The 57,671-nt window shown below is 31.2% G+C and carries 17 protein-coding genes and 1 pseudogene (2 of these 18 running past the window's edge); 9 read left to right on the top strand and 9 right to left on the bottom strand.

Features of this window, described 5'->3' with window-relative positions; translation table 11 throughout:
* From ACFEL2_RS05080 to ACFEL2_RS05070, 3 genes are all read left to right on the top strand, one after another.
* Nucleotides 1–19,741, top strand: partial view of a non-ribosomal peptide synthase/polyketide synthase gene (locus ACFEL2_RS05080; protein ID WP_375331670.1) — the final stretch only. Its footprint begins 20,255 nt before the window's first position; 19,741 of the gene's 39,996 nt are visible here — the last part of the coding sequence; the start codon falls outside the window, past its left edge; the stop codon is at nucleotides 19,739–19,741.
* On the top strand, nucleotides 19,731–41,867 hold the full coding sequence (locus tag ACFEL2_RS05075) for a non-ribosomal peptide synthase/polyketide synthase (protein ID WP_375331669.1): 22,137 nt from the start codon (nucleotides 19,731–19,733) through the stop codon (nucleotides 41,865–41,867). The genes ACFEL2_RS05080 and ACFEL2_RS05075 overlap by 11 nt, the downstream gene beginning before the upstream one ends.
* 554 nt (nucleotides 41,868–42,421) lie before the next feature.
* Nucleotides 42,422–42,649 carry an MbtH family protein gene (locus tag ACFEL2_RS05070; protein WP_341758083.1) on the top strand — a complete coding sequence of 76 codons (228 nt, stop codon included), beginning with the start codon at nucleotides 42,422–42,424 and terminating at the stop codon, nucleotides 42,647–42,649.
* 363 nt (nucleotides 42,650–43,012) lie between these two features.
* Here ACFEL2_RS05070 and ACFEL2_RS05065 read toward each other — a convergent pair whose 3' ends face one another.
* The 5 genes and pseudogenes from ACFEL2_RS05065 to ACFEL2_RS05045 form a co-directional block, all read right to left on the bottom strand.
* Nucleotides 43,013–44,305 carry an IS256 family transposase gene (locus ACFEL2_RS05065; protein WP_375331621.1) on the bottom strand — a complete coding sequence of 431 codons (1,293 nt, stop codon included), beginning with the start codon at nucleotides 44,303–44,305 and terminating at the stop codon, nucleotides 43,013–43,015.
* A 326-nt stretch (nucleotides 44,306–44,631) separates the two neighbouring features.
* Nucleotides 44,632–47,445: a hypothetical protein gene (locus tag ACFEL2_RS05060; RefSeq protein ID WP_375331668.1), complete on the bottom strand. Its 2,814-nt coding sequence runs from the start codon at nucleotides 47,443–47,445 to the stop codon at nucleotides 44,632–44,634.
* A gap of 299 nt (nucleotides 47,446–47,744) precedes the next feature.
* Nucleotides 47,745–47,990 (bottom strand): annotated as a pseudogene (locus tag ACFEL2_RS05055) (helix-turn-helix domain-containing protein); the annotation flags it as partial.
* Between the two features lie 60 nt (nucleotides 47,991–48,050).
* Entirely contained in the window at nucleotides 48,051–48,410 is a 360-nt protein-coding gene (locus ACFEL2_RS05050) for a transposase (RefSeq protein WP_375331667.1), read from the bottom strand.
* A gap of 111 nt (nucleotides 48,411–48,521) precedes the next feature.
* Nucleotides 48,522–48,995, bottom strand: coding sequence for a group II intron maturase-specific domain-containing protein (locus ACFEL2_RS05045; RefSeq protein ID WP_375332391.1), 474 nt, complete (start codon nucleotides 48,993–48,995; stop codon nucleotides 48,522–48,524).
* A 104-nt stretch (nucleotides 48,996–49,099) separates the two neighbouring features.
* Here ACFEL2_RS05045 and ACFEL2_RS05040 point away from each other — a divergent pair, with 104 nt between their 5' ends.
* The gene (locus tag ACFEL2_RS05040) at nucleotides 49,100–50,917 is read left to right on the top strand and encodes an AAA family ATPase (protein WP_375331666.1); all 1,818 of its coding nucleotides are present in this window, start codon (nucleotides 49,100–49,102) and stop codon (nucleotides 50,915–50,917) included.
* On the opposite strand, the gene ACFEL2_RS05035 is transcribed toward ACFEL2_RS05040, so the two are convergent.
* The 4 genes from ACFEL2_RS05035 to ACFEL2_RS05020 all read right to left on the bottom strand — a co-directional run bounded on the left by ACFEL2_RS05035 (nucleotide 50,914) and on the right by ACFEL2_RS05020 (nucleotide 53,589).
* Entirely contained in the window at nucleotides 50,914–52,500 is a 1,587-nt protein-coding gene (locus ACFEL2_RS05035) for a recombinase family protein (protein WP_375331665.1), read from the bottom strand. The genes ACFEL2_RS05040 and ACFEL2_RS05035 overlap by 4 nt on opposite strands.
* A 121-nt stretch (nucleotides 52,501–52,621) precedes the next feature.
* Nucleotides 52,622–52,873 carry a hypothetical protein gene (locus ACFEL2_RS05030; RefSeq protein ID WP_375331664.1) on the bottom strand — a complete coding sequence of 84 codons (252 nt, stop codon included), beginning with the start codon at nucleotides 52,871–52,873 and terminating at the stop codon, nucleotides 52,622–52,624.
* Between the two features lie 7 nt (nucleotides 52,874–52,880).
* A complete protein-coding gene (locus ACFEL2_RS05025; protein ID WP_375331663.1) occupies nucleotides 52,881–53,354 on the bottom strand; it encodes a crossover junction endodeoxyribonuclease RuvC in 474 nt (157 codons plus the stop codon).
* Nucleotides 53,347–53,589 (bottom strand): hypothetical protein, encoded by a 243-nt coding sequence (locus tag ACFEL2_RS05020; RefSeq protein WP_375331662.1) that lies wholly within the window; start codon nucleotides 53,587–53,589, stop codon nucleotides 53,347–53,349. Before ACFEL2_RS05020 ends, ACFEL2_RS05025 begins: the two co-directional genes overlap by 8 nt.
* 291 nt (nucleotides 53,590–53,880) lie before the next feature.
* Here ACFEL2_RS05020 and ACFEL2_RS05015 point away from each other — a divergent pair, with 291 nt between their 5' ends.
* The 5 genes in view from ACFEL2_RS05015 to ACFEL2_RS04995 are tightly spaced (at most 8 nt apart) and all read left to right on the top strand, a layout consistent with a single transcriptional unit that may run on beyond the window.
* Nucleotides 53,881–54,354 (top strand): hypothetical protein, encoded by a 474-nt coding sequence (locus ACFEL2_RS05015; protein ID WP_375331661.1) that lies wholly within the window; start codon nucleotides 53,881–53,883, stop codon nucleotides 54,352–54,354.
* Nucleotides 54,351–55,172 carry an ATP-binding protein gene (locus ACFEL2_RS05010; protein WP_375331660.1) on the top strand — a complete coding sequence of 274 codons (822 nt, stop codon included), beginning with the start codon at nucleotides 54,351–54,353 and terminating at the stop codon, nucleotides 55,170–55,172. Before ACFEL2_RS05015 ends, ACFEL2_RS05010 begins: the two co-directional genes overlap by 4 nt.
* 2 nt (nucleotides 55,173–55,174) lie before the next feature.
* Nucleotides 55,175–55,711 carry a hypothetical protein gene (locus ACFEL2_RS05005; RefSeq protein ID WP_375331659.1) on the top strand — a complete coding sequence of 179 codons (537 nt, stop codon included), beginning with the start codon at nucleotides 55,175–55,177 and terminating at the stop codon, nucleotides 55,709–55,711.
* 2 nt (nucleotides 55,712–55,713) lie between these two features.
* A complete protein-coding gene (locus ACFEL2_RS05000; RefSeq protein WP_375331658.1) occupies nucleotides 55,714–56,484 on the top strand; it encodes a hypothetical protein in 771 nt (256 codons plus the stop codon).
* 8 nt (nucleotides 56,485–56,492) lie between these two features.
* On the top strand, nucleotides 56,493–57,671 hold the 5' portion of the coding sequence (locus tag ACFEL2_RS04995) for an AAA family ATPase (RefSeq protein ID WP_375331657.1). It continues 1,062 nt past the right edge of the window; only the first 1,179 of its 2,241 coding nucleotides appear in the window; its start codon is at nucleotides 56,493–56,495; its stop codon lies off the right edge, out of view.

Genomic DNA, 57,671 nt, shown 5'->3' with positions numbered 1-57,671 from the left:
TCCTTACCAGGAAGTACAGAATTTAAGCTATTTAGATCAAAAACAATACCAACAAATCATTAATAATTGGAATGATACAGATAAAACTTATCCAAGCGATAAGACAATACAAGCTTTATTCGAAGAACAAGCAGCAAGGACACCAAATAACATAGCAATAGTCTATGAGGAAACTAAGCTAACATACAGGCAACTTAATGAGAGAGCCAATCAGTTAGCCAATTACTTAAGAGAGACATATCAGATTAGCCCCGATACGTTGATAGCCTTATGTTTAGACAGGAGTGAACATATGCTAATAGCGATACTTGCTGTATTAAAGGCAGGAGGAGCATATGTACCAATGGATTCAAATTATCCTGATGAAAGAATAAGTTATATATTAGAAGATACAAATAGTAAGTTAGTACTGACTAATGAAGGACATAAACAAAGATTAGATAGTTTAGCTATTAGCACAATTAGTCAAGTAACGATCTTAGCAATTGATGATCAGCAACTACAAACTTTACTAGCATCCTACCCGACATCTAATCCTGCAACTTCTACCACCAGCAATAACCTTGCTTATGTTATATATACTTCAGGTACTACAGGTAATCCTAAGGGGGTAATAATTGAACATAAAGGAGTAGTATCTCTTGTAAAGAATGTTGATTATGTGTCTATTAATTCTAGTGATTCATTTATTCAATTTGCCGATATAACATTTGATGCTGCAACTTTTGAGATTTGGACCTCGTTGTTAAATGGAGCTAAATTATTTATTCCAGCTAATAAAATAGATTTATTAGCTGATATTAATTTACTGCAAAAGACATTAATAACAAATAAAATTTCAGTATTATGGTTAACAAGGACTTTATTTGATCAATTGTTTTTAATTGATCAAAGTATTTTTAAAAATATTAAATATTTACTTGTTGGTGGAGAAGCATTAAATCCTAAACTAATATCCAAATTAATAAACTTACATGATGCACCTCAGAATATTATTAATGGTTATGGTCCTACGGAGAATACTACATTTAGTTGTACATTAAATATTAGTAAAAATAACATAACAAGCGTAAAGACTATACCAATTGGTATAGCTTTTACAAATAGAAAGGCTTATGTACTAGATATAAACTTAACCCCGCTACCAATAGGAGCGATAGGAGAATTATATATAGGGGGAGCAGGATTAGCTAGAGGTTATTTAAATCGCCCTGACTTAACAGCAGAGAAGTTTATAGTTAATCCATTTCAAAGTATAAAGGAAAAGAAATTAGCAAAGAATGCAAGGTTATATAAGACTGGAGACTTGGTAAGATGGTTAGCAAATGGTAACTTAGAATATATAGGACGTAATGACTTTCAAGTTAAGATCAGAGGCTACAGGATAGAACTAGAAGAGATAGAGAGTGTTTTATCAAGTTATGAAGGAATAACACAAAGTGTAGTACTAGCTAAAGAACAACAAGAAGCAGGAGAATTAGGCAGTAAATATTTAGCAGGTTATTATGTATCAGAATCTAAGTTAGATGAAGAGGCTATATTAAATTATCTACGGGCAAGATTACCGGAATATATGATACCTGCATTAGTGCATTTGGAGAGATTGCCATTAACCATTAATGGTAAGTTGGATAGAAAATCATTACCTGATCCTGAGTTTACTAATATTGAAACCTATGTCGCTCCTAGAAATGAATTGGAAAGTCAAGTTTGTAAGATTTGGGCAGAAGTGTTAGGATTACCTGAAGAAAAAGTAAGTATCCATGATGATTTTTTTAGATTGGGAGGTAATAGCATTTTAGCAATAAGGTTGGTAAGTAAATTAAGTAAAGAATTAAATAATGCAATTAGTATACCAGCTATCTTTAAGCACAATACAGTAAAAAGGTTGGTTCAATATATAGAACATAATAACGAAAATAACATAGTAATAGATAAAGCTGCCTTTACTAAAGTAGAAGAACAATCGTTATCTTTTGCTCAAGAGAGGTTATGGTTTATTGAGAAATATGAAGAAGGAACTAATGCTTATAATATACCGATGGTATTTAGTATATCTAGTAATGCTAGTATAGATATATTAGAAAGTAGTATAAAAAGTATAGTAGCTAGACACGAGATACTACGGACCTTAATCAAAGAAGATAATAGAGGTAACGGTTATCAATTAATACTAGATGATAAAGAGTTTCCCTTAGAGATTATAAAGATAAACATCATTGATCAATTACAATTAGAGGAGGAACTAGAAAAGTCAGTAAATCATATTTATGATTTAGGTAATGAATATCCGATAAGAATTTGCTTGTATGAATTAATTAGTAGCAATGCAAAAGATACTCCAAAATATTACCTAAGCATAGTAATTCATCACATAGCCTTTGATGGTTGGTCTACTGATATATTTTTGAAAGAACTACAAGCATATTATAGTTACTATCTAAAACAATCACAAGGTTTAGTAAGTAAACTAAACTTACCAAAATTAACTATTCAATATAAAGATTTTGCATTATGGCAAAGAAACTATTTAAGTGGGGAAAGATTAGATAAACAATTAAATTACTGGAAAAATAAACTAAGTGGTTATGAGACATTAAACTTAATAACCGATAAACCAAGAGCAAGTCAGATAGATTATGAAGGTAGCAATATCTATTTTGAGTTAGATAAAGATACCTCAAGATCTTTAAGGGAATTAGCTAAGAAATTAAAGGTAAGCTTATACAGCGTATTACTTAGTGGTTATTATTTAATGTTGAGAAGTTATAGTAATCAAGATGATATAGTGGTAGGAACTCCAATAGCTAATAGGCAATATGATCAGATAGAAAATTTAATTGGTTTCTTTGTCAATTCGTTAGCCCTGAGAATGCAAATAGATGCAAAAGTTTCAATTAAAGAATTTATTAAGCAAGTAGGAGATGAAATAGTACAAGCACAACTACATCAGGATTTACCATTTGAAAAATTAGTAGAGGAACTAAATGTACTCAAAGATACTAGTAGGCATGCAATATTCCAAGTAATGTTTGCAGTACAAAATTTTGGGAGTGAATTGTATAATCAAGTAGGGGAACAACAAGAAACTTATTTAGCTAATATATTACAAACACATACAATAGGAGCTAGTTTATATAATGTAGCTAAGTTTGATATTAGTACTGTTATAGATGATAGTGAAGTTTGTTTAAAAGGAAGTTTTAATTATGCAACAAGTTTATATAGCAAAGAAACAGTTAATGGCTTTATAAAAACATATACTGAGATATTAAAACAATTGGCGACATTGCTTAATAATAGCCAAAGACAAGAACATACTAAAATAGCTGATTTAAGCTATTTAGATCAAGAACAATACCAACAAATAATAGATATATGGAATCGAACTGATAGAGAGTATCAAGATACTAAAACAATCCATGAATTGTTTGAAGAACAAGCAAAAAAAACTCCAAATAATATAGCAGTAATAGATATAGAAAAAGAGTATAAATACAAACAATTATTACAAGAGAGTAATTTATTATCAAGATATATATTACATTTAAATAATATTAATCCTATTGTACAGCCGTATAACAAACTAATAGGGATTTTAAGCGAAAAAAGTTATAACCAAGTAGTATCAACACTGTCTATAATGGCATCTAGTCATGGTTATTTACCTCTGAATATAGACTGGCCGGTGGAAAGACTGGAAAAAGTATTAGCACATGGTAATGTATCTATATTGCTAATTTCTAGAGTACAATACAATAAAAAAGAAATTAGAGAAATTTTATCAACAAAATATCAATTATTAGTAATAGAAGATGTTTTATCAAAAATCAAGAATAATAAGAAATTAGAATTACAGCTGACTAATATTAATTTACCAATAGTAATGCTAGAAGATATAGCATATGTGATATTTACTTCTGGTTCAACAGGAGAACCTAAAGGAGTTACCATAACTCATAGAGGAGTATTAAATACAATTGCTGCAATAAATTCGAGGTTTAATATCTCTTCAAAAGACAAAGTATTATCATTATCAGAATTAAGTTTTGATTTATCTGTATATGATATATTTGGTATCTTAACTGTAGGTGGTGAGATAGTGCTTCCAAAACAAGAGAAAACACAAGATCCTAATCACTGGATGGAATTAATTAATAAATATCAAATTACAATATGGAATACAGTACCACAGTTAGCTAGCTTACTAATAGATGCAGTTGAGAATAGTTATTTATCTATTGCTTCTTTAAAATTATTTTTATTAAGTGGTGATTGGATACCTATTAGTTTACCAAACAGAATCAAAAAACATTGTAATCAATCAATTATCATGAGTTTAGGAGGGGCAACAGAAGGTAGTATTTGGTCTATATGGTATGAGATAACAGAAATTAAGCAAGAGTGGCACAGTATCCCCTATGGTACAGCTATGCCAAATCAAAAGATATATGTATTGAATTATAATTATGAGCATTGTCCAGTAGGTGTGATTGGTGAAATTCATATTGGTGGTATAGGGGTTGCATTAAATTACTGGAGAGATCCAGAAAAAACTAATGCTAGCTTTATAGAACATAGTAAGTTTGGTCGATTATATAAAACAGGAGATTTAGGGAAATGGCATCGGAATGGATATGTAGAATATATAGGACGTAATGATTTGCAGGTTAAGATCAGAGGCTACAGGATAGAACTAGAAGAGATAGAGAGTGTTTTATCAAGTTATGAAGGAATAACACAAAGTGTAGTACTAGCTAAAGAACAACAAGAAGCAGGAGAATTAGGCAGTAAATATTTAGCAGGTTATTATGTATCAGAATCTAAGTTAAATGAAGAGGCTATATTAAATTATCTACGGGCAAGATTACCGGAATATATGATACCTGCATTAGTGCATTTGGAGAGATTGCCATTAACCATTAATGGTAAGTTGGATAGAAAATCATTGCCTGATCCTGAGTTTACTAATATTGAAACATATGTAGCCCCTAGAAATGAATTGGAGAGTCAAGTTTGTAAAATTTGGGCAGAAGTGTTAGGATTACCTGAAGAAAAAGTAAGTATCCATGATGATTTTTTTAGATTGGGAGGTAATAGCATTTTAGCAATAAGGTTGGTAAGTAAATTAAGTAAAGAATTAAATAATGCAATTAGTATACCAGCTATCTTTAAGCACAATACAGTAAAAAGGTTGGTTCAATATATAGAACATAATAACGAAAATAACATAGTAATAGATAAAGCTGCCTTTACTAAAGTAGAAGAACAATCGTTATCTTTTGCCCAAGAGAGGTTATGGTTTATTGAGAAATATGAAGAAGGAACTAATGCTTATAATATACCGATGGTATTTAGTATATCTAGTAATGCTAGTATAGATATATTAGAAAGTAGTATAAAAAATATAGTAGCTAGACACGAGATACTACGGACCTTAATCAAAGAAGATAATAGAGGTAACGGTTATCAATTAATACTAGATGATAAAGAGTTTCCCTTAGAGATTATAAAGATAAACATCATTGATCAATTACAATTAGAGAAGGAACTAGAAAAGTCAGTAAATCATATTTATGATTTAGGTAATGAATATCCGATAAGAATTTGCTTGTATGAATTAATTAGTAGCAATGCAAAAGATACTCCAAAATATTACCTAAGCATAGTAATTCATCACATAGCCTTTGATGGTTGGTCTACTGATATATTTTTGAAAGAACTACAAGTATATTATAGTTACTATCTAAAACAATCACAAGGTTTAGTAAGTAAACTAAACTTACCAAAATTAACTATTCAATATAAAGATTTTGCATTATGGCAAAGAAACTATTTAAGTGGGGAAAGGTTAGATAAACAATTAAATTACTGGAAAAATAAACTAAGTGGTTATGAGACATTAAACTTAATAACCGATAAACCAAGAGCAAGTCAGATAGATTATGAAGGTAGCAATATCTATTTTGAGTTAGATAAAGATACCTCAAGATCTTTAAGGGAATTAGCTAAGAAATTAAAGGTAAGCTTATACAGCGTATTACTTAGTGGTTATTATTTAATGTTGAGAAGTTATAGTAATCAAGATGATATAGTGGTAGGAACTCCAATAGCTAATAGGCAATATGATCAGATAGAAAATTTAATTGGTTTCTTTGTCAATTCGTTAGCCCTGAGAATGCAAATAGATGCAAAAGTTTCAATTAAAGAATTTATCAAGCAAGTAGGAGATGAAATAGTACAAGCACAACTACATCAGGATTTACCATTTGAAAAATTAGTAGAGGAACTAAATGTAATCAAAGATACTAGTAGGCATGCAATATTCCAAGTAATGTTTGCAGTACAAAATTTTGGGAGTGAATTATATAATCAAGTAGGGGAACAACAAGAAACTTATTTAGCTAATATATTACAAACACATACAATAGGAGCTAGTTTATATAATGTAGCTAAGTTTGATATTAGTACTTTTATAGATGATAGTGAAGTTTGTTTAAAAGGAAGTTTTAATTATGCAACAAGTTTATATAGCGAAGAAACAATTAATGGTTTTATAAAAACATATACTGAGATATTAAAACAATTAGCGACATTGCTTAATAATAGCCAAAGACAAGCACATAGTAAAATAGCTGATTTAAACTATTTAGATCAACAACAATACCAACAAATTATTAATAACTGGAATGATACAGATAAAACTTATCCAAGCGATAAGACGATACAAGCTTTATTCGAAGAACAAGTAGCAAGAACGCCAAATAACATAGCAATAGTATATGAGGAAACTAAGCTAACATACAGGCAACTTAATGAAAGGGCGAATCAGTTAGCCAATTACTTAAGAGAGACATATCAGATTAGCCCCGATACGTTGATAGCCTTATGTTTAGACAGGAGTGAACATATGCTAATAGCGATCCTTGCTGTATTAAAAGCAGGAGGAGCATATGTACCAATCGATTCAAATTATCCTAATGAAAGAATAAGCTATATATTAGAAGATACAAATAGTAAGTTAGTACTGACTAATGAAGGACATAAACAAAGATTAGATAGTTTAGCTATTAGCACAATTAGTCAAGTAACGATCTTAGCAATTGATGATCAGCAACTACAAACTTTACTAGCATCCTACCCGACATCTAATCCTGTAACTTCTACCACCAGCAATAACCTTGCTTATGTTATATATACTTCAGGTACTACAGGTAATCCTAAGGGGGTAATAATTGAACATAAAGGAGTGGTATCTCTTGTAAAGAATGTTGATTATGTGTCTATTAATTCTAGTGATTCATTTATTCAATTTGCCGATATAACATTTGATGCTGCAACTTTTGAGATTTGGACCTCGTTGTTAAATGGAGCTAAATTATTTATTCCAGCTAATAAAATAGATTTATTAGCTGATATTAATTTACTGCAAAAGACATTAATAACAAATAAAATTTCAGTATTATGGTTAACAAGGACTTTATTTGATCAATTGTTTTTAATTGATCAAAGTATTTTTAAAAATATTAAATATTTACTTGTTGGTGGAGAAGCATTAAATCCTAAACTAATATCCAAATTAATAAACTCACATGATGCACCTCAGAATATTATTAATGGTTATGGTCCTACGGAGAATACTACATTTAGTTGTACATTAAATATTAGTAAAAATAACATAACAAGCGTAAAGACTATACCAATTGGTATAGCTTTTACAAATAGAAAGGCTTATGTACTAGATATAAACTTAACCCCGCTACCAATAGGAGCGATAGGAGAATTATATATAGGGGGAGCAGGATTAGCTAGAGGTTATTTAAATCGCCCTGACTTAACAGCAGAGAAGTTTATAGTTAATCCATTTCAAAGTATAAAGGAAAAGAAATTAGCAAAGAATGCAAGGTTATATAAGACTGGAGACTTGGTAAGATGGTTAGCAAATGGTAACTTAGAATATATAGGACGTAATGACTTTCAAGTTAAGATCAGAGGCTACAGAATAGAACTAGAAGAGATAGAGAGTGTTTTATCAAGTTATGAAGGAATAACACAAAGTGTAGTACTAGCTAAAGAACAACAAGAAGCAGGAGAATTAGGCAGTAAGTATTTAGCAGGTTATTATGTATCAGAATCTAAGTTAGATGAAGAAGGCATATTAAATTACCTACAGGCAAGATTACCGGAATATATGATACCTGCTGTGTTAATGCATTTGGAGAGTTTGCCATTAACCATTAATGGTAAGTTGGATAGAAAATCATTACCTGATCCTGAGTTTACTAATATTGAAACCTATGTCGCTCCTAGAAATGAATTGGAAAGTCAAGTTTGTAGGATTTGGGCAGAAGTGTTAGGATTGCCTGAAGATAAAGTAAGTATCCATGATGATTTCTTTAGACTAGGAGGGGATAGTATAATAAGTATCCAGTTGGTAAGTAGGTTAAGACAAAGGCTAGGGTTAAATGTTACTGTTAAGGATATCTTTGGTTATAAAACTATTGAAAGACTCTATGATAATGTTTTAAGCAAAGGACAAGGCAGTACTCAAGGAGATTTAAGAAGTGAACAAGGTATATTAAGTGGAGAAGTACCATTATTACCAGTGCAACAGTGGTTCTTTAAGCATAATTTTATAATTCCTAATCATTGGAATCAGTCATTTCTGTTAAGAACCGAGACCTTAGATATAAATAGGCTACAGCTAAGCATAACTAAATTAGTTCAACATCATGATAGTTTTAGACTAAGATACAGGAAAGCTACAGATTTGGTACAGAGTTATTGCCAATATTATAATAATGATGCCAAGGTAGAAGAATTAAAGATATTAGACATAAACAAATTGGATGTTAAAAAAGGTAGTAAAGAATTTGAGTTTAAACTACAGGAGATATTAACTAGTTGGCAGAGTAATTTTGATTTAGAGCATGGACCAACCTATAGTATTGGCTATATTTTTGGTTATGAAGATGGGAGTAGTAGGATCTATTTTGCTCTGCATCATTTAATAGTAGATGCGGTAAGTTGGAGGATAATTGCTGAAGATTTAAGAAATCTTTACCATGCTAAAGATTTAGGTAGTAAAGGAGGTAGTTACAGACAATGGGTAAATGCAGTAAGAGAATATGCAACTACTCATGAGAGTGAAAAAACTTACTGGTCAAATATCTTATCTGACTATGATAGTAATAATAATCATCTAAATAAGTTAATAGCAAGTGAAGATACTTATAGTTATGCTAGCTTACAATTAAACAAAGAACAGACTGGTAAGTTATTACAAGACAGTAATAGAGCTTATAATACGCAAGTGAATGATATCTTGCTTACTGCTCTTGGTTATAGTTTAGCTGAGATAACAGACAATAAAATTAACTATATAGTATTAGAAGGTCACGGTAGAGAGGAGATAGATAGTAATATTGATATAACAAGAACAGTTGGTTGGTTTACTACTATCTATCCAATACGATTAGAGATAAGTGAGGAGTTAGGTAATAGTCTTAAGACTGTCAAAGAGAATTTAAGACAAGTACCAAATAAAGGAATAGGTTACGGGACAGTAATAGGATATCAGAGTGATTTATCAAGAATAAGCTTTAACTATCTAGGACAGTTTGACAAGCAAGGTGCGACAACAGATAAAGATTTATGGAATATTATTAGTGAGAATAGCGGTATATCAATGCATCCCGCTAACCAAGACAACAATATAGTTAATATCAATGGTTTAGTTGTAGATGGTAAACTTAAATTTAGTATAGCAAGTAAGTTAGGTGCAAATATAACCAATAAACTAGCTGATTTATTTCAACAGAAGTTAGAAGATATAATCAGCTACACAGTCAAGCAGACTAGAAGCTACTTAACAGTGAGCGATATAGATAATGTAATAAGTCAGGAATACTTAGATAGGTTACAAGAACATCGAGAGATAGAAGGAGTATATTTAGCAAATAGCTTACAACAAGGTTTTATTTATCATACCTTAAATCAAGGTGATGTTGATGATGCGTACAGAGTACAGATTATTTGGCAATATAATAATCAGTTAGCACTTAATAAATTAAAAGAAGCTTGGGGTTATGCTCAAGCAAGATTCAGTAGCCTAAGGCTGAGGTTAAACTGGGAGGAAGAATTAATCCAAGTAATAGATAAAGAAGGTAATTTAGATTGGAGATATATTGACTTAAGTGAAGAACAAGATTTTACAATTCAAGAATTTACCATTAAACAAATTCAAGAAGAAGATCGGCTTGAAGTATATGACTTACAACAAGGTAATTTATTTAGGGTGTATTTAATTAAGCAGAGGGAAGATTTATATACATGTATTTTTAGTAATCACCATGCAATATTAGATGGTTGGAGTAATTCAATATTATTAGGATATATTCATGATACTTACTTAAAATTGCAAGATAAAGAAATAATATTGTTAGAGATAGAGCAAAGTTATCAAGAAGCACAGAAATATATACAAAAGCATCAAGAAGATAATAAGGATTACTGGAATAAATATATATCTCAAATAGAAGAGCGAAGTGACTTCAGTGGCTTGTTATTAAGTAACAATAAACAGAAACAGTTAAGAATAAGTGAACATAAACATATAACAAATCCAGCAGAACAAGTATTAACAATTACAGGCAACTTATATGACAATTTAAAAAAGTTCAGTCAAGAAGAAGGTGTAACATTAAATGCAATATTACAATATGTATGGCACAAAGTATTAAGTATTTATGGTAATAGTAATCAAACGGTAGTAGGAACTACCGTATCAGGTAGGAATCTTCCAATAGATGACATAGAGAGTTCAGTAGGGTTGTATATAAATACTTTACCATTGATAGTAGAGCATCAAAATAAAACAATAACAAGTGTAATAGAGTCAATAAAGGCTATTCAAAGTGATATTAATGAGATCAATAGTAGAAGTGATATCAGCTTAGTTAAATTACAAAAAGGAGGTGAGCGGTTATTTGATAGTTTATTTGTTTATGAGAACTATCCTAATCCAGCCAATGAAGAACAGCAAAGTAGAATTAAGATAAGGTTTACAGGATCAGTAGAGAAACTAGATTATCCATTAGCAGTAATAGCATATGAAGTAAATAATCAATTAACATTTATGATCAAATATGCTGGGGAGTTATTCAGTAATGATAGTATAGAGCAATTATTATTGATAGCTAAAAGCTTACTTGAACAAATAGTAAGCAATCCTTACCAGGAAGTACAGAATTTAAGCTATTTAGATCAAAAACAATACCAACAAATCATTAATAATTGGAATGATACAGATAAAACTTATCCAAGCGATAAGACAATACAAGCTTTATTCGAAGAACAAGCAGCAAGGACACCAAATAACATAGCAATAGTCTATGAGGAAACTAAGCTAACATACAGGCAACTTAATGAGAGAGCCAATCAGTTAGCCAATTACTTAAGAGAGACATATCAGATTAGCCCCGATACGTTGATAGCCTTATGTTTAGACAGGAGTGAACATATGCTAATAGCGATACTTGCTGTATTAAAGGCAGGAGGAGCATATGTACCAATGGATTCAAATTATCCTGATGAAAGAATAAGTTATATATTAGAAGATACAAATAGTAAGTTAGTACTGACTAATGAAGGACATAAACAAAGATTAGATAGTTTAGCTATTAGCACAATTAGTCAAGTAACGATCTTAGCAATTGATGATCAGCAACTACAAACTTTACTAGCATCCTACCCGACATCTAATCCTGCAACTTCTACTACCAGCAATAACCTTGCTTATGTTATATATACTTCAGGTACTACAGGTAATCCTAAGGGGGTAATGATTGAGCATAAAGCATATGTTTTTACTATAAACTGTATAAAGAAGCTTTATTTTAAAGATAAACTTAAGATTAATACATATAGTGCAACTAATTATGTATTCGATATCTTTGGTCTAGAGTATGGATTACCTTTACTAACTGGAGGTGTCATTACTATGGGCATTAGTGATTTTTACTCTTTAGATTGTTTATCTTATGATTTTATACAACTAACACCAAAATTGTGTGATTTAAAATTAGATTGTTTAGAAAATACCTCAAAACTTAAATTATTGATTGGTGGTGAAAGTTTAAGTTATAGTTTACTTAGTAAAATACTAGCTAAATCTATTAAGATAATAAATGTATATGGACCTACGGAAACCACTATATGGTCTAGCTCAAAATCATATAATTATCAAGAGAATGTAAATCTTTTACATGTGAGTTTAGGTAGTCCACTTGATAATGAAAAAGCTTACGTATTAGACACTAATTTAAGACCGTTACCAGTAGGAGCGATAGGAGAATTATATATAGGAGGAACAGGATTAGCTAGAGGTTATTTAAATCGCCCTGACTTAACAGCAGAGAAGTTTATAGTTAATCCATTTCAAAGTACAGCAGAAAAGAAGTTAGAGAAGAATGCAAGGTTATATAAGACTGGAGACTTGGTAAGATGGTTAGCAAATGGTAACTTAGAATATATAGGACGTAATGACTTTCAAGTTAAGATCAGAGGCTACAGAATAGAGTTAGAAGAGATAGAGAGTGTTTTATCAAGTTATGAAGGAATAACACAAAGTGTAGTACTAGCTAAAGAACAACAAGGACTAGGAGAATCAGGTAGTAAATATTTAGCAGGTTATTATGTATCAGAATGTAAGTTAGATGAAGAGGCTATATTAAATTACCTACGGGCAAGATTAGCGGAATATATGATACCTGCTATATTAGTGCATTTGGAGAGATTGCCATTAACCATTAATGGTAAGTTGGATAGAAAATCATTACCTGATCCTGAGTTTACTAATATTGAAACATATGTAGCCCCTAGGAATGAATTAGAGAGTCAAGTTTGTAAGATTTGGGCAGAAGTGTTAGGATTACCTGAAGAAAAAGTAAGTATCCATGATGATTTTTTTAGATTGGGAGGTAATAGCATTTTAGCAATAAGGTTGGTAAGTAAATTAAGTAAAGAATTAAATAATGCAATTAGTATACCAGCTATCTTTAAGCACAATACAGTAAAAAGGTTGGTTCAATATATAGAACATAATAACGAAAATAACATAGTAATAGATAAAGCTGCCTTTACTAAAGTAGAAGAACAATCGTTATCTTTTGCTCAAGAGAGGTTATGGTTTATTGAGAAATATGAAGAAGGAACTAATGCTTATAATATACCGATGGTATTTAGTATATCTAGTAATGCTAGTATAGATATATTAGAAAGTAGTATAAAAAGTATAGTAGCTAGACACGAGATACTACGGACCTTAATCAAAGAAGATAATAGAGGTAACGGTTATCAATTAATACTAGATGATAAAGAGTTTCCCTTAGAGATTATAAAGATAAACATCATTGATCAATTACAATTAGAGGAGGAACTAGAAAAGTCAGTACATCATATTTATGATTTAGGTAATGAATATCCGATAAGAGTTTGCTTGTATGAATTAATTAGTAGCAATGCAAAAGATACTCCAAAATACTACCTAAGCATAGTAATTCATCACATAGCCTTTGATGGTTGGTCTACCGATATATTTTTGAAAGAACTACAAGCATATTATAGTTATTATCTAAAACAATCACAAGGTTTAGTAAGTAAACTAAACTTACCAAAATTAACTATTCAATATAAAGATTTTGCATTATGGCAAAGAAACTATTTAAGTGGGGAAAGATTAGATAAACAATTAAATTACTGGAAGAATAAACTAAGTGGTTATGAGACATTAAACTTAATAACCGATAAACCAAGAGCAAGTCAGATAGATTATGAAGGTAGCAATATCTATTTTGAGTTAGATAAAGATACCTCAAGATCTTTAAGGGAATTAGCTAAGAAATTAAAGGTAAGCTTATACAGCGTATTACTTAGTGGTTATTATTTAATGTTGAGAAGTTATAGTAATCAAGATGATATAGTGGTAGGAACTCCAATAGCTAATAGGCAATATGATCAGATAGAAAATTTAATTGGTTTCTTTGTCAATTCGTTAGCCCTGAGAATGCAAATAGATGCAAAAGTTTCAATTAAAGAATTTATCAAGCAAGTAGGAGATGAAATAGTACAAGCACAACTACATCAGGATTTACCATTTGAAAAATTAGTAGAGGAACTAAATGTAATCAAAGATACTAGTAGGCATGCAATATTCCAAGTAATGTTTGCAGTGCAGAGTTTTGGGAATGAGCTATATAGTCAAGAGGACGAACAACAAGAAACTTATTTAGCTAATATATTACAAACACATACAACAGGAGCTAGTTTATATAATGTAGCTAAGTTTGATATTAGTACTTTTATAGATGATAGTGAAGTTTGTTTAAAAGGAAGTTTTAATTATGCAACAAGTTTATATAGCGAAGAAACAATTAATGGTTTTATAAAAACATATACTGAGATATTAAAACAATTGGCGACATTGCTTAATAATAGCCAAAAACAAGCACATAGTAAAATAGCTGATTTAAACTATTTAGATCAACAACAATACCAACAAATTATTAATAACTGGAATGATACAGATAAAACTTATCCAAGCGATAAGACAATACAAGCTTTATTCGAAGAACAAGCAGCAAGGACACCAAATAACATAGCAATAGTATATGAAGAAACTAAGCTAACATACAGGCAACTTAATGAGAGAGCCAATCAGTTAGCCAATTACTTAAGAGAGACATATCAGATTAGCCCCGATACGTTGATAGCCTTATGTTTAGACAGGAGTGAACATATGCTAATAGCGATCCTTGCTGTATTAAAGGCAGGAGGAGCATATGTACCAATCGATTCAAATTATCCTGATGAAAGAATAAGTTATATATTAGAAGATACAAATAGTAAGTTAGTACTGACTAATGAAGGACATAAACAAAGATTAGATAGCTTAGCTATTAGCATAATTAGTCAAGTAACGATCTTAGCAATTGATGATCAGCAACTACAAACTTTACTAGCATCCTACCCGACATCTAATCCTGCAACTTCTACCACCAGCAATAACCTTGCTTATGTTATATATACCTCAGGTACTACAGGTAATCCTAAGGGAATATTACAACTTCATAGTAATGTAATGAGATTATTTATAGCAACAGATTGTTGGTATAAGTTTAATAATAATGATGTTTGGACACTATTTCATTCGTATGTGTTTGATTTTAGTATATGGGAGATATGGGGAGCATTAATGTATGGTGGCAAGTTAGTAATACCATCGTATGAATACATTAGAGATTTAAATATATTTTATGAATTGTGTAAACAAGAGCAAATAACAATACTAAATCAAACCCCTAGTATTTTCTATCAGTTTACGGATATAGCTATTAATAAGGACATACAAGATAAACTAACTAATCTGAGATTAGTTATATTTGGTGGAGAAGCATTAAATTTATCTCAATTAAAACCTTGGTTTAATTATTATGGTTATAATCAACCTAAACTAATAAATATGTATGGTATTACAGAAACTACAGTACATGTTACATATAAAGCAATAACAGAAGAAGATTTAGGAGAATATATAGGTAAGGTAATAGCTGATTTAAAAGCTTATGTATTAGACACTAACTTAACTCCGTTACCAATAGGAGCGATAGGAGAATTATATATAGGGGGAGCAGGATTAGCTAGAGGTTATTTAAATCGCCCTAACTTAACAGCAGAGAAGTTTATAGTTAATCCATTTCAAAGTATAAAGGAAAAGAAATTAGCAAAGAATGCAAGGTTATATAAGACTGGAGACTTGGTAAGATGGTTAGCAAATGGTAACTTAGAATATATAGGACGTAATGATTTTCAGGTTAAGATCAGAGGCTACAGGATAGAGTTAGAAGAAATAGAGAGTGTTTTATCAAGTTATGAAGGAATAACACAGAGTGTAGTGTTAGCTAAAGAACAACAAGGACTAGGAGAATCAGGCAGTAAGTATTTAGCAGGTTATTATGTATCAGAATGTAAGTTAGATGAAGAGGCTATATTAAATTACCTACGGGCAAGATTAGCGGAATATATGATACCTGCTATATTAGTGCATTTGGAGAGATTGCCATTAACCATTAATGGTAAGTTGGATAGAAAATCATTACCTGATCCTGAGTTTACTAATATTGAAACATATGTAGCCCCTAGGAATGAATTGGAGAGTCAAGTTTGTAAGATTTGGGCAGAAGTGTTAGGATTACCTGAAGAAAAAGTAAGTATCCATGATGATTTTTTTAGATTGGGAGGTAATAGCATTTTAGCAATAAGGTTGGTAAGTAAATTAAGTAAAGAATTAAATAATGCAATTAGTATACCAGCTATCTTTAAGCACAATACAGTAAAAAGGTTGGTTCAATATATAGAACATAATAACGAAAATAACATAGTAATAGATAAAGCTGCCTTTACTAAAGTAGAAGAACAATCGTTATCTTTTGCCCAAGAGAGGTTATGGTTTATTGAGAAATATGAAGAAGGAACTAATGCTTATAATATACCGATGGTATTTAGTATATCTAGTAATGCTAGCATAGATATATTAGAAAGTAGTATAAAAAGTATAGTAGCTAGACACGAAATACTACGGACCTTAATCAAAGAAGATAATAGAGGTAACGGTTATCAATTAATACTAGATGATAAAGAGTTTCCCTTAGAGATTATAAAGATAAACATCATTGATCAATTACAATTAGAGGAGGAACTAGAAAAGTCAGTAAATCATATTTATGATTTAGGTAATGAATATCCGATAAGAGTTTGCTTGTATGAATTAATTAGTAGCAATGCAAAAGATATTCCAAAATATTACCTAAGCATAGTAATTCATCACATAGCCTTTGATGGTTGGTCTACCGATATATTTTTGAAAGAACTACAAGCATATTATAGTTACTATCTAAAACAATCACAAGGTTTAGTAAGTAAACTAAACTTACCAAAATTAACTATTCAATATAAAGATTTTGCATTATGGCAAAGAAACTATTTAAGTGGGGAAAGATTAGATAAACAATTAAATTACTGGAAGAATAAACTAAGTGGTTATGAGACATTAAACTTAATAACCGATAAACCAAGAGCAAGTCAGATAGATTATGAAGGTAGCAATATCTATTTTGAGTTAGATAAAGATACCTCAAGATCTTTAAGGGAATTAGCTAAGAAATTAAAGGTAAGCTTATACAGCGTATTACTTAGTGGTTATTATTTAATGTTGAGAAGTTATAGTAATCAAGATGATATAGTGGTAGGAACTCCAATAGCTAATAGGCAATATGATCAGATAGAAAATTTAATTGGTTTCTTTGTCAATTCGTTAGCCCTGAGAATGCAAATAGATGCAAAAGTTTCAATTAAAGAATTTATCAAGCAAGTAGGAGATGAAATAGTACAAGCACAACTACATCAGGATTTACCATTTGAAAAATTAGTAGAGGAACTAAATGTAATCAAAGATACTAGTAGGCATGCAATATTCCAAGTAATGTTTGCAGTACAAAATTTTGGGAGTGAATTATATAATCAAGTAGGGGAACAACAAGAAACTTATTTAGCTAATATATTACAAACACATACAATAGGAGCTAGTTTATATAATGTAGCTAAGTTTGATATTAGTACTTTTATAGATGATAGTGAAGTTTGTTTAAAAGGAAGTTTTAATTATGCAACAAGTTTATATAGCGAAGAAACAATTAATGGTTTTATAAAAACATATACTGAGATATTAAAACAATTAGCGACATTGCTTAATAATAGCCAAAGACAAGCACATAGTAAAATAGCTGATTTAAACTATTTAGATCAACAACAATACCAACAAATTATTAATAACTGGAATGATACAGATAAAACTTATCCAAGCGATAAGACGATACAAGCTTTATTCGAAGAACAAGTAGCAAGAACGCCAAATAACATAGCAATAGTATATGAGGAAACTAAGCTAACATACAGGCAACTTAATGAAAGGGCGAATCAGTTAGCCAATTACTTAAGAGAGACATATCAGATTAGCCCCGATACGTTGATAGCCTTATGTTTAGACAGGAGTGAACATATGCTAATAGCGATCCTTGCTGTATTAAAAGCAGGAGGAGCATATGTACCAATCGATTCAAATTATCCTGATGAAAGAATAAGTTATATATTAGAAGATACAAATAGTAAGTTAGTACTGACTAATGAAGGACATAAACAAAGATTAGATAGTTTAGCTATTAGCACAATTAGTCAAGCAACGATCTTAGTAATTGATGATCAGCAAATACAAACTTTACTAGCATCCTACCTGACATCTAATCCTACAATTTCTACCACCAGCAATAACCTTGCTTATGTTATATATACTTCAGGTACTACAGGTAATCCTAAGGGGGTAATGATTGAACATCGAGGAATTATAAATTTAGCAATAGTACAAGAAAAAGAGTTTGAATTACCTAAAGAAAAAAATATCAAAAATTGCTTATGGTATGCTAATTATGTATTTGATGCACATGTATGGGAAGCTTATACAACTATCTTAAATGGTCATACTATATATACCATAGATAATGATATAAGGCAAGATATAAGGCAACTAAGTATTTACATACAAAAAAACAATATAGATATAGCGTTACTACCACCTACATTATTAAATAATGAATATATACTTAGATTAAATATCTTAGTGCTAGGGGGGGATAAAGCTAACAAAGAAGTATTAGATTACTATCAAAATAGTAACGTAAAAGTGATAAATGCATATGGACCAAGTGAGGTGACTGTATATGCAAGCTTAAATCACTATAATAATAATGGTGCTACAAATATAGGTTCTGCAATTTCTAACGTAAGGTGTTATGTATTAGATACTAACTTAACTCCGCTACCAATAGGAGCGATAGGAGAATTATATATAGGGGGAGCAGGATTAGCTAGAGGTTATTTAAATCGCCCTGACTTAACAGCAGAGAAGTTTATAGTTAATCCATTTCAAAGTATAAAGGAAAAGAAATTAGCAAAGAATGCAAGGTTATATAAGACTGGAGACTTGGTAAGATGGTTAGCAAATGGTAACTTAGAATATATAGGACGTAATGACTTTCAAGTTAAGATCAGAGGCTACAGAATAGAGTTAGAAGAGATAGAGAGTGTTTTATCAAGTTATGAAGGAATAACACAAAGTGTAGTACTAGCTAAAGAACAACAAGAAGCAGGAGAATTAGGTAGTAAGTATTTAGCAGGTTATTATGTATCGGAATCTAAGTTAGATGAAGAAGGCATATTAAATTATCTACAGGCAAGATTACCGGAATATATGATACCTGCTGTATTAATGCATTTGGAAAGATTGCCATTAACGATTAATGGTAAGTTGGATAGAAAATCATTGCCTGATCCTGAGTTTACTAATATTGAAACATATGTAGCCCCTAGGAATGAATTGGAGAGTCAAGTTTGTAAGATTTGGGCAGAAGTGTTAGGATTACCTGAAGAAAAAGTAAGTATCCATGATGATTTTTTTAGATTAGGAGGTAATAGCATTTTAGCAATAAGGTTGGTAAGTAAATTAAGTAAAGAATTAAATAATGCAATTAGTATACCAGCTATCTTTAAACATAATAGTGTAGAGAAACTAGTTTATTATCTAGGGGATAAAGCTAAAAATAATAAGAAAGGTAAAAAGTATGAATTATGATACAATTATGTTATTTATTTATAAATTAATTAATAACGGAATAAAAATTTGGGTTCAAAATAACAAAATACAGTTATTTATTCCTGAGGGAATACTTTTTACAAATTCCCAAAAGAGTTTTATTAAGCATAATAAAGCTAAGATTCTTTATTTACTACAAAATAATCAGATTTATTCAAGTAAATATAACCTACTTATACTTAAAGATAAATTAAATAAGTCAGTATTATCTTTTGCCCAAGAGAGGTTATGGTTTATTGAGAAATATGAAGAAGGAACTAATGCTTATAATATACCGATGGTATTTAGTATATCTAGTAATGCTAGTATAGATATATTAGAAAGTAGTATAAAAAGTATAGTAGCTAGACACGAGATACTACGGACCTTAATCAAAGAAGATAATAGAGGTAACGGTTATCAATTAATACTAGATGATAAAGAGTTTCCCTTAGAGATTATAAAGATAAACATCATTGATCAATTACAATTAGAGGAGGAACTAGAAAAGTCAGTAAATCATATTTATGATTTAGGTAATGAATATCCGATAAGAGTTTGCTTGTATGAATTAATTAGTAGCAATGCAAAAGATACTCCAAAATATTACCTAAGCATAGTAATTCATCACATAGCCTTTGATGGTTGGTCTACCGATATATTTTTGAAAGAACTACAAGTATATTATAGTTACTATCTAAAACAATCACAAGGTTTAGTAAGTAAACTAAACTTACCAAAATTAACTATTCAATATAAAGATTTTGCATTATGGCAAAGAAACTATTTAAGTGGGGAAAGGTTAGATAAACAATTAAATTACTGGAAAAATAAACTAAGTGGTTATGAGACATTAAACTTAATAACCGATAAACCAAGAGCAAGTCAGATAGATTATGAAGGTAGCAATATCTATTTTGAGTTAGATAAAGATACCTCAAGATCTTTAAGGGAATTAGCTAAGAAATTAAAGGTAAGCTTATACAGCGTATTACTTAGTGGTTATTATTTAATGTTGAGAAGTTATAGTAATCAAGATGATATAGTGGTAGGAACTCCAATAGCTAATAGGCAATATGATCAGATAGAAAATTTAATTGGTTTCTTTGTCAATTCGTTAGCCCTGAGAATGCAAATAGATGCAAAAGTTTCAATTAAAGAATTTATCAAGCAAGTAGGAGATGAAATAGTACAAGCACAACTACATCAGGATTTACCATTTGAAAAATTAGTAGAGGAACTAAATGTAATCAAAGATACTAGTAGGCATGCAATATTCCAAGTAATGTTTGCAGTGCAGAGTTTTGGGAATGAGCTATATAGTCAAGAGGACGAACAACAAGAAACTTATTTAGCTAATATATTACAAACACATACAACAGGAGCTAGTTTATATAATGTAGCTAAGTTTGATATTAGTACTTTTATAGATGATAGTGAAGTTTGTTTAAAAGGAAGTTTTAATTATGCAACAAGTTTATATAGCGAAGAAACAATTAATGGTTTTATAAAAACATATACTGAGATATTAAAACAATTGGCGACATTGCTTAATAATAGCCAAAAACAAGCACATAGTAAAATAGCTGATTTAAACTATTTAGATCAACAACAATACCAACAAATTATTAATAACTGGAATGATACAGATAAAACTTATCCAAGCGATAAGACAATACAAGCTTTATTCGAAGAACAAGCAGCAAGGACACCAAATAACATAGCAATAGTATATGAAGAAACTAAGCTAACATACAGGCAACTTAATGAGAGAGCCAATCAGTTAGCCAATTACTTAAGAGAGACATATCAGATTAGCCCCGATACGTTGATAGCCTTATGTTTAGACAGGAGTGAACATATGCTAATAGCGATCCTTGCTGTATTAAAGGCAGGAGGAGCATATGTACCAATCGATTCAAATTATCCTGATGAAAGAATAAGTTATATATTAGAAGATACAAATAGTAAGTTAGTACTGACTAATGAAGGACATAAACAAAGATTAGATAGCTTAGCTATTAGCATAATTAGTCAAGTAACGATCTTAGCAATTGATGATCAGCAACTACAAACTTTACTAGCATCCTACCCGACATCTAATCCTGCAACTTCTACCACCAGCAATAACCTTGCTTATGTTATATATACCTCAGGTACTACAGGTAATCCTAAGGGGGTAATGATTGAACATCGAGGAATTATAAATTTAGCAATAGTACAAGAAAAAGAGTTTGAATTACCTAAAGAAAAAAATATCAAAAATTGCTTATGGTATGCTAATTATGTATTTGATGCACATGTATGGGAAGCTTATACAACTATCTTAAATGGTCATACTATATATATCATAGATAATGATATAAGGCAAGATATAAGGCAACTAAGTATTTACATACAAAAAAACAATATAGATATAGCTGCAATACCTCCAACATTATTAAATAATGAATATATACTGAAATTAAATATCTTAGTGGTAGGAGGAGATAAAGCAAATAAAGAAGTACTAAATTACTATCAGAATAGTAACGTAAAAGTAATAAATTCATATGGACCAAGTGAGGTAACAGTATGTGCAAGCTTAAATCACTATAATAATAATGGTGCTACAAATATAGGATCTGCAATTTCTAATGCAAGGTGTTATGTATTAGACACTAACTTAACTCCGCTACCAATAAGAGCGATAGGAGAATTATATATAGGGGGAGTGGGATTAGCTAGAGGGTATTTAAATAGACCTGAGTTAACAGCAGAGAAGTTCATAGTTAATCCATTTCAAAGTACAGAGGAAAAGAAGTTAGTAAAGAATACAAGATTATATAAGACTGGAGACTTGGTAAGATGGTTAGCAGATGGTAATTTAGAATATATAGGACGTAATGATTTTCAGGTTAAGATCAGAGGATACAGGATAGAGTTAGAAGAAATAGAGAGTGTTTTATCAAGTTATAAAGGAATAACACAGAGTGTAGTGTTAGCTCAAGAACAACAAGGACTAGGAGAATCAGGAAGTAAGTATTTAGCGGGTTATTATGTATCAGAATATAAGTTAGATGAAGAAGCTATACTAAATTACCTACAGGCAAGATTACCGGAATATATGATACCTGCTGTATTAATGCATTTGGAAAGATTGCCATTAACGATTAATGGTAAGTTGGATAGAAAATCATTGCCTGATCCTGAGTTTACTAATATTGAAACATATGTAGCCCCTAGAAATGAATTGGAGAGTCAAGTTTGTAAGATTTGGGCAGAAGTGTTAGGATTACCTGAAGAAAAAGTAAGTATCCATGATGATTTTTTTAGATTGGGAGGTAATAGCATTTTAGCAATAAGGTTGGTAAGTAAATTAAGTAAAGAATTAAATAGTGCAATTAGTATACCAGCTATCTTTAAGCACAATACAGTAAAAAGGTTGGTTCAATACATAGAACATAATAACGAAAATAGCATAGTAATAGATAAAGCTAGCATTACTAAAGTAGAAGAACAATCATTATCTTTTGCCCAAGAGAGGTTATGGTTTATTGAGAAATATGAGGAAGGAACTAATGCATATAATATACCGATGGTATTTAGTATATCTAGTAATGCTAGTATAGATATATTAGAAAGTAGTATAAAAAGTATAGTAGCTAGACACGCTATACTAAGGACCTTAATCAAAGAAGACAATAGAGGCAATGGTTATCAATTAATACTAGATGATAAAGAGTTTCCCTTAGAGATTATAAAGATAAACATCATTGATCAATTACAATTAGAAGAAGAGTTAGAAAAGGCAGTAAATCATATTTATGATTTAAGTAATGAATATCCGATAAGAGTTTGCTTATATGAATTAATTAGTAGCAATGCAAAAGATACTCCAAAATACTACCTAAGCATAGTAATTCATCACATAGCCTTTGATGGTTGGTCTACCGATATATTTTTGAAAGAACTACAAGCATATTATAGTTATTATCTAAAACAATCACAAGGTTTAGTAAGTAAACTAAACTTACCAAAATTAACTATTCAATATAAAGATTTTGCATTATGGCAAAGAAACTATTTAAGTGGGGAAAGATTAGATAAACAATTAAATTACTGGAAGAATAAACTAAGTGGTTATGAGACATTAAACTTAATAACCGATAAACCAAGAGCAAGTCAGATAGATTATGAAGGTAGCAATATCTATTTTGAGTTAGATAAAGATACCTCAAGATCTTTAAGGGAATTAGCTAAGAAATTAAAGGTAAGCTTATACAGCGTATTACTTAGTGGTTATTATTTAATGTTGAGAAGTTATAGTAATCAAGATGATATAGTGGTAGGAACTCCAATAGCTAATAGGCAATATAATCAGATAGAAAATTTAATTGGTTTTTTTGTCAATTCGTTAGCCCTGAGGATACAAATAGATGCAAAAATCTCAATTAAAGAATTTATTAAGCAAGTAGGAGATGAAGTAGTACAAGCACAACTTCATCAGGATTTACCATTTGAGAAATTAGTAGAGGAACTAAATGTACTCAAAGATACTAGTAGGCATGCAATATTTCAAGTAATGTTTGCAGTGCAAAATTTTGGGAGTGAATTGTATAATCAAGTGGGGGAACAACAAGAAACTTATTTAGCTAATATATTACAAACACATACAACAGGAGCTAGTTTATATAATGTAGCTAAGTTTGATATTAGTACTGTTATAGATGATAGTGAAGTTTGCTTAAAAGGAAGTTTTAATTACGCCATAAGTTTATATAGCGAAGAAACAATTAATGGCTTTATAAAAACATATACTGAGATATTAAAACAATTGGCTACATTGCTTAATAATAGCCAAAGACAAGCACATAGTAAAATAGCTGATTTAAACTATTTAGATCAACAACAATACCAACAAATCATTAATAATTGGAATGATACAGATAAAACTTATCCAAGTGATAAGACGATACAAGCTTTATTCGAAGAACAAGTAGTAAGGACACCAAATAACATAGCAATAGTATATGAAGAAACTAAGCTAACATACAGACAACTTAATAAAAGAGGCAATCAGTTAGGCAATTACTTAAGAGAGACGTATGAGATTAAGCCAGATACCTTGATAGCCTTATGTTTAGACAGGAGTGAACATATGCTAATAGCGATACTTGGTGTATTAAAAGCAGGAGGAGCATATGTGCCAATGGATTCAAGTTATCCTGATGAAAGAATAAGCTATATATTAGAAGATACAAGTAGTAAGTTAGTACTGACTAATAAAGAACATAAAAAAAGATTAGATAGCTTAGCTATTAGCACAACCAGTCAAGCAACAATCTTAGCAATTGATGATCAGCAAGTACAAACTTTACTAGCATCCCATCTAATATCTAACCCTACAACTTTTACCACCAGCAATAACCTTGCTTATGTTATATATACTTCAGGTACTACAGGTAATCCTAAGGGAGTAATGATTGAGCATAGAGGAATTATAAATTTAGCAAAAATACAAGAAAAAGAGTTTGAATTACCTAAAGAAAAAAACATTAAAAATTGCTTATGGTATGGTAATTATGTATTTGACGCACATGTATGGGAAATTTATACAACTATCTTAAATGGTCGTGCTATATATATCATAGATAATGATATAAGGCAAGATATAAGGCTACTAAGCCTTTACATACAAAAAAACGATATAGTTATAGCTACAATACCTCCAGCCTTATTAAATAGTAAAAATCTACTTGAATTAAAAACATTAATAGTAGCAGGTGAGAAGGCAAATAAGGAAGTATTAAATTACTATCAAAATAGTAACGTAAAAGTAATAAATGCATATGGTCCAAGTGAGGTAACAGTATGTGCAAGCTTAAATCACTATAATAATAATGGTGCTACAAATATAGGATCTGCAATTTCTAACGTAAGGTGTTATGTATTAGACACTAACTTAACTCCGCTACCAATAGGAGCGATAGGAGAATTATATATAGGGGGAGCAGGATTAGCTAGAGGTTATTTAAATCGCCCTGACTTAACAGCAGAGAAGTTTATAGTTAATCCATTTCAAAGTATAAAGGAAAAGAAATTAGCAAAGAATGCAAGGTTATATAAGACTGGAGACTTGGTAAGATGGTTAGCAAATGGTAACTTAGAATATATAGGACGTAATGACTTTCAAGTTAAGATCAGAGGCTACAGAATAGAGTTAGAAGAGATAGAGAGTGTTTTATCAAGTTATGAAGGAATAACACAAAGTGTAGTACTAGCTAAAGAACAACAAGAAGCAGGAGAATTAGGTAGTAAATATTTAGCAGGTTATTATGTATCAGAATCTAAGTTAGATGAAGAGGCTATATTAAATTATCTACGGGCAAGATTACCGGAATATATGATACCTGCATTAGTGCATTTGGAGAGATTGCCATTAACCATTAGTGGTAAGTTGGATAGAAAATCATTGCCTGATCCTGAGTTTACTAATATTGAAACATATGTAGCCCCTAGAAATGAATTGGAGAGTCAAGTTTGTAAGATTTGGGCAGAAGTGTTAGGATTACCTGAAGAAAAAGTAAGTATCCATGATGATTTTTTTAGATTGGGAGGTAATAGCATTTTAGCAATAAGGTTGGTAAGTAAATTAAGTAAAGAATTAAATAATGCAATTAGTATACCAGCTATCTTTAAGCACAATACAGTAAAAAGGTTGGTTCAATATATAGAACATAATAACGAAAATAACATAGTAATAGATAAAGCTGCCTTTACTAAAGTAGAAGAACAATCGTTATCTTTTGCTCAAGAGAGGTTATGGTTTATTGAGAAATATGAAGAAGGAACTAATGCTTATAATATACCGATGGTATTTAGTATATCTAGTAATGCTAGTATAGATATATTAGAAAGTAGTATAAAAAGTATAGTAGCTAGACACGAGATACTACGGACCTTAATCAAAGAAGATAATAGAGGTAATGGTTATCAATTAATACTAGATGATAAAGAGTTTCCCTTAGAGATTATAAAGATAAACATCATTGATCAATTACAATTAGAAGAAGAGTTAGAAAAGGCAGTAAATCATATTTATGATTTAAGTAATGAATATCCGATAAGAGTTTGCTTATATGAATTAATTAGTAGCAATGCAAAAGATACTCCAAAATACTACCTAAGCATAGTAATTCATCACATAGCCTTTGATGGTTGGTCTACCGATATATTGTTGAGAGAACTACAAGCATATTATAGTTACTATCTAAAACAATCACAAGGTTTAGTAAGTAAACTAAACTTACCAAAATTAACTATTCAATATAAAGATTTTGCATTATGGCAAAGAAACTATTTAAGTGGGGAAAGGTTAGATAAACAATTAAATTACTGGAAAAATAAACTAAGTGGTTATGAGACATTAAACTTAATAACCGATAAACCAAGAGCAAGTCAGATAGATTATGAAGGTAGCAATATCTATTTTGAGTTAGATAAAGATACCTCAAGATCTTTAAGGGAATTAGCTAAGAAATTAAAGGTAAGCTTATACAGCGTATTACTTAGTGGTTATTATTTAATGTTGAGAAGTTATAGTAATCAAGATGATATAGTGGTAGGAACTCCAATAGCTAATAGGCAATATGATCAGATAGAAAATTTAATTGGTTTCTTTGTCAATTCGTTAGCCCTGAGAATGCAAATAGATGCAAAAGTTTCAATTAAAGAATTTATCAAGCAAGTAGGAGATGAAATAGTACAAGCACAACTACATCAGGATTTACCATTTGAAAAATTAGTAGAGGAACTAAATGTAATCAAAGATACTAGTAGGCATGCAATATTCCAAGTAATGTTTGCAGTGCAGAGTTTTGGGAATGAGCTATATAGTCAAGAGGACGAACAACAAGAAACTTATTTAGCTAATATATTACAAACACATACAACAGGAGCTAGTTTATATAATGTAGCTAAGTTTGATATTAGTACTTTTATAGATGATAGTGAAGTTTGTTTAAAAGGAAGTTTTAATTATGCAACAAGTTTATATAGCGAAGAAACAATTAATGGTTTTATAAAAACATATACTGAGATATTAAAACAATTGGTGACATTGCTTAATAATAGCCAAAAACAAGCATATAGTAAAATAGCTGATTTAAACTATTTAGATCAACAACAATACCAACAAATTATTAATAACTGGAATGATACAGATAAAACTTATCCAAGCGATAAGACGATACAAGCTTTATTCGAAGAACAAGTAGCAAGAACGCCAAATAACATAGCAATAGTATATGAGGAAACTAAGCTAACATACAGGCAACTTAATGAAAGGGCGAATCAGTTAGCCAATTACTTAAGAGAGACATATCAGATTAGCCCCGATACGTTGATAGCCTTATGTTTAGACAGGAGTGAACATATGCTAATAGCGATACTTGCTGTATTAAAGGCAGGAGGAGCATATGTACCAATCGATTCAAATTATCCTGATGAAAGAATAAGCTATATATTAGAAGATACAAATTCTCATATAGTATTGACTAATGAAATTTATGAGAATAGGTTAAAGAGTTTAGCTAATAAGTCCGACTTAACTTTACAAGTAGTAACGATAGATAATGTTTTATTCGAAAAGCAACTATCATCTCAATCTATGCAGAACCCACGAACAGAGACACAAAGCAATAATCTAGCTTACGTAATTTATACTTCAGGTACTACTGGTAATCATAAAGGGGTTATGATTGAGCATAAGAGTGTAGTGAATAGAATTAAGTGGATGAATGATAAATATCCCCTCAATGAAATAGATAAGATATTACAAAAAACACCTTATATATTTGATGTATCAGTATGGGAATTATTATGGGCTAATTGGTATGGGGCAAGTGTTGTATTTGCTAACCCCACAGGTCATAAATATCCGAATTATCTTATAGAACTAATGAGGCAAGAATCTATAACGATTGCTCATTTTGTACCTTCAATGCTTAGTGTATTTGAAGATACCCTAGTTAATATGGAACAATTAAGTGTAGATACTAACCTAAATAAGGAAAATAAAGGTGTAGATTATAAGAAAGATAATTTTGTAGCAAGTTTAAGGTATATCTTTTGTAGTGGAGAACCTATTGGTATAAATCAAGTAAGTCAGTACCATCAGTTATTAGCTAATATAAAGCTACATAATCTATATGGACCAACTGAGACTACTGTAGATGTTTTATATTATGATTGTAGTGATAAAGATATAAAAGAAGTTTATATAGGAAAGCCCATAGATAATACTACTGTATATGTATTGGATACAGCATTTAACCCTGTACCAATTGGTGCTATTGGAGAGTTGTATGTAGGAGGGGTGGGTCTTGCTAGGGGATATTTAAATAGACCTGAGTTAACTGCTGAAAAGTTTATTTCAAATCCATTTCAAACTAAGGAAGAGAAAGCTGATAAAAGTTATGGAACAAATGGAAAGAATGCAAGGGTTTATAAAACGGGTGATCTAGTACGTTGGTTGCCTGATGGTAATCTAGAATATATAGGACGTAATGATTTTCAGGTTAAGATTAGAGGATATAGGATAGAACTTGGTGAGATAGAGAATGCACTTAGTCAGTATCTAGCTGTGAAACAATCAGTTGTAGTAGCAAGAGATCATATAGACTCTAATGCTAGTAAATACTTAGTAGGTTATTATGTATCAGAATCTAAGTTAGATGAAGAAGGCATATTAAATTACCTACAGGCAAGATTACCGGAATATATGATACCTGCTGTGTTAATGCATTTGGAGAGTTTGCCATTAACCATTAATGGTAAGTTGGATAGAAAATCATTACCTGATCCTGAGTTTACTAATATTGAAACCTATGTCGCTCCTAGAAATGAATTGGAAAGTCAAGTTTGTAGGATTTGGGCAGAAGTGTTAGGATTGCCTGAAGATAAAGTAAGTATCCATGATGATTTCTTTAGACTAGGAGGGGATAGTATAATAAGTATCCAGTTGGTAAGTAGGTTAAGACAAAGGCTAGGGTTAAATGTTACTGTTAAGGATATCTTTGGTTATAAAACTATTGAAAGACTCTATGATAATGTTTTAAGCAAAGGACAAGGCAGTACTCAAGGAGATTTAAGAAGTGAACAAGGTATATTAAGTGGAGAAGTACCATTATTACCAGTGCAACAGTGGTTCTTTAAGCATAATTTTATAATTCCTAATCATTGGAATCAGTCATTTCTGTTAAGAACCGAGACCTTAGATATAAATAGGCTACAGCTAAGCATAACTAAATTAGTTCAACATCATGATAGTTTTAGACTAAGATACAGGAAAGCTACAGATTTGGTACAGAGTTATTGCCAATATTATAATAATGATGCCAAGGTAGAAGAATTAAAGATATTAGACATAAACAAATTGGATGTTAAAAAAGGTAGTAAAGAATTTGAGTTTAAACTACAGGAGATATTAACTAGTTGGCAGAGTAATTTTGATTTAGAGCATGGACCAACCTATAGTATTGGCTATATTTTTGGTTATGAAGATGGGAGTAGTAGGATCTATTTTGCTCTGCATCATTTAATAGTAGATGCGGTAAGTTGGAGGATAATTGCTGAAGATTTAAGAAATCTTTACCATGCTAAAGATTTAGGTAGTAAAGGAGGTAGTTACAGACAATGGGTAAATGCAGTAAGAGAATATGCAACTACTCATGAGAGTGAAAAAACTTACTGGTCAAATATCTTATCTGACTATGATAGTAATAATAATCATCTAAATAAGTTAATAGCAAGTGAAGATACTTATAGTTATGCTAGCTTACAATTAAACAAAGAACAGACTGGTAAGTTATTACAAGACAGTAATAGAGCTTATAATACGCAAGTGAATGATATCTTGCTTACTGCTCTTGGTTATAGTTTAGCTGAGATAACAGACAATAAAATTAACTATATAGTATTAGAAGGTCACGGTAGAGAGGAGATAGATAGTAATATTGATATAACAAGAACAGTTGGTTGGTTTACTACTATCTATCCAATACGATTAGAGATAAGTGAGGAGTTAGGTAATAGTCTTAAGACTGTCAAAGAGAATTTAAGACAAGTACCAAATAAAGGAATAGGTTACGGGACAGTAATAGGATATCAGAGTGATTTATCAAGAATAAGCTTTAACTATCTAGGACAGTTTGACAAGCAAGGTGCGACAACAGATAAAGATTTATGGAATATTATTAGTGAGAATAGCGGTATATCAATGCATCCCGCTAACCAAGACAACAATATAGTTAATATCAATGGTTTAGTTGTAGATGGTAAACTTAAATTTAGTATAGCAAGTAAGTTAGGTGCAAATATAACCAATAAACTAGCTGATTTATTTCAACAGAAGTTAGAAGATATAATCAGCTACACAGTCAAGCAGACTAGAAGCTACTTAACAGTGAGCGATATAGATAATGTAATAAGTCAGGAATACTTAGATAGGTTACAAGAACATCGAGAGATAGAAGGAGTATATTTAGCAAATAGCTTACAACAAGGTTTTATTTATCATACCTTAAATCAAGGTGATGTTGATGATGCGTACAGAGTACAGATTATTTGGCAATATAATAATCAGTTAGCACTTAATAAATTAAAAGAAGCTTGGGGTTATGCTCAAGCAAGATTCAGTAGCCTAAGGCTGAGGTTAAACTGGGAGGAAGAATTAATCCAAGTAATAGATAAAGAAGGTAATTTAGATTGGAGATATATTGACTTAAGTGAAGAACAAGATTTTACAATTCAAGAATTTACCATTAAACAAATTCAAGAAGAAGATCGGCTTGAAGTATATGACTTACAACAAGGTAATTTATTTAGGGTGTATTTAATTAAGCAGAGGGAAGATTTATATACATGTATTTTTAGTAATCACCATGCAATATTAGATGGTTGGAGTAATTCAATATTATTAGGATATATTCATGATACTTACTTAAAATTGCAAGATAAAGAAATAATATTGTTAGAGATAGAGCAAAGTTATCAAGAAGCACAGAAATATATACAAAAGCATCAAGAAGATAATAAGGATTACTGGAATAAATATATATCTCAAATAGAAGAGCGAAGTGACTTCAGTGGCTTGTTATTAAGTAACAATAAACAGAAACAGTTAAGAATAAGTGAACATAAACATATAACAAATCCAGCAGAACAAGTATTAACAATTACAGGCAACTTATATGACAATTTAAAAAAGTTCAGTCAAGAAGAAGGTGTAACATTAAATGCAATATTACAATATGTATGGCACAAAGTATTAAGTATTTATGGTAATAGTAATCAAACGGTAGTAGGAACTACCGTATCAGGTAGGAATCTTCCAATAGATGACATAGAGAGTTCAGTAGGGTTGTATATAAATACTTTACCATTGATAGTAGAGCATCAAAATAAAACAATAACAAGTGTAATAGAGTCAATAAAGGCTATTCAAAGTGATATTAATGAGATCAATAGTAGAAGTGATATCAGCTTAGTTAAATTACAAAAAGGAGGTGAGCGGTTATTTGATAGTTTATTTGTTTATGAGAACTATCCTAATCCAGCCAATGAAGAACAGCAAAGTAGAATTAAGATAAGGTTTACAGGATCAGTAGAGAAACTAGATTATCCATTAGCAGTAATAGCATATGAAGTAAATAATCAATTAACATTTATGATCAAATATGCTGGGGAGTTATTCAGTAATGATAGTATAGAGCAATTATTATTGATAGCTAAAAGCTTACTTGAACAAATAGTAAGCAATCCTTACCAGGAAGTACAGAATTTAAGCTATTTAGATCAAAAACAATACCAACAAATCATTAATAATTGGAATGATACAGATAAAACTTATCCAAGCGATAAGACAATACAAGCTTTATTCGAAGAACAAGCAGCAAGGACACCAAATAACATAGCAATAGTCTATGAGGAAACTAAGCTAACATACAGGCAACTTAATGAGAGAGCCAATCAGTTAGCCAATTACTTAAGAGAGACATATCAGATTAGCCCCGATACGTTGATAGCCTTATGTTTAGACAGGAGTGAACATATGCTAATAGCGATACTTGCTGTATTAAAGGCAGGAGGAGCATATGTACCAATGGATTCAAATTATCCTGATGAAAGAATAAGTTATATATTAGAAGATACAAATAGTAAGTTAGTACTGACTAATGAAGGACATAAACAAAGATTAGATAGTTTAGCTATTAGCACAATTAGTCAAGTAACGATCTTAGCAATTGATGATCAGCAACTACAAACTTTACTAGCATCCTACCCGACATCTAATCCTGCAACTTCTACCACCAGCAATAACCTTGCTTATGTTATATATACTTCAGGTACTACAGGTAATCCTAAGGGGGTAATAATTGAACATAAAGGAGTAGTATCTCTTGTAAAGAATGTTGATTATGTGTCTATTAATTCTAGTGATTCATTTATTCAATTTGCCGATATAACATTTGATGCTGCAACTTTTGAGATTTGGACCTCGTTGTTAAATGGAGCTAAATTATTTATTCCAGCTAATAAAATAGATTTATTAGCTGATATTAATTTACTGCAAAAGACATTAATAACAAATAAAATTTCAGTATTATGGTTAACAAGGACTTTATTTGATCAATTGTTTTTAATTGATCAAAGTATTTTTAAAAATATTAAATATTTACTTGTTGGTGGAGAAGCATTAAATCCTAAACTAATATCCAAATTAATAAACTCACATGATGCACCTCAGAATATTATTAATGGTTATGGTCCTACGGAGAATACTACATTTAGTTGTACATTAAATATTAGTAAAAATAACATAACAAGCGTAAAGACTATACCAATTGGTATAGCTTTTACAAATAGAAAGGCTTATGTACTAGATATAAACTTAACCCCGCTACCAATAGGAGCGATAGGAGAATTATATATAGGGGGAGCAGGATTAGCTAGAGGTTATTTAAATCGCCCTGACTTAACAGCAGAGAAGTTTATAGTTAATCCATTTCAAAGTATAAAGGAAAAGAAATTAGCAAAGAATGCAAGGTTATATAAGACTGGAGACTTGGTAAGATGGTTAGCAAATGGTAACTTAGAATATATAGGACGTAATGACTTTCAAGTTAAGATCAGAGGCTACAGAATAGAGTTAGAAGAGATAGAGAGTGTTTTATCAAGTTATGAAGGAATAACACAAAGTGTAGTACTAGCTAAAGAACAACAAGAAGCAGGAGAATTAGGTAGTAAATATTTAGCAGGTTATTATGTATCAGAATCTAAGTTAGATGAAGAGGCTATATTAAATTATCTACGGGCAAGATTACCGGAATATATGATACCTGCATTAGTGCATTTGGAGAGATTGCCATTAACCATTAGTGGTAAGTTGGATAGAAAATCATTGCCTGATCCTGAGTTTACTAATATTGAAACATATGTAGCCTCTAGAAATGAATTGGAGAGTCAAGTTTGTAAGATTTGGGCAGAAGTGTTAGGATTACCTGAAGAAAAAGTAAGTATCCATGATGATTTTTTTAGATTGGGAGGTAATAGCATTTTAGCAATAAGGTTGGTAAGTAAATTAAGTAAAGAATTAAATAATGCAATTAGTATACCAGCTATCTTTAAGCACAATACAGTAAAAAGGTTGGTTCAATATATAGAACATAATAACGAAAATAACATAGTAATAGATAAAGCTGCCTTTACTAAAGTAGAAGAACAATCGTTATCTTTTGCTCAAGAGAGGTTATGGTTTATTGAGAAATATGAAGAAGGAACTAATGCTTATAATATACCGATGGTATTTAGTATATCTAGTAATGCTAGTATAGATATATTAGAAAGTAGTATAAAAAGTATAGTAGCTAGACACGAGATACTACGGACCTTAATCAAAGAAGATAATAGAGGTAACGGTTATCAATTAATACTAGATGATAAAGAGTTTCCCTTAGAGATTATAAAGATAAACATCATTGATCAATTACAATTAGAGGAGGAACTAGAAAAGTCAGTAAATCATATTTATGATTTAGGTAATGAATATCCGATAAGAATTTGCTTGTATGAATTAATTAGTAGCAATGCAAAAGATACTCCAAAATATTACCTAAGCATAGTAATTCATCACATAGCCTTTGATGGTTGGTCTACTGATATATTTTTGAAAGAACTACAAGCATATTATAGTTACTATCTAAAACAATCACAAGGTTTAGTAAGTAAACTAAACTTACCAAAATTAACTATTCAATATAAAGATTTTGCATTATGGCAAAGAAACTATTTAAGTGGGGAAAGATTAGATAAACAATTAAATTACTGGAAAAATAAACTAAGTGGTTATGAGACATTAAACTTAATAACCGATAAACCAAGAGCAAGTCAGATAGATTATGAAGGTAGCAATATCTATTTTGAGTTAGATAAAGATACCTCAAGATCTTTAAGGGAATTAGCTAAGAAATTAAAGGTAAGCTTATACAGCGTATTACTTAGTGGTTATTATTTAATGTTGAGAAGTTATAGTAATCAAGATGATATAGTGGTAGGAACTCCAATAGCTAATAGGCAATATGATCAGATAGAAAATTTAATTGGTTTCTTTGTCAATTCGTTAGCCCTGAGAATGCAAATAGATGCAAAAGTTTCAATTAAAGAATTTATCAAGCAAGTAGGAGATGAAATAGTACAAGCACAACTACATCAGGATTTACCATTTGAAAAATTAGTAGAGGAACTAAATGTAATCAAAGATACTAGTAGGCATGCAATATTCCAAGTAATGTTTGTAGTGCAGAGTTTTGGGAATGAGCTATATAGTCAAGAGGACGAACAACAAGAAACTTATTTAGCTAATATATTACAAACACATACAACAGGAACTAGTTTATATAATGTAGCTAAGTTTGATATTAGTACTTTTATAGATGATAGTGAAGTTTGTTTAAAAGGAAGTTTTAATTATGCAACAAGTTTATATAGCGAAGAAACAATTAATGGTTTTATAAAAACATATACTGAGATATTAAAACAATTGGCGACATTGCTTAATAATAGCCAAAGACAAGCACATAGTAAAATAGCTGATTTAAACTATTTAGATCAACAACAATACCAACAAATTATTAATAACTGGAATGATACAGATAAAACTTATCCAAGCGATAAGACGATACAAGCTTTATTCGAAGAACAAGTAGCAAGAACGCCAAATAACATAGCAATAGTATATGAGGAAACTAAGCTAACATACAGGCAACTTAATGAAAGGGCGAATCAGTTAGCCAATTACTTAAGAGAGACATATCAGATTAGCCCCGATACGTTGATAGCCTTATGTTTAGACAGGAGTGAACATATGCTAATAGCGATCCTTGCTGTATTAAAAGCAGGAGGAGCATATGTACCAATCGATTCAAATTATCCTGATGAAAGAATAAGCTATATATTAGAAGATACAAATAGTAAGTTAGTACTGACTAATGAAGGACATAAACAAAGATTAGATAGTTTAGCTATTAGCACAATTAGTCAAGTAACGATCTTAGCAATTGATGATCAGCAACTACAAACTTTACTAGCATCCTACCCGACATCTAATCCTGCAACTTCTACCACCAGCAATAACCTTGCTTATGTTATATATACCTCAGGTACTACAGGTAATCCTAAGGGGGTAATAATTGAACATAAAGGAGTAGTATCTCTTGTAAAGAATGTTGATTATGTGTCTATTAATTCTAGTGATTCATTTATTCAATTTGCCGATATAACATTTGATGCTGCAACTTTTGAGATTTGGACCTCGTTGTTAAATGGAGCTAAATTATTTATTCCAGCTAATAAAATAGATTTATTAGCTGATATTAATTTACTGCAAAAGACATTAATAACAAATAAAATTTCAGTATTATGGTTAACAAGGACTTTATTTGATCAATTGTTTTTAATTGATCAAAGTATTTTTAAAAATATTAAATATTTACTTGTTGGTGGAGAAGCATTAAATCCTAAACTAATATCCAAATTAATAAACTTACATGATGCACCTCAGAATATTATTAATGGTTATGGTCCTACGGAGAATACTACATTTAGTTGTACATTAAATATTAGTAAAAATAACATAACAAGCGTAAAGACTATACCAATTGGTATAGCTTTTACAAATAGAAAGGCTTATGTACTAGATATAAACTTAACCCCGCTACCAATAGGAGCGATAGGAGAATTATATATAGGGGGAGCAGGATTAGCTAGAGGTTATTTAAATCGCCCTGACTTAACAGCAGAGAAGTTTATAGTTAATCCATTTCAAAGTATAAAGGAAAAGAAATTAGCAAAGAATGCAAGGTTATATAAGACTGGAGACTTGGTAAGATGGTTAGCAAATGGTAACTTAGAATATATAGGACGTAATGACTTTCAAGTTAAGATCAGAGGCTACAGGATAGAACTAGAAGAGATAGAGAGTGTTTTATCAAGTTATGAAGGAATAACACAAAGTGTAGTACTAGCTAAAGAACAACAAGAAGCAGGAGAATTAGGCAGTAAATATTTAGCAGGTTATTATGTATCAGAATCTAAGTTAGATGAAGAGGCTATATTAAATTATCTACGGGCAAGATTACCGGAATATATGATACCTGCATTAGTGCATTTGGAGAGATTGCCATTAACCATTAATGGTAAGTTGGATAGAAAATCATTACCTGATCCTGAGTTTACTAATATTGAAACCTATGTCGCTCCTAGAAATGAATTGGAAAGTCAAGTTTGTAAGATTTGGGCAGAAGTGTTAGGATTACCTGAAGAAAAAGTAAGTATCCATGATGATTTTTTTAGATTGGGAGGTAATAGCATTTTAGCAATAAGGTTGGTAAGTAAATTAAGTAAAGAATTAAATAATGCAATTAGTATACCAGCTATCTTTAAGCACAATACAGTAAAAAGGTTGGTTCAATATATAGAACATAATAACGAAAATAACATAGTAATAGATAAAGCTGCCTTTACTAAAGTAGAAGAACAATCGTTATCTTTTGCTCAAGAGAGGTTATGGTTTATTGAGAAATATGAAGAAGGAACTAATGCTTATAATATACCGATGGTATTTAGTATATCTAGTAATGCTAGTATAGATATATTAGAAAGTAGTATAAAAAGTATAGTAGCTAGACACGAGATACTACGGACCTTAATCAAAGAAGATAATAGAGGTAACGGTTATCAATTAATACTAGATGATAAAGAGTTTCCCTTAGAGATTATAAAGATAAACATCATTGATCAATTACAATTAGAGGAGGAACTAGAAAAGTCAGTAAATCATATTTATGATTTAGGTAATGAATATCCGATAAGAATTTGCTTGTATGAATTAATTAGTAGCAATGCAAAAGATACTCCAAAATATTACCTAAGCATAGTAATTCATCACATAGCCTTTGATGGTTGGTCTACTGATATATTTTTAAAAGAACTACAAGTATATTATAGTTACTATCTAAAACAATCACAAGGTTTAGTAAGTAAACTAAACTTACCAAAATTAACTATTCAATATAAAGATTTTGCATTATGGCAAAGAAACTATTTAAGTGGGGAAAGGTTAGATAAACAATTAAATTACTGGAAAAATAAACTAAGTGGTTATGAGACATTAAACTTAATAACCGATAAACCAAGAGCAAGTCAGATAGATTATGAAGGTAGCAATATCTATTTTGAGTTAGATAAAGATACCTCAAGATCTTTAAGGGAATTAGCTAAGAAATTAAAGGTAAGCTTATACAGCGTATTACTTAGTGGTTATTATTTAATGTTGAGAAGTTATAGTAATCAAGATGATATAGTGGTAGGAACTCCAATAGCTAATAGGCAATATAATCAGATAGAAAATTTAATTGGTTTTTTTGTCAATTCGTTAGCCCTGAGGATACAAATAGATGCAAAAATCTCAATTAAAGAATTTATCAAGCAAGTAGGAGATGAAGTAGTACAAGCACAACTTCATCAGGATTTACCATTTGAGAAATTAGTAGAGGAACTAAATGTACTCAAAGATACTAGTAGGCATGCAATATTTCAAGTAATGTTTGCAGTGCAAAATTTTGGGAGTGAATTGTATAATCAAGTGGGGGAACAACAAGAAACTTATTTAGCTAATATATTACAAACACATACAATAGGAGCTAGTTTATATAATGTAGCTAAGTTTGATATTAGTACTGTTATAGATGATAGTGAAGTTTGTTTAAAAGGAAGTTTTAATTATGCAACAAGTTTATATAGCAAAGAAACAGTTAATGGCTTTATAAAAACATATACTGAGATATTAAAACAATTGGCGACATTGCTTAATAATAGCCAAAGACAAGAACATACTAAAATAGCTGATTTAAGCTATTTAGATCAAGAACAATACCAACAAATAATAGATATATGGAATCGAACTGATAGAGAGTATCAAGATACTAAAACAATCCATGAATTGTTTGAAGAACAAGCAAAAAAAACTCCAAATAATATAGCAGTAATAGATATAGAAAAAGAGTATAAATACAAACAATTATTACAAGAGAGTAATTTATTATCAAGATATATATTACATTTAAATAATATTAATCCTATTGTACAGCCGTATAACAAACTAATAGGGATTTTAAGCGAAAAAAGTTATAACCAAGTAGTATCAACACTGTCTATAATGGCATCTAGTCATGGTTATTTACCTCTGAATATAGACTGGCCGGTGGAAAGACTGGAAAAAGTATTAGCACATGGTAATGTATCTATATTGCTAATTTCTAGAGTACAATACAATAAAAAAGAAATTAGAGAAATTTTATCAACAAAATATCAATTATTAGTAATAGAAGATGTTTTATCAAAAATCAAGAATAATAAGAAATTAGAATTACAGCTGACTAATATTAATTTACCAATAGTAATGCTAGAAGATATAGCATATGTGATATTTACTTCTGGTTCAACAGGAGAACCTAAAGGAGTTACCATAACTCATAGAGGAGTATTAAATACAATTGCTGCAATAAATTCGAGGTTTAATATCTCTTCAAAAGACAAAGTATTATCATTATCAGAATTAAGTTTTGATTTATCTGTATATGATATATTTGGTATCTTAACTGTAGGTGGTGAGATAGTGCTTCCAAAACAAGAGAAAACACAAGATCCTAATCACTGGATGGAATTAATTAATAAATATCAAATTACAATATGGAATACAGTACCACAGTTAGCTAGCTTACTAATAGATGCAGTTGAGAATAGTTATTTATCTATTGCTTCTTTAAAATTATTTTTATTAAGTGGTGATTGGATACCTATTAGTTTACCAAACAGAATCAAAAAACATTGTAATCAATCAATTATCATGAGTTTAGGAGGGGCAACAGAAGGTAGTATTTGGTCTATATGGTATGAGATAACAGAAATTAAGCAAGAGTGGCACAGTATCCCCTATGGTACAGCTATGCCAAATCAAAAGATATATGTATTGAATTATAATTATGAGCATTGTCCAGTAGGTGTGATTGGTGAAATTCATATTGGTGGTATAGGGGTTGCATTAAATTACTGGAGAGATCCAGAAAAAACTAATGCTAGCTTTATAGAACATAGTAAGTTTGGTCGATTATATAAAACAGGAGATTTAGGGAAATGGCATCGGAATGGATATGTAGAATATATAGGACGTAATGATTTGCAGGTTAAGATCAGAGGCTACAGGATAGAACTAGAAGAGATAGAGAGTGTTTTATCAAGTTATGAAGGAATAACACAAAGTGTAGTACTAGCTAAAGAACAACAAGAAGCAGGAGAATTAGGCAGTAAATATTTAGCAGGTTATTATGTATCAGAATCTAAGTTAAATGAAGAGGCTATATTAAATTATCTACGGGCAAGATTACCGGAATATATGATACCTGCATTAGTGCATTTGGAGAGATTGCCATTAACCATTAATGGTAAGTTGGATAGAAAATCATTGCCTGATCCTGAGTTTACTAATATTGAAACATATGTAGCCCCTAGAAATGAATTGGAGAGTCAAGTTTGTAAGATTTGGACAGAAGTGTTAGGATTACCTGAAGAAAAAGTAAGTATCCATGATGATTTTTTTAGATTGGGAGGTAATAGCATTTTAGCAATAAGGTTGGTAAGTAGACTAAATAACTATTATCAATCACATTTAAAGATTTCTGATATATTTATATATAAAAATATTGAATTACTTTTACCTAGAATAATGCAAACTAAAAATAGTTATCAAACTATTATTAAATTAAACAAGACTTCTGATAAACCAAATATCTTTATGATACATCCAGGAATAGGAGGATGCGAAGTTTATATTTCATTAGCTAATACATTAGCTAATAATTTCAGTTGTTATGGGATAGATCACTATAATCTGTATCAGAAGAATAAGATAGATAATTTATATAAATTAGCCCAATATTATTTATCGTACATTGATAACGTAATGTTAAAAACTCAGCAAAAAACATTTCACTTACTTGGTTGGTCACTTGGTGGAAAAATATCATTAGAGATAGCTAGTATTTTAGAACAAAGGGGTATGAGTAATAGTAGAGTGTATTTATTAGACACTATGCTTAACGATGATTATCTATTATCTTTAACTACTCAAATGAATATTGAAAAACTAAAGAGCGAATATGAGAATTATATGCTTTCTCAAGGATATGATAAAGTCTATATAGAAAAAACTGTATCTAATATGGAGATTGAAATGAAACTTGGAATGCAAAAAATATCTTCAACATTGATTGATACTCGTATACTTCTATTTAAAGCAATGCTTAAAGATACAAGACTTCAAGTAGACGATGTGTCGGAGAACTCTAAAGAATACTCACTTACTCTTGAATATAATAATATAGATACAATTGTTGAAAAAAAATCTAATATTAAATTGATTAAAATAAATAATGCTCATCATGGAAATATATTAAATCAAAAGGAGTTTCTAGCCTTTGAAATTAGTAAGTATAATCTAGTTTTAGGTGAGTGGGCTGCTGGACTATAATACTTTTATTAGACAAAATATCAAGAAATTATAGGAGATTAAAGAATAAATGGCAAAAATACCACAAGTATTAATAAAAATATTAATACTTAAGTTATTATAATGAAAATTTTAAATATTGATTATATTTTTAATGTAAACTTTAGTAAAAATAGTTAATAAAAACTGTGTAGGTGAATATGATATAATGAGTTAGTGAAAAGGTTAAGTGAAGGTAAACATAAGGTGATGATAGGTTATAGAAATGAACCACACGAGGAAATAAAGCAGATGATTAAGAATGGCTACTTCATATTAAAACCTAAACTAGAGGTACTGATACAGATTTAGGTATTAATGTTGATTTAAATAATACGAATGTAAAAGAACTAGATTTTAATAAGGAAGAAGGGCTACTTCATGTTGAAGACACTACAAAATTAAATTATAATTTAGTTAGATGTATAACTGATATTGACCTTGCTACAAAAAAGGAGAGGATTATTTACAAGTTATAAAAGAAGAAATAATGATAACTAAGATATTAGAAATAACAATAGGAGAAGAGGAAATATATGTCAGAAGATAATGAAGAATATATATGTTTAATTAATGAGGAAGAGCAATATTCGATATGGTTTGTTTGGAAGGAGATACCGTCAGGTTGGAAACAGGTTGGACCTAGAGGCAATAAGGAAGAAGTTTTAAAATATGTAAAAGAAGTATGGATAGATATGAGACCAAAAAGTCTTCGTGAACAAATGGATAAGTTAGCAGCAAAGAGTATTAAAGCTTTAAACTAACTAGGGTGTGGCATCAATTGAGTTCATTTATTATTATACAATGGACTTCCTATATAGAATGAGAAGCATATGCTATATGGTTCAGTTGAAGTAGTCGAGATTTAATGGCTCTGTCCAATTGATTGTGTGTGCGTCAAGATAAGGTGCATTAATCTTACGGGTGAAAGTCCTGTTATTGAAGGAGTAACTAGCTCCACCATATACCGAGTCTTGTGCGGCTGAAGGTAACGACAGTAGTAAAGCGTAGACAGCGAAACATCCGAGCCGAAAGCAAATCTAACAATTAGCCTTAAGCTTTTATTGAAAAAAAACAGGAAAAGTCAAGGGACTTGAGTGAAGTAATTACTATAGTTATCGGGTCTATCAGAAAGATTGTGTAAGTATGATGTCAGAGTTAGTCCATCTTTGATCGACATTTGCCCATTTTTGGTCATCAGTACCACAAAGTATGGCAAATTGATTCAAGGCAACTGACCAATCTTTAATTGGCATTGTCCACTTCTTTTGAGCGTTTGTCAATGCCAAAAATATTATTTTCTGAATTGATTTATCATCTGGAAATACCCCTTTATTTTTTATAATTTTCCTGATTTGCCGATTGGCTGATTCAATAGTATTAGTAGTATATATTGCCTTTCTAATCCCTTCAGGAAAACTAAAAAGCGGGGCTATACCTGACCAAAGACGTTGCCACATGTCAGAAATTACTGGATATTTTTCGTCCCATTTTTTACTAAAGTTTTGTAGCTCTCTAATCCCTTCCGCCTCGTTTATTGCTGTATAAATTTTCTTTAAATCAGCTGTTACCGATTTTAAATCTTTATATGACACGTACTTGGTAGAATTCCTAACCATATGCACGATACATAATTGTACAATAGTTTTAGGAAAAACACTATTTATAGCTTCAGGAAAGCCTTTTAGACCATCTACACAAGCAACATATATCTTTTCAATTCCCCTATTCTTTAGCTCAGTTACCACTTGCATCCAAAATTTAGAACCTTCATTCTTGCCAACCCAAATACCAAGTAGCTCTTTCTTACCTTCCATATTAACACCTATAGCTATATAAACTGCTTTATTTATTATAGTGTGATTGTCTCTTCCTTTGACATATATGCAGTCAAGATATATTATCGGATATATACTATCAAGGGGACGATTCTGCCAATTTATAATATCCTCCAAAACTCCGTCAGTTACTTTAGATATTAATTCTGCAGATACTTTGGTAGAATAGATTTCCTCTAAATGTCCTTGTATCTCCCTTGTAGTCATACCTCTTGCATACAGAGATATTACCTTCTCATCAAACCCTTTAAATTGTCGAACTCCCTTAGGAATTAATAGGGGTTCAAATTCTCCTTCTCTATCTCTTGGAACATCTACTGTTATATTCCTACCATCTTCATCTATTATAGTCTTTTCATAACTACCATTGCGTCTGTTTTCAGATTCTTTCTCATCCTTGGAATGTTTCTCATATCCAATATAAGATTCCATCTCTTTTTCTAGAATCTTATTAACTAGTTGTTTTTTTAACTCTTGCAATATCCCATCTTTGCCAAAAATTTCTGATGGATTACTTTGTGACAAAAGTTCTGATACTACTTTTTCTACAGATTGATTTATTGTTTTTGTTTTCTTCTTCATATTAACCTCATGTAAGTGTTTTTTCGTAATCTTATTTTTACTACTTTTTTCAACTTACACAATCTTTATGACAGACTCTAGTTATCCTAAAAAAATCTAACCAATGTTGTGCCTAAAAATCTGTAACCCTTATATCCATGCCTCTTCCAACCTTTGACCTTATCAAAAACTGCGGAAGTTGGGAAGACCGAAGGTCGACGAAGCAATCCATAAAAGTAACCATAAGTGGATTGCTTCGTTCGGGCTTCACGCCTTCTCGCAATGACGTCGGTTATTTTTCCACAACCTTTAAACTGCCATGATTATCTTTAAAGCCTCTTCCTCTTCTAACTTTCGACAGTTATGATTTCTTCCCCCAAGCAATCTACTTCATGATATATGTTAAGATCATATACTTGAGCAACATTGTACTTTAAAGTATAATCTTCTTCCTGTGGATGATGTTCTGTAGCACCAAAAACTTTTATAACATTAATCTTATTCTTAAGTGCCTTTCTTATACCAGCATGATTAGTTTTGTGATTAAAGTCTATTAAAACAGCACCATTATCGTTTTTATAAATTGTGCTTGGCCATAACCTAGCATCTCCATCTATTTTAAGTTCAAAAGATTTGCCTACCCTTTTAACCCCATTATAATTTTTTACTATACCTTTCTCTAAAGCAGTGCTAAACGCCTTTTGCTCAGACTTCTCTAATGAATTGAACAGATCAGGGGCAATAATAGCATAAATATTATGGTGTTCCTTACCAATATTGACAATATTTTCATTCTTTGTTGTATATGATACATCATTAGAAATGTGCCAAACTTGATGATTTTCTTGAGGATGATCAGAAGTCTTATCATGAGAAAATCGAGTACTTTTTTTAAGATTTTGATAATATTGATGTATAATTGCCCAGTGGTTTAAACATTTTGTAACAAAATTTTCTTTGTATAAGGAATCTTCTTGAGACTTACCTTCAGAGCTATATTTTTCTAAATCACGATTAGAGCTATCAATATGACTGTTCGCAGGAATCAACATCTGTTGTTCTTCACTAATAGTTTGATTTATAATTTCTAAAGAAAAAGTAACTTCATCATCTTCAGCGATTTTATTAATAACGTTTTTAATTTCATCTTCTGAGTTTGAGGTTGAAGTTGTTGCAGGATCTTTTGATAACAGATGATAGTGACATATATCAATTATGGTTTGATAAGCACTTAAAAACTTTTCCTTTATGGCATTACACGTATTGTATATTTGTTTAATATAACTCAAATTTTCTTTTAGAAATTCTTTATTATTATCTGAAAATGCATTTAACACTAAGCCTAATTTAACCTCATTAAGGTAAATTTTAGGTTCTATTTCATATTGAAATGATTTATGAAATTTTAACAAATTTTCTGCCAAATCTAAATAATGTTTAGTTTGCACTAAGTCTTCAATAGTTAAATATAAGTCTGCTACTTTTATAACAGTTATAAGATCTCTCCCTAAACAATCCTTGTTTAGGAGCTTATCTAAAACTTTTTGATAATTTATTTGTTCTATCTCATTTTTAGACCAATATTTTAAACAACTTAGAATCCTCAAGGTACTTTCAGCTGTGTCACTTTCAAAGCTCGGGTCATCAACTATCTCCTTTATAGTGCTAACACTACACTCCCCTGTTTGCATGATGAATGCATATGAAAATTTTACAATAGTTGTATAGATTTCTTGGCTTTGTGTTGAAAAAGCTTGCTTAATTATTTCTAGCTCTTCCTGTATCTTTTTAACAAATGCTCGATCAAAATTATGATATGAAAACAAATCTATGAATATTCTTTGAGCTTCACCAGATAAATTAAATTTACTAACTAAATGAGCAAGAATACCATTTTTAAATGAACCACTTTCTATATTATATAAAGCTATTAATAAACCATAAAAATCTTGCTCTATCTCACTACCATTAGCATATTTCATCAATTCTAATGATACTTCAATTATTTCTTTTAAATTTGTCTTATGCTTGCAGTAATAAAGACGTAGTCTATAAGCATGGTGTTTACTACTATCGGTTACACCATTATTATCAACGGTTAATTTAACTAATTCGCGAGTATAATCATCTAGTAATTTTTCATCTATTTTTGTTAATGACCCTATTTTTGTAACATATCGCTCTATTAACTCCTCATAGTAAGCCATCTTTAATGAATTTAATGGCACATCTTTTATAATAGAACTTATTATTTTTATATAATTATCAATATCTATATTTTTATAACATTCCCTTAAAAGTTTACCCACAACACAAACCTGAACTATATAATAAGATTCATTATTATTCTGTGTCCGGAAAAACAACTTCATGTGTCGAGCAATCTCATCTGTTTTGTTATTTAATATAACATCGAAACATTGTAAAAGCTCTGCTGACGTTCCTAAACTTTCTGCTGACCACGGCTCTTTCTTGGATACAAGTAAACATCCTCCTAATTTTTGAGTGGATGTAATCGAATATCCTTCTAATTCTTTCTTTAATTTCTCTACATTTTGATCATAATCTTCTTTATTAAAATCTTGTTTTAGTATTTCTGAAGCGTTTTTAGCCCCTTTTTTCTCTTTTAACCATTGAATTAATTTTTTGTTTTGCCGTATGTCTGATTGAATGCTTAATATATTCTGTAAAGATTCTACCAAATCTAATAATGTTAAGTTATCCTTGTCTAACATATTAGGATCAAATAAATTACTCAAAACTTCACTATTCAACAAATATTTGAGAACATCTTCCTCATCTTTCTTTATCTTTAAATGCTCACGAATGAATATAAGGTTAAATAATATTGTCCTAAATTGTGAGCTTTCTATTACAGTATCATCTATTTTCTGAACAAAATTTAACAAGAATTTCTCTATAAGTTTTATATATTTTATTTTTTGTCCATTAGTTATATCAGTTGCACTGACGGAAGATAAAATACGTTTGAGTATAAAATCTCCCATAGTAGATTTATTATCATCCTCTAAATGTGTAAGTAAAACTCTTTCTAATTGCTCAGAGTGTTTTTGCTCAATGCTAGTATTATTTACTGAGCTGCTAACTGGTATGCTATTAGTTGAAGATTTTTTTGGAGAGTGTTTATGTTTTTTTTTCATATAAATAACAAGACCATCCAAAACGGCTCTGCCTTTTTAAGTGTGTAAATTCTAAAATAGGCACTTAAATCCTCTCCTCAAATTTTATCAAAAAATGAGCCATAGCAGCATTCCAATTTGGAATAGGCATAGTCCATTTTTGGTCGTCAGTACCGCAAAGTATGGCAAATTTGTATTTTTGTGCAATTCTTCCAAACCCATTATATTACAAGGATTCATAGGTAAATCTTGGTACATTCATACAATATCCAGGTTAAGCAATTCTTTTTGTTATAGAGACAATAACATTTTCTTTTACTTCACTGCTCTTTAGTCATTGAGTGTATCAATGCATTAATAGCTTGTTGGTGTGCTGGGTTACGAATTTTCATAAAATTCCTCGACACTTCTATACACATACGTTGATGCTGAGTTTGGACAGGCTCAATATTTTTCTCTAATGCTTTAGCAGTAAGAATTAATCTACCTATCGGAATTCTATTGAAACCAATCTCATATTTTTGTAATTGTTGATGTGTTACCTCTATTAATTTTGCAAGTTGCTGAGTAGTCTTTTGCTATTTCCTATACGCTCAATTAGTCAATTGTAATATAACTACTTAATACTATTTCAATTTATTAATTTGTATTTTAGTTAAGCCAGTAAATTCAATAATTTCATCTAACGGTTTATTTTTAATTAGCATAGTTTTTGCTACCGCTTTCATCGCTTCAGCTTTACCAATTTGAATCCCGTACTGTGTACCCTCTTCTATATATTTTTGTGCAACAGTTCTCATAATGCTACCTTTTTCTTCTTCAGATAAATACTTAGTTAGTAGTTGTTCTAATTCCGATTGCCTGTCTTCAGGCAACTTGGCATCAGTATACCATAAAAACGATCTTAAGTAAATATAACCATTCTCTTTATCAACTAATATCTCTAACTTAAACTTTTCTAAAAACGGCTCCCATAATTTTATCATATCCCGCATATGGATGTTCTTAGAGGGGTGGTTCTCTTTACAGAGAACCACCCCCCTCTAAGAACCGGACTGGCAACTTTCACTGCACCGGCTCAAGCCTTTGTAAGCCCTTTATGTAGAGCCGACTGAACCTGATTTTTCAAGTAAACATGGTGGTTGGGAAAGTGTGCTAGAGTATATCTTTGGTTTGCTGGACTTTAAGTTTGTCCTGCATTTAAAATATTCCTCCCACTTTGCGTCAAAAAGATTAGAAGATGCCCGGATTTTTGTATGCCTTTTGATTTTTATGTCTCTTGGCATATATAGTTTAAGCATTTTCACTTTTCCTTCTTTATCAACTGTTTTACACGCAAACGTCCAATCTTGTCCTTGGATGATATGAAAGTATTTACTTTTAATCCATCGTAAGTTTTTCTTTGGATGTCTCCTTTTACACCATTGCCATAGTGCTTGCCAAATGTAATGTGATACCTTTTTGAAGGTACTTGCCGATGATACTGCATTGTGATAGTTTGCCCAACCAGTTAGTTTAGGGTTGAGGATTTTTATCAATTCCTCTTGAGCCATTGATTTATTGGTACGAATTGATAAAAAATAGTATTATTAGCAAAAATTTTACTAATAATCTATTAGTGGATAATAAAACAGGTGTATAATGGTATTATAGTTAGTAGAAAATCATAAAAACAATGACAGAAAAAAAGAGTAAAAATAATATTAATTATCAACCAAAGATGTTAGTAGGTAGTGATGACTTCTATGATCTGCTAATTAATAGCGATATATTCGTTGATAAAAGTCTAATGATCAAAGAATTATTAGAAGATAGCGGTAAGGTTATCCTAATCACTCGACCAAGACGTTGGGGTAAAAGCCTTAATATGGATATGATTAGGAGGTTCTTAGAAATCGAAGTAGATGAAAAAGGCAAGCCTTTACCTGAAGAGGATAGAGTAAATCACAAATTATTTATCGGTGGTGAAATTGATTTAGGACTAGCTAGTGGTAAAAAAAGACTACTTAAACCACTTCAGATAACACAGTATTCAGACATTATCTCTGACTACCAAGGCCAATTTCCAGTAATATACATAAATTTTAAGGATGTTAAAGGTAGTAGTTACCAAGAAATTGAGAGTGGGATAAGGATAAATATTACAAATGCTTATGACCATCATAAATATCTAGAAAGTAGTGATAAACTTAGTGTAGAAGAAAAAAAGAATTTTCAATATTATTTAACAGGTACAGATAAGCTAGAATTAGCACAGTTGAAAATTAGTTTATCTTTCTTAAGTAAACTACTGTTTAAGTACTTTAATCAAAAAGCCTATATATTGATTGACGAATATGATACGCCTATTAATAGTTCATACATTGAATTTGGGGATAAACCAAAAGAGTTTGAGGATGTACTAAAGATATTTCGCGGGATATTTGGTAGTAGTTTAAAGAGTAACCCTTATGTGGAAAAAGGCGTAATTACTGGGATATTACGGATAGCTAAGGCTAATTTGTTTTCAGATTTGAATAATGTTACTGAATATACATTACTTGATGATGATTTTTCTAAGTTCTATGGTTTCACTCAAGCAGAGGTAGATGATTTGCTTACAAAAGTACCGCTCAACACTAATACTGAACAAATTAAGGATTGGTATAATGGTTATACATTTGGTGGAGAGGTAATTTACAATCCGTGGTCACTAATGCAATGTTTAGCACACAAAGGTAAGCTTGATCATTATTGGCTAGATAGTGGGGGTACGGGAATAATTGATAAGGCATTATTGTCAGATGAAATGCAACAAGATTTACAACTACTTGCTAGTGGTAAGAGTATTATATCGCAGATTACTAAACAAATAAGTTTCAATGATATTAATTCACGCTCAGGACTATTTAGTCTATTACTATTTAGTGGTTACTTGAATCCAATGGGCATCGAGTTAGAAGAGAATGTTTATGAACTATCCGCCCCTAATAGAGAGGTAAAACATATCTATAATGCGAGATTATTACAATGGGTTAGTAATAAGTTACAGATTGATAGTTCACTATATTATCCTTTTGCTACTCTATTACCTGCTTGTCGGTTAGAAGAATTTAAAGAACGGCTTCAGGAATTGTTATTAAACGCTACTAGTTTTCACCAAACAGGAAATAAAAAAGCTGAGTTATTTTATAGTGGTTTTATGCTAGGACTTGTTAACATGTTATCTTCTGCCTACATCATAACCAGTGAACAAGAGTCAGGCAGTGGACGAGCTGATATTATCATGATCCCCAAGGTTGGTAAAGAAGATAAGGCTATTATTATTGAGTACAAGATCGCCAAAAATACAGAAGATTTAGCCTTGGTAGCCCAAATGGGATTAAAACAGATTATAGATAAGCAATATGACACTAAGATAAAAGAATATTCTCATGTCAAAAAAATCATTAAACTTTCTATAGCTTTTTGCGGTAAGAATGTGGAATTACAATACCAAGTTAATGAACCCTAATAATAGAGTGTAATGGCTTGAATAACCAGTAATTTTATGTCTGTTGTGGTTCTGAAATTGTCCACTACGCCCCGCCAAATGGGACAATTGGTTAATTTTGCCAGTTCTGTGAAGGGGAAAGCCAAGGTGTACTCTAGGTTTGAACCATTAAGATTTAGGTTCGCAAACATAAAATTTAGTAATTCCCGTTTTTCAGCTATCGTCGAATCCCTAAAGGTTTTATAGGCGTTTGTAGTAATACTTATTAGGTCTACAAGCTTTTTTGATAATTTGTCATCTACCTTGTCATAACTTTTAATCAGTTCACTTAATTCATATTGCCTATCTCTTAATTGTGTTTTCTTACGCAAAAATTCTTCCCTAGTTAAAACCCCTTCTGTGACTAAGTCTACAATCGAGTCAAGTTTATTTTGAATTTGGGTATGTTCTTGCTTTAATGCACCAACTTCACGGTTAAATTCATGTGCCTTTCCGTGATTAACATTCATAAGATATTCCATCGTCTGTTTTAATATTTCAGGATCTTTGATTTTTAAGCTTTTCAGTACTTCTTCAAGCTGCAGCACTATTTGTTCTTCTCTGATCCAAATCATCTTTTCAGGATTTTGTGGATTCCAAGTGCGTAAATAAGTCCATTCTGATACTTTACCATTCTTGTATCTTTTGGTTTTAGTATCAGCAGTAATTAGTTTATCAGTAACAGCACATTTGAGAATACCCCTAAATAAAAATTCTTTACCTCTATACTGAAAAGGTGTTTTATTCCAACCATTTCTTACTGCTTCGCATGCCATAAAAATCTCTCTTGTGGTAAGTGGTTCATACTTATGAGGCCATAATTCTTCTTTAATCCTCATTTCTCCGTAATAAAATGGATTTTGTAAAAGTCGATGCAAAGGTGATTTAGTAAAATGAAAACCCTTTTTACTCCTTAAACCCCACTCTTTTGCCTTGGCTACCATTTCAGATAAAGTATAAACTCCTGTAGCATAAGTTTCAAAGATTTTTTTTATTATTGGACCACTCACTGGGTCTACCACTATTAGCCCTCTCCCCCTTTCATCCCGTTTATTTATATAACCAATAGGAGCTGGGCCATACCATTCCCCATGTACTTCTATTTTTTGTTTAAAACTTTTCCTAACATTCTCGCTAAGCAGATCAGTATGAGATTTGGCAAATACAACACTCATACCCCACATCATTAATTCATGTGCGCTGGAATGCTGATGGATTACATAACCCTCACTGTTAAAATGTAGTTCTAACTTGCCTTGCCTTATTAGATCATCTAAAATAGGCGTTTCTTTTTGACTTCTTTGAATACGATCAACTTTATCAGCTACAAAAGCAATAGGCTCACGCTGCTTTCTTATAAATTTGATAATTTCCATAAAATGTTTACGATCACCTTTGGTCGATGATTCAACAAGCTTAAAGCGATCTAAAATAAATAGCCCATTACGCTCACAATATTTTTCCAATCTATCAGTTTGTACCTCAAGAGAATAACCTTCTTGTTGATCTTTTGATGAAACACGTGATAAGATAATTGCTTTTGTAGCTTTATAACGATCAATCATTAATAGACTCCTCCACAGAATTTTTTATATTTATTTATGTCCATTAATATTAGCACTTATAATTAGGTTTTCAATCTTTAATTTACAAATAATTTATTATCTTAAAAAAAAATTTAGAAAGTCAATTTTGATTTAAGTAATTCTTTAGTTCTTTCTCCTTTTCTAATCTAACTTGAATCTCTACAAATTTTTGGCAAAAATTTATAAAGTTTCTTGCTAATTTTCTTGACTCCTCCTCACTTATATCTTCATCATGAGCATTACGAATACAGTTAGCTAAACAGTTAAAAATTTCTTCTCTTGATCTTCTAGCTTTAGTATTTTTATGAGGCTTTTTATCACCTAAATCAGCGTTTGGTAATCTGTTTATCATAACTCCTCTAATTATATTTCGATAAAATTAAATCCAACAATGCTAGGCTATCGGCTTCATTATGGTCTTCTGTAGTAAAGCCTTTGCGTTTAACTGCTTTAATTACTTCCTGTTTGGAAGCATTGCCTTTACCTGTAATGTACTTCTTGATTGTTCCTACCGGTACACCTTGATAAGGTATTTGGTGATGTTCACACCAAGCAGTTAAGTGTGCCAAGAACCCACCGTATTTATGTGCCGCATCAACTCCTTTATGCTGTACTACTTCTTCAAAGTAGATAGCATCAATAATAATGCAGCTATTTTTAAGCTCAGTAAGCCATTGTTTAAAGCGTAAATATGGCATGCCTCCTCCTTCAAATCGCTTTAGCTTGAAAGTGACTGTACCAAAGGTAATACGACCTGTTAGATCTCGTATTGCCCAGCCTAGGGTCGTGCCAAGGTCAAGTGCTAGGATAGTTTTACTGATATTATTATTCATCTATTCCCTTCTTTCTGATGTTTGGTGGTTGTTCAAATATTCTAGAATCGCAGCCATAAAAATCATTAGGGCTAACAGCACCTTGGGTCACTTCAAAAATCCTCAACATGATTTTATCCTTTGGAATACTCTTCTCATATAGATACTTGTGTATATGTGCTTGGGTAATATTAAATAATTTAGCTACTTCACTGGGGCTTTTATTATTCCATTTCATCCATACTTCGAGTCTCATAAAAACATACCTTTAGTTTAACTTCAGGCTGCAAATTGTAATTTATTACTTTTTTTATTTCTGCTACTTTGCAAATAAAGTTAACTGCCCTTTACAAATAAAGTTACTGTAATAAAAATTTTTAAGCTTGTGCAGAAAACTTACCAGCAGTAAGTTTCTCTCTTCTATTTTTCCTTGAACTCATAGGGATACGATTATTCAAAATTTAATCCTCAGTTAAATGCTATTGTCACATTTAAAATTACAAGTAATCCTTATAGATACCACTGATATTCAAATAGGAGATTAATGATGAATAAAGATAATGTTTTACATGTACCAATTGGCTCGTTGGCAAAATACCAAATACAAGATTTGTACCAGTTATTACAGCAAGTATCAGAGCAACTTGAGCAAGCAAAAAAAACTAGAGAATGGCTTTTGTCTGCCATTAGCTTAAAGTATGGGGAACATGTTAGAGCTAAAAGGCTACGCCTTGAGAAGGATACCGGCATTATACATCTCGAGGATAATGGCTTTAAGATTAGTTGCGATGTTGTTAAGAAGGTTGAATGGGATCAGCAAAAGTTGGCTAAAATTGCTACTGATATTTTAGTTAATGGAGGTAATTTAAATGATTTCGTTGAGACCTACTACAATGTACTAGAGGCTAAGTATAACAGTTGGTCTAGCACAATTAAGAATATTTTTGAACCTGCTCGAACTTTAAAGCTGGGTAAGCCGATCTATAAACTAAACAGACTGGATCAGGAGGTAGCCTTATGAGCAAGCTACCTATTATCAGTGCCGATGAACGCTTAGCTGAAACAAGAGGTATTAAGGGGTGTATTTTTGGTAGTTATGGAGTAGGTAAAACCAGTTTACTTTGGACATTGCCAAAAGATAACACTTTATTCCTTGATCTAGAGGCAGGTGATTTAGCAGTAGAAGGTTGGCAAGGAGATACTATTAGACCTCGCACTTGGCAAGAATGTCGAGACCTTGCAGTATTTATTGGTGGTGCTAATCCAGCAGTTCGTGATGGTTTTGTTTACAGTAATGCTCATTATCAAGATGTTTGCAAACGTTTTGGGGAAGCTGCAATGTTGGATAAATATCAGACTATCTTTATTGATTCCATTACTGTTGCAGGTCGCTTGTGCTTGCAGTGGTGTAAGGGGCAACCACAGGTAATTAGTGATAAAACTGGCAAAGAAGATATGCGTTCAGCCTATGGGCTGCATGGACAAGAAATGATTAGCTGGCTTACTACTTTGCAACATAGCAGAAGTAAGAATGTATGGCTTGTTGGAATTTTAGAGGAAAAATTTGATGATTTAAACCGCAAAAATTTTGCTCTGCAAATAGATGGTAGCAAAACGGCAAATGAGCTACCGGGCATAGTTGATCAGGTCATTACTATGGCAGAGCTTAAAGCACAAGATAACTCAACTTACCGAGCTTTTATTAACCATACCAACAATCCATATGGTTATCCCGCCAAAGACCGATCAGGCAAATTAGCAATGATTGAACCAGCTGACCTTGGAAAATTAATGGAAAAAATTAAATCAGCAACAAGAATAACAACAGAAGGAAAATAATTATGAGCTTTTACGATTTTAATAATATTGAACAATTGAATTTTGAACTAATCCCAGCTGGGACTATAGCTAAGGTTGCCTTACGAATTAAGATGGGAGGTTATGATGACCTAGAACAAGGTTGGACTTTGGGTTATGCTACTAAGAATTTAGTAAGCGGAGCTGTTTACCTTAACTGTGCATTTACAATTTTACAAGGAAAATTAGATGAAAAATATATAGGTTACAAAATATGGCAGCTAATTGGTCTTTACAGTGAGAAAAACAATAATCGTTGGGGTGCTATGGGTCGCAGTTTTATCCGCTCTATATTAAATTCAGCTAAAGGGTTTAGTGATAAGGATAATTGCGAAGCTGCACAAACTGCTAGAAGAATTGACAGTTTTGCTGACCTTAATGGACTGGAGTTTGTGGTTAGAATAGATGTTGAACAGGATCAGGATGGTAATAATAGAAACGTAATCAAATGTGCCATTGGTCTAGAGCATAAGGATTATGCTGCTGTAATGGGTCTTAGTACCATACCAAGTTGGGGCTGATTATGCTAGATTTTAATAGTCCAATCAATACATCTATCAGTAGTGCCATTAATGAACAGTTGAATCTATTGCTAGACCAAGCTTTAACATTAGAGAGAAAAACGCTGGCAGAACGTAAGTATTTAGGTGCTTCTAGGCTTGGTCATCCTTGTAGTAGAGCGTTGCAGTATGAATATCTTAGTGCTGTACATCATGAAACTTCAGGATTTAGCGGTCAAACGCTTCGTATCTTTGAAGCCGGGCATTTATTTGAAGCACTAGCGGCAAGATGGCTACGCCTAGCTGGATTTGAGCTGATTACTGTTGATGGCAACGGTAAGCAATTTGGTTTTATGGTAGCTGATACTCGAATAGCTGGACATATCGATGGGATTATTAAGACTGCTCCTAGCGGAATCAATATCACATGCCCTGCCTTATGGGAAGCAAAATCAATGAACAATAGAGCATGGAAGGAAACTGCCAAAAAAGGGCTAACCTTGTCTAAACCACTTTATGCTGCTCAGATTGCTTTATACCAAGCTTATATGACAGAGACTATTCCTAGTATTTCAAAGAATCCATGCTTATTTACAGCTGTTAACAAAGATAATGCAGAAATTTACCATGAATTAATACCATTTGACGGGGAACTTGCCCAAAAAATGAGTGATAAGGCAGTAAATATTATCAGGGCTATAGAAGCTGATGAATTACTGCCAAGGACTTTTTCCAGCAAGGATTATTTCGAATGTAAAATGTGCCATTACCAAGATAAATGTTGGGGTTCATAAAGAGAACTATGTTACAACCATCAAGTGATTATATAAAAACTTACTTTTACGTGGTATTTGGCTATTCAGAAGGTTTTATACCATTGAGGTCTTTTGCTGAAAAGGGTAATAACAACAGCCGACCACCAAGTAACATGTGGATAAAGGCTGATGATGAGGTGGTAGAGCATGCTGCTAATTTTGCAAAGTTAGCTAATCAACGAAGCTCTGCTTTTTATGTTGTCCCCGGCACTGTTTCTAAAGCTGGAGTAGCTGGTAGTATTGATGTCATCCAAATGCAAACATTGCTTATCGATATTGATGTAGGCGATACTGAAAGCAAATTAACTAATTTAACTGCAGCTTTAGGTGAGCCAACTATGGTTGTTGAATCTGGAGGTATTACTGATTCAGGTCATGCCAAGCTACATATTTACTGGCAGTTAACCAAGGCAGTAACAGGTGATGATTTGCAAAAGCTTCTAAAACTTAGATACCAAATTGCCCTAGTTTTCGGTGCTGATACTCACTTTAAGTCAGCTCATCAGCCAATTAGGGTCGCTGGTTCAATCTATCATAAAGGGGGTAAGCATCATCTAGTTAAGATTAGGTCGTATAACCCAGTAGAATATGAAATAGAAGAGCTAATAACACGTGCTAGCTATCTTCCTACATTGAATAATAATATTGCTGTTAACGCTTTAAAACCATCAAATAATAATACATTGCCTTTTAATAGTTTACTAACCAATAAAGTCCATGAAGGAGGTAATGGTGAGCATACTAGGTTTAACCATTTAAGTCGGGTAATTGGCTATTGGTTACGACGTTGTCATGATGGATTAATTAGCAAGGATGAGGCTATTGAGGAAATTCATAGCTATAACCTATCTAATGTAATTCCTTCTTGGTCTCTCGAAAAAATCAAACAGACGGTTAATGGTCTTTGGAAGTTGCATTTGCAAAAATATGGCGAACCGAAAAAGGTAAACTGTAAAGAAAATAGCAAATTGCCTATAATTAAAAGCTTTTCATTTGAGTCTCTTTTAGGGGACAAAAGTAGTCTACCTGAAGACCTAATTGCCCCACGTATTTTAACACTAGGTGGCATGCTTGTGTTTGGTGGTTCACCTAAAGTTGGCAAAAGCGACTTTTTGTTGTCACTACTTGTGCATATGGCAGCTGGTCGGGAATTTATTGGCTTTGTG

Source organism: Candidatus Tisiphia endosymbiont of Temnostethus pusillus, from assembly GCF_964264675.1.
Lineage (GTDB): Bacteria > Pseudomonadota > Alphaproteobacteria > Rickettsiales > Rickettsiaceae > Tisiphia.
Note: the sequence above shows the minus strand (reverse complement) of the source record. Positions and strands in the feature narration are given on the sequence as shown.

Coding starts and splice junctions, on each gene's coding strand:
- ACFEL2_RS05075 (WP_375331669.1), top strand. CDS start 19,731: ATGAATTATGATACAATTATGTTATTTATTTATAAATTAATTAATAAC.
- ACFEL2_RS05070 (WP_341758083.1), top strand. CDS start 42,422: ATGTCAGAAGATAATGAAGAATATATATGTTTAATTAATGAGGAAGAG.
- ACFEL2_RS05065 (WP_375331621.1), bottom strand. CDS start 44,305: ATGAAGAAGAAAACAAAAACAATAAATCAATCTGTAGAAAAAGTAGTA.
- ACFEL2_RS05060 (WP_375331668.1), bottom strand. CDS start 47,445: ATGAAAAAAAAACATAAACACTCTCCAAAAAAATCTTCAACTAATAGC.
- ACFEL2_RS05050 (WP_375331667.1), bottom strand. CDS start 48,410: ATGATAAAATTATGGGAGCCGTTTTTAGAAAAGTTTAAGTTAGAGATA.
- ACFEL2_RS05040 (WP_375331666.1), top strand. CDS start 49,100: ATGACAGAAAAAAAGAGTAAAAATAATATTAATTATCAACCAAAGATG.
- ACFEL2_RS05035 (WP_375331665.1), bottom strand. CDS start 52,500: ATGATTGATCGTTATAAAGCTACAAAAGCAATTATCTTATCACGTGTT.
- ACFEL2_RS05030 (WP_375331664.1), bottom strand. CDS start 52,873: ATGATAAACAGATTACCAAACGCTGATTTAGGTGATAAAAAGCCTCAT.
- ACFEL2_RS05025 (WP_375331663.1), bottom strand. CDS start 53,354: ATGAATAATAATATCAGTAAAACTATCCTAGCACTTGACCTTGGCACG.
- ACFEL2_RS05020 (WP_375331662.1), bottom strand. CDS start 53,589: ATGAGACTCGAAGTATGGATGAAATGGAATAATAAAAGCCCCAGTGAA.
- ACFEL2_RS05015 (WP_375331661.1), top strand. CDS start 53,881: ATGAATAAAGATAATGTTTTACATGTACCAATTGGCTCGTTGGCAAAA.
- ACFEL2_RS05010 (WP_375331660.1), top strand. CDS start 54,351: ATGAGCAAGCTACCTATTATCAGTGCCGATGAACGCTTAGCTGAAACA.
- ACFEL2_RS05005 (WP_375331659.1), top strand. CDS start 55,175: ATGAGCTTTTACGATTTTAATAATATTGAACAATTGAATTTTGAACTA.
- ACFEL2_RS05000 (WP_375331658.1), top strand. CDS start 55,714: ATGCTAGATTTTAATAGTCCAATCAATACATCTATCAGTAGTGCCATT.